The following is a 48,483-nucleotide window of genomic DNA, read 5'->3' as shown; positions in this document are numbered from 1 at the left end:
TCTAGCTACTGAGGATCGCACCGAGAAACCGCTTGCTCCGCTCGTTCCGGGAGCTGTTGAAGAAATCGACCGTCGCTGCGTCTTCGACCACGCGACCTTCGTCCATGAAAAGAATGCGGTCGGAGACACGCTTGGCGAACCCCATTTCGTGCGTTGCTACCAGCATCGTCATGCCGCTGGCGGCAACGTCCTCGACGACCTGCAGGACTTCGCCAACCAGCTCGGGATCGAGGGCCGAGGTAGGCTCGTCGAACAGCATGACCTTGGGTCGCATCGCCAGAGCGCGGGCGATGGCGACACGCTGGCGCTGTCCACCTGACAGGTGTTGTGGAAAAGCCATCAGCTTGTCGCCGAGGCCGACCCTGGCGAGCATCGATTTGCCCACCTCGGCGGCCTCCTTCGGACTCATGCCGCGCACCCGTATCAATCCTTCGGTGACATTTTCCAGGGCGATCTTGTGCGGCCACAGATTGAAGTGCTGGAAGACCATCCCGACGCCGCCACGGAGGCGGGCCATGTCCCGTCCCGATGTTCGTTGGCGACGTCCATCGAATGTCAGGTTGAACTGCGTTCCCTCATCGTCGATGCGGATCTGGCCGGAGTCGGGCTCTTCGAGGAGGTTGATGCAGCGCAGGAGCGTACTCTTGCCGGAGCCGCTGGGGCCGAGCAGGCAGACCACCTGGCTCTTGTTGATATCAACGGTGACGTCGACCAATGCTTTCGCATCGCCGAAGCTCTTATTGAGGGCGGCCACGCTCAGCACTGGACCGCGCGCTACGGGCTCTGCCTCGGTCTTCGCCGTCGCCGCGACACGGGGGAGAGGTTCCGTCGCCGGAACCGATGACGTCTCCGTGCCCGTGAGACCGAGCCGGGCAAGCCGGCGGGCACTGAGCTTCCGGTCCTCAAAGGTAAACCAGCGCTCCAGCCACAACTGGCCCATCGAGACGAGCGACGTCAGGGCGAGATAGATGCTGCCGGTAAGAAGCAGCGCCTCCATTGCCCGGAAAGTGTTCGTGTAGATCATCTGGGTAGTGAGCATCAGCTCACGCACGGTCACGACCGACGCCAGCGACGTGTTCTTGATGTGGCTGATGAAGTTACTCATATAAGGCGGGATGACGATCCGCACGGCTTGGGGAAGGACGATGTGCCGGACGATGGTCGGGTAAGTCATGCCGACGGCGCGCGCTGCCTCGATCTGTCCAGGAGCGACCGCGGTCAGCCCCGCCCTCAGGATTTCGGCGTTGTATGCGCTCGAGCTAATCGAAAAGGCGATGATGGCGGCTGGCACCGGATCGAAGCTGATGCCGATCGTCGGCAACGCGAAGTATATGAAGAAGAGATGGATGAGCGCGGGAGTGCCTCGCGCCACCCAGATATAGAGCAGCGCTGGATAGCGCAGCACGAACCGGGGAGACATGCGGGCCAGCGCCAGAAGCAGGCCCGCAACGGTTCCAATCACCTGTGAGACAACGGCCAGGTAGATCGTCATCCAAGTCGCCGCGACCAGGAACGGCAAGTAGACGATCAGTGAGCCGAAATCTAGGTCCATGCACTCACTCTGACAGCCAGCCCCGGCCGTCGATTAGTTGAAGGTAGCCGGCTCACCGATCGGCGGTAGGGTCGAGGTAAAGTCGGCAAGTCCGAAGTACTTTTCGGCCAGAGCATCGAGCGTGCCATCTTCGCGGGCGGACTTGATCGCTTCGTTGAGGGCGGCTTGCAATTCGCCCGATCCGGCGGCCATCGGCGTTCCGACGAAGTTGGTTTTGTACGGCTTGCCGACGATCTTGCCGGCTTCGGGGCGCTGCTTGATGAACGCGCCGGCCTGGATGTCGCCGGTGATCACGACATCGAGTCGGCCGGCAATGAGATCTGTCATCACTTCGGTGAGGCCGGCATAGACCCGGATCTCCTTGAATCCGCCGATCTCGCGGATAATGTCCTCACCGTCGGCGCCGGTGACGCCGCCGACAACGCGCCCTTCGAGATCGGTCGGCCCGGTGACGTCGGAATCGATCGGTACCACGGCGACGATGTTGGTCCTCGAATAGGGTACCGAGAAATCAAAGGTCTCCGTCCGCGCCTTGGTGATGTTCACCGCGGAGCAGATGATGTCAGCGCGACCGGCGGTCAGCGAGGGAAGGATGCCTTCCCAGGCGATGACGCCGAGGTCCAGATCGACGCCCAGCTTGTCGGCGAAGTAGTTGCAGACGTCGATCTCGAATCCCGTTGGCTTGCCCGATTCATCCATATAGGCATTCGGCCGGTCGTTGGCAGTGGTCAGGGCAGTGATCTTGCCGGCTTCTTTGATCGCATTCAGATCGGCCGCCTGCGAACCCGCTATCGCTGCGAGCGATATCCCGGCGGCAATGGTGACGGTTCGCGTCAGTACGGAAAAAGCAGTCATCGATCGACTCTCCTGTTTCAACGGGTTGCGAAATCGGGAATGGACTGCTCCGGCCCGAGGGGCGCCGGCCAGTCGGGCTGCCGGAACTGCTCGATCTCGATCAGGTAGCCGGCAGGGTCGCGGACGAACATGTGGTAAATGCCGTACTCCTCGTAGAGCGTCGGCGGCTTCACGATCGGCACCTCCTTGGCGACGAGATGCCGGTGCCATTCATCGACATCGGGCGTGACGATCGCGAAGATCAGCCCAGGCTGCTGGGGCGCCTCGCTCGCCATGTGCTGGGTGCTGCTGTTGCGGCAGATCCCAAGGAAGCTGTCGGGTCCGACCCCGAAGAGCTTGCAGTCACCCTGATCCAGGACAAAGGGGAGACCCATGACGGAACCGTAAAACTCGACGACCGGGTCGAGTTCGGGGACGTAGAGGAACGTCACCTGCTGTTGGATCCGCCGTGGCATCGACACCGACCTTGAAAATATCTCGTGACATATTCTGTAATATATCTATACCAAACTTTATCAGCAGAAGGAAAGCATTTCTTGGGCCAAGGGAGAGGGTGATGTTCGTTGTCGTATCGCGCTATGTCGCGTCTCTGGCGGAGATCGATGCCTTGATGGCCGAGCACCGGGCGTGGCTGACGCCGCTCTACGAAGGCGGCACGTTCATCTTGTCGGGGCGGAGAGAGCCTCGTACCGGCGCGGTGATGATAGCGCGCGGTGTTGGTCTCGATGCGCTCAACGCGATCTTGGCCGAGGACCCATTCCGCCGGGCGGGCCTCCTCACCCATGAGGTGATCGAGTTCCTGCCGACCCAGGCTCATCGTGAGCTTGAGTGGCTGAAGGAGTGACAATGAAGCGCGTCGCGGTCTGGGGATTTGGCGCACTTGGCCGCGCCATCGTCGGGGCCTGCGCCGACGGCCGCGACTTCGTCGTGACGGCCGTGATCGATCACGATGACACGATCGTTGGCGGCCGGATATCCGATGTTATTGCCGGTTTTCGCGGCGATCTCCGCGTGTCATCCGATCCTGGCGCGATGTCGGGTGCTGATATTATCTTCCATGCGGCGACGTCGGAGCCATCTGAAGTGCTCCTGCATCTCACGGCGGCAGTCGGCTCGGATTGCGACGTGGTAACCGCCGCCGAATGGATGTTTTATCCATGGCTGCGATACGCGGATCTCGCCGAACGCATTGACAGGGAGGCGCGGACGGGTGGCCGGCGAGTCGTCGGCTGCGGCGTCAATCCCGGTTTCGCCTTCGACACGATTCCATTGGTCCTCTCTCAGGTTGTCCCCGGCCTGCGCCGACTCGACGTCACTCGGGTGGCTGACGTCAGCGGTATCGGTCGGAGCGACTTCGCCCATGTCGGGCTCGGCCTGAAACCGGATGTTTTCGCCGAGCGGCTCTCAAGCGGCGCAATCCACGGCCATATCGGGTTTCCGGAGTCGATGGCTGCGGTGGCGGAGCGCCGCGGCTGGCCGATCGATACGATTGAGGAGAGCTGGGAGCCGGTTGTGGCGGGGCGCGAGATAAGGAGTGCCGGTGGTGTCGTCGCAAGGGGGGCGGTCGCTGGCGTCGTCCAACGCGCGGTTGCCTCCGTCGATTGTCATCCCTGCATGTCGATGACGTTGGAGATGCTGCTCGATCCCGATGGCGCCGGCCGCACGGCGCAGGAAACAGTGATTGCCGAAGGAACGCAGACCGTCACCATGACCGTGAGCCCGTCCGCTTCTCCGGTTTCCGGCGCGGCGACAATGATGCTTCACGCCGCGCGCGGACTCGATCATGCGTCACCGGGTCTCGTCAGCCTGCTCGACCTGCCGCTCGGTGGTGCGGAACGGCTGACGCGATCACTCAGAGCGGTCGGATCTGCCCGCACGGACGCCGGTTCCCTTCGTCTGACCCTTGCCGAACATGCACACGACTAAGCAGTCACGAGGCCTCAGTCCGCCCGCCGAACCTCGGCCGCTCCGCGACGCGGCCAAGCGGCTCGCTGGCCTCTCGGAGCGTGTGCGCCGCGACCTGGAAATCATCCTTGCCTATCCCGGGGACGACTGGCTATCGCCGCGCGGCCTGCCCGACGGCACCCATCTCTACGACGTCGCAATCATAGGCGCCGGTCAGGGCGGCCTCGCCACAGCCTTCGCGTTGCGCCGCGAGCGCGTGACCAACATCGTCGTGCTGGATCAAATGCCTCGCGGGCAAGAAGGGCCCTGGGTCACTTATTCCAAGATGTGGACCCTGCGCTCGCCCAAGCACGTGACGGGCCCTGACCTCGGCATACCTTCCCTCGCGCCGCGAACGTGGTTCGAGGCGATGTTCGGCGAGGAGCAGTGGGAGGCAATGGGCAAGTGGCCGCGCACGACATGGCAGGCCTACCTCGATTGGTACCGCGACGTCGTCGACATTCCGGTTCGCAACGAGACGCGGGTCGACGATATCGGACCCCAGCACGGCGTCCTTCGTCTGGTCATGACGACGCCCAATGGAACTGAAAGCCTGTTCTGTCGCAAGGTGATCCTCGCGACTGGGATCGAAGGCCTGGGTGCCTGGTGGCTGCCGCCATTCGTCCGCGAGAACATTCCCGCCGACCGCTGGACCATGTGCACCGACGATGTCGACAGTCGCGACTTCGCCGGGCGGCGCATCGCGGTGCTGGGCGCGGGTGCAACGGCTTGGGATCGCTCGGCCGACCTTCTCGAGAACGGAGCGGACGCGGTCACCATGTACATGCGCCGCAAGCAGATCCTGCAGATCAACGGCTTTCGCTACCTGGAGAAAGCCGGCTATCTTCGCCACTACGCCTCGATGGACGATGCCAGCAAGTGGCGCTGGATGACGGTGGTGTTCCGTTTCGGTCAGCCGCCGACCCAGGACGGGGTCAACCGTTGCGGGCACTTTCCGAACTTCATGCTCCATCCGGGAGCATCCTGGGCCGACGCCCGTATGATCGACGGTGCCGTCGAGATCACCGCCACCGATAACAGCGTCGAACGGTTCGACCACCTCTTCATCGGGAGCGGCTTCGTCATCGATCCAAACCTGCGACCAGAGCTTGCCCGATTCGCAGACAACATCGCGTTGTGGCGGGACAGGTACGTGCCGCCGCCCGAGCGGGCCGACGACACGCTCGGCACCTATCCTTATCTCAACCCGGATCTTTCCTTCGTCGAGAGGGAGAAGGGGCGGACGCCGGGGCTGGAGAGCATCTATTGCTTCAACTACGGCGCGACGGTCTCCAACGCCCACTCCGGGGCGTCAGTGACCGGGATGAAATACGGGATCGGCCCCATGATCCATGGAATCACGAAGGCCCTGTGGGAGGAAGAAGAGGCTGCCCATTTCGCTGCGCTCGATGCATGGTCCGAGATAGACACCGACGCGTCGCCGGTGCTGCAAAGACTATGGAAGCCACCGGCGTGATGAACCTAGAGGCCGAGCCCCGCGAATCCGCGGCCGTCCGCGATGGCGCCGGAGAGGCCGCGGCGCGTCTGCTCATTGTGCTCGATGAGAATCTGCCGGGCGGCCGCCGGGTCGTGCGACCGCAGGACCTGCACGATCTTGGTGTGATCGGCGATCACCTCCGAATTGACGTCCCTGAGGCGGGCGCCGAGATAGAAGACCCGCTCGAGCTCATCGAGCTGGCGTTCGAGCAACTGACAGAGGCGCGAATTATCCGCAGCCGCGGCGATGGCCAGATGGAAATCGCGGTTGGCCTGTATGAACCGCTTGAGGCTCGGCTGCTCGGCACGATCGTAGACGACCTGGGCGAGTTCCTCCAGCCGGTCGAGTTCGGCGTCCGAAATCCTCACGGCCGCGAGCTCGGCGGCGCCGCCTTCGAGAATGGTGCGGACGTCGAAGAGTTCGGTCATGTCGCGGATCGTCACCGGGATGATCTGGTATCCCCGGCGCGGGAAGATGCGGACGAACCCGTCCGAACGCAGGATCGCCAAGGCCTCGCGAACCGGCGTCTTGCTGACTTCGAAGCGCGCCGCAAGCTCCTGCTCCGATACGTCGGAGCCCGGTTCGAGGGCACAGGTGAGGATGTCGTTCCGGAGCCGGTCGTAGACCATGCTGGTCAGCGAAACGTTATCATGCCGGCCGGAACGCCCCTTCGAACGCGTGCCGTTTCGGCCTGCATTGCGGCGACCCGATTTGTTCACCGTCGATGACCCTGGTTGCAACAGGTGTCTCCTGTTCTTTCCGTGACCCCAATGCCGATTTTTTTCGATCCTAATCCGAGTCGACGCAAGATGCTAATATTACAGGCAGATAGCGCATAGATATTTTGCACGATATCTCACAAGACGGGAGTAACCGACATGTTCCGTAGCGTTCTTTGGCAGAGGCTGTCCGATTCGGAGATCGGGGCGGCGCGGGACAGCGGGGCTCTGGTGTTGCTTCCGGTGGGTGCCATCGAGCAGCATGCCGAGCACCTCCCGGTGGAGACCGATATTGCCATCAGCACGGCGATGAGCGTCGCCGGCGCCCGCAAGGTCGAGGGGGTCCCCGTCCTTGTCGCGCCGCCGCTCCCCTACGGGTTCTCGCCGCACCATCTGAGCCTGCCGGGCACCATCAGCCTGCGCCTTTCCACCTTCCTCACCGTGCTCAGGGAGATCGCCGGATGCATCCTGGCATCCGGCTTCCAGCGGCTGGTGATCGTCAACGGCCACGGCGGCAATTCCGCACCGCTGCGCTCGCTGGCGACCGAACTGGTGACCGACGGGATGCCCGCTGCGGCGGTCGACTATTTCGCCCCGAGCGAGAAGGTCTGGCCGGATATGCTGGCCGGGGCCGTCAAGCGCTTTGGCCACGCCTGCGAGTTCGAGACGGCGCTGATGATGGCGATATGCGCCGACGAGCCGGAAGCTGTCGCAAGGATCACCGAGACCAAGCGCGGCTTGCCACCGCGGCGCACACAGCCGTGGATAGCGGACGGGACGGACCGCGACCCGATCACCGAAAGCGGTGCAGCATGGCCTCCGATCTTCCAGGCCGACGACTGCGGCTATTTCGGAGATCCGGCTGCGGCGACCATCGAGCTCGGCGAGCGTCTGGTCGAGCTTGTCTCCGACGAGCTGGCCCGCTTCCTCACCGACTTTGCCCGGACGCCATTGCGTGTCGGCGTTTCGCGGGACCCCGCCAACCGCAAGACAGCGCCGCCGATGACATCCTGATCCATCCGGAATCGGCAGCGGCGCCACGGTTCACGAATTGCACACTGAAATATTTGGTAGTATATCAGATGTCTTGGACATTGTTGCCAGACCTTCCGATCAAGAGATCTCCGTGCCGAAAATCCTAGTCATCAATCCGAACAGCTCGGACGAGGTCACCGAGGCGATGGACGCCGGCATCGAGCTGCTCCGATCCGCCTGCGGCCCCGAGATCGCTTGCGTATCGCTCCCCGAAGGCCCGCCTGGGATCGAGACCCAAGAGCATGTTGAGTCCGTGGTTCTGCCGCTGGCGCGCCGCATCTCTTCCACGCCAGCGGATGCCTATGTGATCGGATGCTTCTCCGACCCGGGGCTCAATCTCGCCCGCGAGACGACCGACCGGCCGGTGGTCGGCATCGCCGAATCCGCCTTCCTGCTGGCGATGGGATTGGGATACCGGTTCGGGATTGTCGCCATCCTCGAAACGTCAATTCCGAGGCACATGCGGCTCATCCGCAGCCTCGGCCTGGAGGACCGCCTCGCCGGCGACCGGGCGATCGGTTTCGGCGTGGCCGAGCTTGCAGACGAAGACAGGGTGATCGGGCGGATCGTCGAGGTCGGCACGCAGCTTCGCGAGGATGGCGCGGACAGCGTGATCCTGGGCTGCGCCAGCATGGGCCGGTACCGTCCGCGGCTCGAGCAAAGCCTCGGCATTCCAGTTGTGGACCCGTGCCAGGCTGGCGTGGCGCGGGCCCTCGACCTGCTGTCGCTCGGCTACAGACGGATGACCATGTGACAATGAACGTTCAGCGTTAGCGAGGCATGAACCGATGAGCCGACGCTATGATCTGGTGGCGCGCGGGCGTCTCGTGACGCCAGAGACCATCATTGACGGCGGCTGGATGGCTGTCGCCGAGGGCAGGATCGCAGCGATAGGCACTGGCCCTTCGCCCGATTCCGCCCAAGTGCACGACGCAGGCGAGGGCTGGATCATCCCCGGAGTCGTCGACGGCCAGACCCATGCGGGCAGCTACCAGGGGCTGTCGGGGATCGAGTCGACGACCCGCTCGGCGGTTGCCGGCGGCATCACCACCATCGTCGATATGCCCTACGACAACCCCGATCCCCTCACCTCGGTCGAGACACTCGACGCGAAGATCGCGGCGATCGGCGAACTCGCCCATTGCGGCGTCGCACTCTACGCCACGGTCGCCAAGGGACAGTCGCCGGACGCGCTGGCCGAGCTCGCCCGCAGGGGCGTTTGCGCCATCAAGCTGTCGTGGTTCGAGAGCCACCCGGTGCGCTTTCCCCGCATCCCGGCCGATCAGACCCTCGACGTTCTCATCGCCGCCGCCGAGCTCGGGTTGCCTGTCGGTCTGCACAACGAGGATCAGGAGATCGTCCATGGCCGCATCGCCCGGATGAAGGCGGAAGGTCATTCATCGATCGCCGCTCACTCCGCCAGCCGTCCGGAAGCGTCGGAGTTGGCCGCGACCGCGGCGTTCCTGGAGCTCGGGGCGGTCACCGGGGCGCACGTTCACATCGTTCACATCTCGGTACCGCGCGGCTTCCAGCTCGTCGAGCGCTACCGCAGCGAGGGCGTCAACGCCACCGCCGAGTTGTGTGTCCATTATCTCGTGCTTGACGAGTCGATTGACGGAAAGCGACTGGGAGCGCGGATGAAGGTCAATCCGCCCATCCGCTCCGGCGTTCGGGAGGGGCTTTGGGAGGAACTGGATGCCGGCCGGGTTGCTTTCGTCTCGACCGATCACTCCAGCTGGCCACTCAGCGGCAAGAACGTCGACTCGATCTTCGATGCAGGAGCCGGGGTGCCGGGGCTCGAGACCCTCGTCCCGGTCTTTTTCACCGGGCTCGCTGCGCGCCAGGATTCGCCGGTCAGGAACACGGTCCGCTACCTGTGCGAAAAGCCGGCGCGGTTCTTCGGACTCTGGCCCCGAAAAGGTGCCCTGATGGTCGGCTCCGATGCCGATTTCGCGGTGATCGAGCCCGCATCATGGACGTATGATTCCGCCAAGGCTCATGATGATCTCAACTGGAGCCCGTTCGATGGCGAACGATTCTCCGTCAGGGTTGCGTCGACATTCGTGCGCGGCAAACAGGCTTGGGACGGAATGGCGATACGCAGTACGCCGGGGGATGGAGGCTACGTCAGGCGCAATGCGGTGCCTGCCATAAACCGCGAGGAGACCGTGGCATGACGATAAGCGGCGACAGCAAGGGAGTCTTCGTCATCTCTGCAACGCCGTTCCGCGACGACGGCGCACTTGATCTCGAAAGTACCGACCGCCTGGTCGATTCCTATCTCGCCGCCGGCGTCTCGGGCATGACCATCCTCGGTATGATGGGGGAAGCGGCCAAGCTCTCGCCGGAGGAGAGCAAGACTTTCCTCGAGCGTGTCCTGGCGCGCGTCGATCACCGGGTCCCGGTCATTGCCGGGGTCAGCAATGCCGGCACCGACAACCTCGTTCGCTTCTCCCGCGACGCGATCGCAGCCGGTGCGGCCGGTGTCATGATCGCTCCGCTGCCGACGCTCCGCACCGACGAACAGGTCATCGCCTACTTCGCCGATCTCCATGGTCGCCTGGGTCCGGACGTCCCCGTCGTTCTCCAGGATTTCCCGCAGGCAACGGGTGTCCATCTGTCGGTGACGACCATCGAACGAGTCTACGAGGCGTGCCCGACAATCGTCATTTTCAAGCATGAGGACTGTCCGGGCCTGACCAAGCTGCGGCGCCTCCGCGACAACGACTCAGGCCGGCGTCGTGTATCGATTCTCGTTGGCAACAGCGGCTTGTTCTTGCCACAGGAACTGGGACGCGGCGCCGACGGTGCGATGACCGGATTTGCGTATCCGGAGATGATGGTCGGCGTTTGCCGGCTCCATGAAGGAGGCGAGACCGCCCGCGCCGAGGATCTGTTCGACAGCTACCTGCCGCTGGTTCGCCATGACTCCCAGCCGGGACTTGGCCTTGCCATCCGAAAGGAGATTCTGCGCCGTCGCGGGATGATCGAATCGGCCCACGCCCGCGCACCGGCGCCAAAGCTCACTCCGCAGGACATGGCCGAGCTCGACAATCTCATCGCACGCATGGAGGCCCGCCTGTCGGCGGCCGGCTTCCCGCTGCCGCCGTCGGGCGGCGGCTAACGCCCATCATGCACAGCGTCCGGACAGCCGATGGACACACTGACCGGACACTGTGGGCGGCACTGGCTCCGCCGGCTCCGCCAACGAGTTCGCTCGAGCAATCCGTCGATGTGGATGTGGCGATCGTCGGTGCCGGTTTCATGGGCCTGTCAACCGCGCTTCACCTGGCCGAAGCCGGCGTTTCGACCGCAGTCCTCGAGGCCGAGCGCATTGGCTTCGGCGCTTCGGGACGCAATACCGGCTTCGTCGTGCCCAGCCTCCGCGCCTCCCTCGGTATCGAGGCCCTGAGAGAGAAGCTCGGGGTATATGGCGATCGGTTGTGGGCGTTGGTCGGTTCCTCGGCAGGTATCGTCTTCGATCTCGCGGCGCGACACCGACTGGATTGCGCTGCCGAGCGAACCGGCTGGGTCAGCGTCGCGCATACCGAAGCCGCCATGGCGGATCTGCGCACCCTTGCGGGGGCCTGGGCCGATGCCGGACGCTCCGTGGAACTGCTGGACGCCGCGGGCACAAAAGAGCGCCTCGGCATCCGCGGCTATCACGGCGCTCTGCTCGATCCCGCCGGCGGGCAGATCAATCCTCTCGCCTTTGTCCGCGGCCTCGCCCGGGTCGCCCTCGACAAAGGCGCCCGCGTCTTCACCCAAAGCCCGGCTCGACGGATCGAGAGGACAGGCGAGCGGTGGACGGTCCACACCGATCGCGGACGAGTCGTCGCGCCGCGCCTGCTCCTCGCCACCAACGCCATGGGCGGGAGCCTGGCGCCGCGCCTGGCGACGAGCATCGTCCCCGTGGTCGCCTACCAGGTCGCCACCCAGCCGCTCGGTGCAACGGACCTCGATGCGATCCTCAAGGGCAGGCCCTGTGTCGCCGATACGCGCCGCCATACCTTTGCGGTGCGCCTGTCGGAAGACAACCGTCTGGTGACCGGCGGCCTGGTATTCGGCAACGCATCCGCCATACGGCGCGCCCGGTCGATCTTCATCCCGCGGCTGGCACAGCGGTTCCCGTCATTGCCGCCGCTTACATCCGAATTCACCTGGCGCGGGATGATTGCCACAACGCCCGACTTCCTGCCGCGCCTTTACACGCTCGGGCCCGATTTCTTCGCTGCGATCGGCTGCAATGGCCGCGGCGTTGCCATGACTACGACGCTGGGCCGCGAGCTCGCGTCGTTTCTCTCCGGCGCCAGGGCCGAGGCGGACCTGCCGCTGCCGGTCCAACCTCCCGAACCGCGCACCGCCCACAGCCTGGTTCGCTTCGGGCCTGCCATGTGGCTGCTTTGGAGCAATCTCTGCGATCGTCTCGAGACAGGGATGGCCTAGTCTGGTCTAGCCGGGGCCCTCCGGCGGCCGGCGGGCCTCGACCTCGATCTCGACCAAAATTTCGGACTCCATGGCCGGGGCGATGATCGCCGTGGTCGCCGGCATTAACGGGACGAAGCGCTCGGCAAGAACCGGGCTGACTTCGGTCCATACGTCGGCGTCGCGGACATACGCCCGGTAGAAGTAAATATCGTCCCAGGCACCGCCGATCTCGCTGAGGGCCGCCGCGATGTTGTCGAGGGTCTTTGCCGCCTGTTCGGCGGCATCGTTCGAGATGGTCCCGGCCGAGTAGTCGAACCCGGTCGTGCCGGACACCACGATCCAGTCCCCGCCGGCGTCCGGCAGCCGGATGGCCCGGCAGTAGCCGACCCTCTTCTCGTTTTTCGAAGCAGTAAAGACGCGGCGGCGCTCCTGCATGTCGGGTCTCCTCGGACGGTCGTTGGTCTTCGTCAGAATCGATATCCGTCCGCGATGAAACCCATGTGCTCCAACGGGAATCGGTCGACGATACTGATATATTACTAGATATTTTTATGTTGTCGAGCGGCAACTCTGGTTGTAGTCTCCGATGTGTGAGAAACGGTGTGCTCGGGGGCCGGGTGTGGGTGGTGTCGTCGACTTTCTCGTGCATACGCCACCTGGCAGCCCTGCCTTCCTGCTGGCGGAATCCTTCCTTGCGGCAGTGACCGAATCCGGGGCGGACGACCGCTCTTGGCGACTTGTCGAACGCGGCGCCGACCCCGGCGTCGAAGCGATGACGGCGCTTGTCGGCAATGCCGGCAATCCCGACATGATTGCCACCGCCACGCCGGTCATCATCCAGAACCCGCTCCTCAGAAACCTCGACCTGACGCATCGCGACCTGACGCCGCTGTCGCGACTTGTCGGGGACCGCTACCTGCTTGTCGTTCGCAGCCACTCGCGATTTGCCACGGCGGAGGACTTCCTCGCCGGCATCCGCGAGAAGCCGACCCGCACGGCGGGCTATTTCGTTGGCGGCATCAACCATCTACTTGGCCTGGCGATTGCCGAGAAAACCGGCGCGGAGATCGCGTTCGTATTGGTCGATACCGAGCCGGAGATCTTCGCCGCGCTGGCGGCGGGAGAAATCGACTGGGCTGTCGGCGTGCCTGCCGAGACCCTTCCCAGGATTCGCAGCGGAGATTTCAGGGCGCTCGCGGTGCTCGACAGCGAGAGGATCGCGGGCTTGCCGGACCTCGCAACCCTCGCCGAAGCCGGCACCAACGTGATGTTCCGGCTATGGCGTGGATTGATCGGCCCGCCGGGCCTGACGGCGGACCAGACAGCGCACTGGCTCGCGGTCGTCGCAGCCGCCCGGCAGACCGACTCGTGGCGGGCCTACCTCGCTGACAATGTCCAGACCGACGATCCCCTCGACGGACCGGCATTTGGCACCTTTCTCGAAACCGAATGGGACTGGTACGCCAAGCACCTCGGCCTCGCCGGCCTCATTCCCGGCAGTCGCGACAGTGGCTGAGCCGTCCGCCGACCCTCTTCTCGAGCCGCTGCGGCTGAAACACCTCGTCCTCCGCAATCGCATCATCAGCACCGCGCATGAGCCGGCCTATTCCGAGGGCCGGCTGCCGAAGGACCGCTACCGGCACTATCACCGCGAGAAGGCAAAGGGTGGGATCGCGCTGACCATGATCGGCGGCTCGGCCGCCGTATCGCGGGATTCGCCCGGTTCGTTCGGCAACCTCGCTGCCTATGACGATGCCATCGTCCCATGGCTCCAGCGCCTGGTCGACGACTGTCACGAATATGGCACAGCTGTGTTCATGCAGCTTTCTCACCTTGGCCGGCGCAATGCGTTCGATCGCGGGGACTGGTTCCCGGTCGTCGCGCCGTCCGACATTCGCGAGCCCGCCCACCGCTCGTTTCCCAAATCAATGGAAGGTTGGGACATCGAACGGGTCCTCGCCGACTATGTCGCTGCCGCGCAGAGGGTGAAGGCCGGCGGCCTCGACGGCCTGGAGATCGAAGCAGGTGGGCACCTGCCCGTGCAGTTCTGGTCGCCTGGAACCAATCATCGCGACGACGCCTATGGCGGCGATATGGAGCGCCGCGCCCTGTTCGGCGACCGACTGTTTCGCGCGCTCCGTGAGGCGCTCGGACCGGATTTCATCATCGGTTGCAGGCTGGCCGTGGATGAAGCCTGGCAGGAGGGATTGTCGGCCCGCGAAGGGATCGCCGTCGCCCGGCGTCTTGCCGCCCTCGGACTGATCGACTTCCTCAACGTCAATCGCGGTAACATGGCGACCGATAACGCCATGACCGATCTCACGCCGATCATGGGAATGAAGAGCGCGCCGCACCTGGCGTTTGCCGGCGAGGTCAAGACGGCGACCGGATCCATCGTGCTCCATGCCGGGCGTATTCCCGATCTGGCGACCGCACGTTTCGCAGTTGCCTCGGGCACAATCGACCTCGTCGCCATGACCCGCGCGCACATGGCCGATCCGCACATCGTTGCCAAGCTTGTCGCGGGAGAGGAACAGGCGATCCGCCCATGCATCGGCGCCACCTATTGCCTCGACCGAATCTACCAGGGCGCCGAGGCCCTCTGCATCCACAATGCCGCGACCGGACGCGAGGCAACCATGCCGCACGAGGTGGCGCGAGCCACCGCCCCGTCAAGACACGTTGTGGTTGTCGGTGCGGGGCCGGCCGGGCTCGAGGCGGCCCGGATCGCCGCCGAACGCGGCCATCGCGTTACCCTGTTCGAGGCCTCGGAGCGGGCCGGTGGCCAAGTCCTGCTCGCCGCTCGGATACCGCGGCGAAGGGAGATGATGGCTATAGTCGACTGGCGCCTCGACCGGATCGGCAAGGCCGGCGTCACCTGCCGGTTCGGCACGCCAGCGGATGTGGCTGACGTTCTCGCGGCGGAACCGGACGTCGTCATCGTCGCCACCGGTGGTGTTCCGCGGACCATATCCTTGCGCGAGGGCACTGACCTGGTGGTCTCAGGCTGGGACGTCATCGCTGGTTATGTCCGGCCGGCGAAGGAAATCCTTGTTTATGACGACAATGGCGCCCACCCCGCTATGCAACTCGTCGAGCAGGTCGCACTGGCCGGCGCTTCGGTGGAGTTGGTGACGCCGGAGCGGATGCTTGCGCCGGGGATCGGAGGAATGAACCACGCCAGCTACATGCGGCTGTTCCAGCGGTGTGACGTCAGGGTGACGATCAATACCCGGCTCATCGCCGTCACGCCGTCCGAGAACCGTCTTCGCGTCGAACTCGGCAACGACTTCGGAGAGAGCCGAACATTCCGTCTCGTCGACCAGGTGATCGCGGAGACCGGTACGACGGCGGTGGACGAGCTTTATTTCGCGCTGAAACCGCATTCGCTCAACGACGGCGAGATCGACTATCGTGCGCTCGCTGTCGGAGATCCCCAAGCTGTGGTGGCGAATCCGGATGGCCTCTTTAGGCTCTTCAGGATTGGCGACGCTGTCGCCAGCCGCAATGTTCATGCGGCGATCTACGACGCCCTGCGTCTGACGCACAACATTTGAGCGCGGTGATTTCGACTGCACTGTTGCCGGAACTGCTCGGTCCATAGGAGCCGGAGCGGGACGAAGCACTCGTATGTCGTGTCGTTCTGGAGCATGTCCTTGATGAAGCCTCTTCGATCGCTTGCCGCATGGAGTACTCGTGGAGCGGCGAGGCGCATCGCCAGCAGATACTGGCGACGGGACAACCGACAGCCTGACACGTGGTCCGACGCATCGGCCCGCGTGCGTCCCCGGTGGAGACGCCAGCCCGAAAACGGGGACAGTTGACGTGTCCCGCGGACTCGGTACAGGAAAATGCTGCTGCACGCGCGGCGCCGGATGTCCGGTATGGCCGGCGGCGGACGTTCTCGAGGACATGGTCATGCCGAACGTCGACCGCATAGCCGATCGCATTCGTGAATCGTTGGAAAGATGAGATCGCCATGACTGTTTCGAACTACGACAACCTGCTCGCCGACGTTCCGACCGACCTCTATATCGGCGGCAGCTGGCGTCCCGCCTCGGACGGCGCGCGCATGGACGTGATCGATCCTGCGACCGAAGAGACGATAGCGTCGGTCGCCAGCGCATCCGTCGACGATGCCATGGCCGCGCTCGATGCCGCAGAAGGCGCGGCGGTGGAGTGGGGAGCCCGCAAGCCGCGCGAGCGGGGCGAAATCCTGCGCAAGGCGTTTGAGCTGATCATGGCCGAGAGCGAGCGTTTTGCCCGGTTGATCACGGTCGAGAACGGCAAGGCGTTGCCGGATTCCCGCGGCGAGGTGGCTTATGCGGCTGAATTCTTTCGCTGGTATGCGGAGGAGGCGGTGCGTGGCATCGGCGAGATATCGATGGCGCCGTCCTCCGGCGCCCGTATCGTTGTCCAGCACAAGCCGGCCGGCATCGGCGTCCTTGTGACGCCATGGAACTTTCCCGCCGCCATGGCGACCCGCAAGATCGGCCCGGCGCTTGCCGCCGGCTGTCCCGTCGTCCTGAAGCCGGCCTCCGAGACGCCGCTCACTGCCCTCGCACTGGCACCGATTTTCGAAGAGGCCGGAGTGCCGCCCGGTATCGTCAACATCCTGCCCTCGCGGCGCTCGGGAGCGGTGGTCGGGTCCATGCTCTCCGATCTCCGCGTCCGGGTCATCTCCTTCACCGGTTCCACCGAGGTGGGACGGAAGCTGCTCCACGCCGCCGCCGACAACATCGTCCGGCCGGTGATGGAGCTTGGCGGGAATGCGCCCTTCATTGTCTTCGAGGACGCCGATGTCGACGCCGCGGTCGAAGGCGCGATGGTTGCCAAGATGCGCAACATGGGCGAGGCCTGCACCGCGGCGAACCGCTTCTATGTGCATGAATCGGTGCACGAGGCCTTTGCCACGAAGTTCGCGGAGAGGATGAAGGGCCTGGCGCTCGGCCATGGTCTCGACGATGGCGTCGCCGTCGGGCCGCTGGTCAATGCCGAGACCCGCGACAAGGTCGTCTCGCTGGTGTCCGACGCAGTCGGCAAGGGAGCCAGGGTCCTTACCGGCGGGGCCGCCGTCGACGGCAAGGGCTTCTTCTACCCCGCGACCGTGCTTACCGGTGTCACCGACGACGCCCAGCTTCTCAGGGATGAAATCTTCGGGCCGGTCGCCGCGATCCAGACATTCCGCGACGAGGCGGAGATCATTGCCCGTGCCAATGCGACGGAATACGGGCTCGTCGCCTACGTCTATACCGGCGACCTCTCACGCGGCATGCGCGTCTCGGAGAAGCTCGACTTCGGCATGGTCGGCCTCAACCGCGGCCTGGTTTCGGATCCCGCGGCGCCGTTCGGCGGCATGAAGCAGAGCGGCATCGGCCGCGAAGGCGCGCATGAAGGAATCATGGAGTTCCTGGAAACCCAGTACGTGTCGGTAACTTGGTAACCGGTGCGCAGCGAAACAGCGTGAAGTCGGCGGCTTGCACCGTGATGCGGTCGAGACGCCGGAAGGCGGCGTTGCCTTCGTCGACGCTGGTCGAAAACCCGCTTCGGATGGTGATCTGACGTCGCCCGGCAAACGGCACGGGAGCTGCGCCGCGCCGATCACCACGTCAACGGTCTGATCGCCCAACCGCGTCGCGGCGGGTCGTTTACTTCGGCGGTTACCGAGATCGGAAGAATGGAATCCCGCTGGCAGCGGGATAGGCCCGGCGCGTGGCCTACCTGGCCGCTCGTGTCCAGAAAGGACCGGCTCTACGGAAGCGCCGCCAATCGGTCTTGGCCTGGCCCCAGCCAAGATCCGCCCGTGCCTGGTTGGCGCCCATTACCCAGCCGATGGCCCGAGCCAAAGCTGCTTCGTCGCCTCCGAGAAGCCCGCCGCCTCCGAGGATCTCCCTGGTCATGGCTACGTCGTTCAGCGAACCGAGGGCATTCTGGAGCTTGCGCGACCGCTTGCGGAATGGATCGATACGGCGCGCATCGAAAAGTGGCGCCAGGAACTCGACGGCGTAGCGGAGCTTTTTCACTTCCTTACGGAATTCGTGCCGCCTGGCGAGATCCAGACCATCGATGCCGCGGGCATGCCTCTTCAGCTTCGCCCATCTGTGCGAGAGGATATCGGCCGCAACCGATGTGATCGGCGCCGCGAGGCGTTCGCTCTGGCCGAAGTCCTCCGGCACGAGCCAGCCCCGTGTCTCGACGAAGGCGGCGAGATCGATGACGAAGGTCTGCGCCGGCCGCCCGACGAGGCACGCCCGCAAGCCGGAGCGTGTCTCCTCCGAGTGCCGCGCAAGGGCCGTCTTGAGTAACGGGAGGCTTGGTTCTTCGGGATGCGCGTCAGCCTCGCGCAGCACGATGTCGTGGACCAGGACGTCCAGATCCCGGAGAAACCCGACCTCTCCCCCAATCCAGCGCGCCTCCCTCCCGAGGCGTTCCATCTCCGGACTTTGCATGACCTGTCCGAACATGTTGAAGGCGCTTCGCAGCCGCCGAAGGCCGATGCGCAGCTGGTGGGGGCCCTCCGGATCGTCCGACGCGGCGATCACGTTCATGTTCGTGGCGATCTGGTCGAAGCATTCGCGAAAGATGTCGCGGGCGGCGCGTTCGACGGTCATGGTCGCGTCGATGGGTACCGGTTTTGCGGGCCGCGGCACCAGCGGCGGGGTGACCCGGCCCTGTTCGGCCAACAGCTGGGCGCGAGCAAGCTTGGACATCCCCGAAAACCGGATCCCGCCTTCCGGAAAGAGGATGTGGGCGATGTCGAAAAGCCCCTTGGTGCTGCCGGCTTTCAGCTCGATTTCCGCTTCTCCGATCTCCGCCGATTGGTCGCCGACCCTGATGTCGCCGGCGTCAATGGCGATCTCCGCGCGGGTGCCGTCGGCGAGTTCGACATCCGTCGTCGTGCGCCGGATCAGGGATTCGCAATACGGTTCCAGTGGCGAGCCGTTCACCTGCTGTTCGACGATCGAGCGGATCTTCGGCTCGGGGATGGCGTCTACATGCGGTCGGTCGCCCGGTACCGGGACCTCGATCTCGTCAACGGTCGTCAGGCCGGCGCCATTGCTCCGGCCGCTCTTGACCGCCTGAAGCCATCGGCGCCCTTCTCGCCGGACCCTCAGCGAAAGGCCAGCCTCCTGGAGCTGCTGCTCCGGCGTGTCGAAATATGTGCTCCTGATTGTCCTCGTCGTTGACCGGCCTCGAGCCAGACCCGAGGATTTCACGCGGGCTTTCAGCCTTCGCGCGTCGTCCTTGCTGATCAGGAATTTCAGCTCGATCTCGGGCATATGTGAAGCTTCCGTGACGGCGAGCCTTCAAACTATAGGAACCGGGCTTTCCAGCGCAAAGATTTTCCGCCGGACATCCTTTCGACATGCCCGCTCGTGCCGCCTCGGCCAGGGAAACCACGCGTGGTCGCGGCCGTTTCGCGGCTGGCCCCGAATACCGGCGCGCGAAACGCCCGCTGCCCCATCCACCTAGCCGGAGTCGCCCAACTTCCCTTCGAGGGCGGTCCGGAAGATGTGTTCCGCCGCTTCCCTGGTGAGCGGCACGGGGTTACCGCCGGCGGTCGGGTCGACAATCGCCATCTCCGCGATGGTCGCGGCCTGCGATCCGTCGATGCCGAAGGCGGCCAGCGTCGCCGGCACACCGATCCGCGTTCGGAGCTCGACAATGGCCGTTAGGAAGCCATCGAAGCCACCGGCAATGCCGAGATAGGCGGCGAGCCGGTCGATGCGGGCTTCGATCGCCGGCCGGTTGAAAGCGAGCACATAAGGCATGAAGACCGCGTTGGTCATGCCATGATGGGTGTTGTAGAGGGCGCCGACCGGATGCGAGAGCGAGTGGATGGCGCCGAGCCCCTTCTGGAAGGCTGCGGCGCCCATTGCCGCAGCGCTCATCATATGGGCGCGTGCCTCGATATCACCGCCGTCGGCATAGGCCTTGGGCAGGTTCTCGAAAACCAGCCGCATGCCCTCCACCGCGATGCCGTCGGCCATCGGGTGATAGCCCGGAGAGCAATAGGCCTCGAGGCAATGGGCAAGGGCATCCATTCCGGTGCCGGCGGTGATTGCCGGCGGCATGCCGATGGTGAGCTCCGGGTCGCAAATGACGACCTTCGGCATCATGCCGGGATGAAAGATGACCTTCTTGGTATGGGTCGCCACGTCGGTGGTCACGCCGGCGCGGCCGACTTCCGAGCCGGTGCCGGCGGTGGTCGGTACGGCAACCACCGGCAGGATGCCGGCCGGGTCGGCGCGTGTCCACCAGTCACCGATATCCTCGAAGTCCCAGATCGGCCGCCTCTGCCCGGCCATGAAGGCAATCAATTTGCCGGTATCGAGCCCGGAACCACCGCCAAAGGCGACCACGCCGTCATACCCGCCGGCGCGCAACGCCGCGACGCCGTCGATGACATTCTGCTCGACGGGATTGGGCTGGACATCGGCATAGAGGCCGGGCGACAGGCCGGCATCTTCCAGGATCGCCAGCGTCTTTTTCGTGATGTCGAGCGTGGCGAGGCCGGCGTCGGTGACCAGCAGCGGCTTCGTGATCCCGGCGGCGGCGCAGGCGGCCGGCAATTCGGCGATGCGTCCCGGTCCGAATCGGATCGCGGTCGGGTAGCTCCAGTTGGCAACAAGGTCAGGACGCGGGTCGCCCATGCCGACTCCTTCGGGGCTGATTCATGTTGGGTTATTCTGATCGACGTGGGTCAGCCGGTACCGGTTCTGAGATGGAAGCTCTTCGGCCGGGTCAGGTGTTCGTATCCAACCTTCGACAGGGTGACGCCACGACCGGTCTGCTTGACGCCGACCCAGGCAAGCGCCGGATCGAGATAGTCGGCGCGGTTCATGAAGATCGTGCCGGTCTGAATCTTGTCGCCGATGCGTTCGGCCGCCTCGACATCCTCGGTCCAGATCGCCGCGGTGAGGCCGAAGGGGGAATCGTTCATCAGGGTGATCGCTTCCTCGTCCGATCTCACCTTCATGATGCCGTGCGCCGGCCCGAATGTCTCCTCGGTCATGATCCGCATCGAATGGTCGACATCGAGCAGCACCTGCGGCGCCACATAGGGGGTGCCGGGTGCCGCCGCGGCGAAACCGGCAGGGTCGACCAGTGGCTTGGCACCGGCGCGGATCGCTTCGGCCACCTGATCGCGGACGAAATCCGCTGCCGCCGTCCGCACCACCGGGCCGAGTGTCGTATCGCGGTCATTCGAAGGCCCCAGCTTGTATGCCTCGACGGTTGCCTTCACCCCTTCGACAAAATCGTCATAGACCGCCTCGTGCACATAGATGCGTTCCAGGGCACAGCAGGATTGGCCGGAATTGAAGAATCCGGCGTCGACGACGTTCTCGATGGCGAAGGGCAGATTGACGTCGGGCCGGATATAGGCCGGGTCCTTGCCACCGAGTTCCAGGCAGGTGGCCGGAAAGTTCGGTGCCGCTGCAACCGCCGCCATGACCGCACGGCCGCCGGCGACCGAACCAGTGAATCCGACCTGGTCGACCAGGCCGGAGGCGATGGCCCTGGCCGTCGCGGCGTGGGTCATGTGGAGGTACTGGAAGACGCCATCGGGCAGGCCGGCCCTGGCGAAACAGTCGGCGAAGTGCTCCGCGGTCAGCGCCGTCTGGCTGGAATGCTTCATCACCACCGTATTGCCGGCGATGATCGCCGGCAGCACCGCATTGAGTGCGGTCATATAGGGAAAGTTCCAGGCCGGCAGATTGAGGATGACCCCGAGCGGCTCGCGGTGAATGTAGCGAGCAAAGCCCTCCTTGGGGCCCACGTCGATGTCGGCCAGCGTCTCGGGCGCGATCTCGGTCATGTAACGGGCGCGTTCCTCGAAACCGGCAACTTCGCCCGCTCCGTAGCGGATCGGACGGCCCATTTGCCAGGCGAGCAGCTCCGCCACACGGTCCTTGTCGGCAACCATCGCATCGGTAAAGGCGGAGGCGATCCGGCAGCGCTCGGTGATCGGCACGCTTCGCCATTCCGCCTGGACGGCGCGCGCGTTCTCGAGCGTCGCCTGGATCGTGGTGTCGTCGGCGAGCGGCCGCTCGGCATAGAGCGAGCCGTCGATCGGGGAGATGATCTTCAGGGTCTCGGTCATCTGATCACTGCCGTCGTTGACCTCAATACTGCTCGAAGCCGCGCTTCAGTTCCCAGTCGGTGACGCGGCGGTCGTATTCGAACTGCTCCCATTCGGCGGTATGGACATAATGGTCGATAACCTCGTCGCCCAGCGCCGCGCGCAGCATCTTCGACTTCGCCATCAGCACGGTCGCTTCCCGCAATGTCTTGGGCACCTCGCGGAGCCGCTTGCCCCGATAGGCGTCGCCAGCGAAGGGCGCCTCCAGCTCAAGGCTCTCGTCGATGCCGGCGAGCCCGGCCGCGATCAAAGCGGCGATGGCGAGGTAGGGATTCAGGTCGGCGCCGCCGATCCGGCATTCGGTGCGGATCGATTTTGAATTCTCGCCGACCAGACGGAAGCCGGCGGTGCGGTTGTCGCGGCTCCAGATCGCCTTGGTCGGCGCGAAAGTCCCCGCCTGGAAGCGCTTGTAGGAGTTGACGTAAGGCGCGAGGAACCAGGTGATCTCGCGGGCATATTTCAGATGGCCGGCCATGAAATGGCGCATCAGCGCCGACATGCCGAATTCGGCGCCGGCATCCGGGAAGAGCGGCTTCTTGCCCGCCTTGTCCCAGAGCGAGGCGTGGATGTGGCTGGACGAGCCGGCCAGCGCATAATCCCATTTGGCCATGAAGGTGACCGCCTTGCCCTTGCCGGAGGCGATCTCCTTGATGCCGTTCTTGAGGATGGCATGGCGGTCGGCCATGGCCAGCGCATCCGCATAGCGGATGTTGATCTCTTCCTGGCCCGGACCCCACTCGCCCTTCGAGCTTTCGACCGGAATGCCGGCGCCCTCCAGCCCGAGGCGGACCGCCCGCATGACATCCTCCTCCTTGGTGGTCTGGAGGATGTGATAATCCTGGATGTAGTTGCCGGAGGTGACGAGATCGGCGTAGCGCTTCCTGCGGATCGTCTCGTAGTCCTCGTCGAAGAGATAGAATTCGAGCTCGGTGGCGACGAAGGCCGACATGTTGCGGTCGGCGAGCCGGGCGATCTGTTTCTTGAGGATCGCGCGCGGGCTGTGGGCGAGGTCCTCGTGATGGTGATGGTCGAGGACGTCGCAGAGGAGCAACGCCGTTCCCTCGAGCCACGGTACCCGGCGCAGAGTTGCGAGATCCGGCCTCAGAACGAAATCGCCGTAGCCCTTCTCCCAGCTCGCCGCCGCGTAGCCGGGCACCGGCTCCATGTCGATGTCGTCGGCGAGGAGATAGTCGCAGCCGTGGGTTTCGGCATGGGCTTCGTTGACGAAATAGCTTGCCTGGAAGCGCTTGCCGATCAGCCGCCCCTGCATGTCGACCATGCAGGCGAGGACCGTGTCGATCTCTCCGGCAGCGACTGACTTCTTGAGTTCGGCGAGTGTCAGGGTATCAGCCATCGGGTCGGGGGCGTCCATGTCACCTGGTCGATCGGTGCCGGGGGAGCCGAGGCCCCCCCGAGCCTTTCCTTATCGTGTCGAGGCGATTAGCCGTAGCGATAGGGCTTGCCGGCCTTGACCATCGTCTCGTTGTAGTCGCGGAAGATCTTGACGACCTTCGCCTTAAGCTCGCTCTCGGCCGCGATCTCGTCCCAGAACTTGTGGGCTTCGTCCTCGACGGTCGCCCACTCCTCCTCGGGGATCGTCGTCGTCTTGAGCTTGTTCTCGTTGACGCGGAGATATGCCTCGCCGTTCCAGTACCAGTGCTGGCGATGGTAGTGGGACGAGTTGAAGCAGACCTCCATCAGCGTCTTCAGGTGGTCCGGAACCTCGTTCCAGCGATCCATGTTGGCGAAGAAGTGACCGATCCAGGCGCCCGAGATATTGTTGGTCAGGAAGTACTCGGTCACGTTCGCCCAGCCCGAGGTGTAGTCCTCGGTGATGCCCGACCAGGCAATGCCGTCGAGCTCGCCGGTCTGCAGCGCCACTTCCGCATCCTCCCAGGGCAGGGTCACCGGCACGACGCCGAAGCGCGACAGGAAGCGCCCGGCGGTCGGGAAGGTGAAGATGCGCAGGCCCTCGAGGTCCTTCAGCGACTTGATCGGCTTGTGGGTGGCGAAGTTGCACGGGTCCCACGATCCCGCGGAGATATGCTTGACGCCGACCTTGGCATATTCCTCCTTCCAGATCTCGTCGAGGCCCCAGTTGTTGAACAGGGCCGGTACATCGAGGGAGTAGCGCAGCGCCAGCGGGAAGTAGCCGCCGAACACCGTCACCTCGGTCGGCGAGGCCATTGAGTCGTCGTCCGACTGGACTGCGTCGATCGTGCCCTTCTGCATGGCCCGGAACAATTCGCCGGTGGGAACGAGCTGATCGGCGTAGAAAAGCTCGATCTCCATCTGGCCCTGCGCAATCTCGTTGAACTGCTTCACGCAGGTGTCGACGACCTCAACCGCCAGTGCCGGGCCGGCATAGGTCTGCATGCGCCATTTGATCGGCGCCTGCGCCAGGACGGCGGGAGCAGCGAGCGTGGCCGGAATCGCGGCCGCGCCGGTGGCGAGGAACTTGCGTCTTGTCGTCATCACGTCTCTCCTTGCTGGTTGGGCGGCCCGTTAGCCGCGGTTCTACTCATCTTGCGTTGATGTGCTGCGGCAGCCACAGCGCAAGCTCGGGAAAGGCAAGCACCAGGATCAACGCCAGGATCATCACGCCGACGAAGGGCACGATGGACCGGTAAATATCGATGATATTGATCTCCGGCGGTGCCATGGCCCGCATCAGGAAGAGGTTGTAGCCGAAGGGAGGGGTCATGTAGGCGACCTGGCAGGTGATCGTGTAGAGGACGCCGTACCAGATCAGGACGTATTGTCGGTCGATCCCGAGATCGAGCGTGGCGACCAGGGGCACGTAGAGCGGCGCCACGATGACCAGCATTGCGGTGTCGTCGAGGAACGTGCCCATGATCAGGTAGCTGAGCTGCATCAGGATCAGGATCATCCATGGGCTGAGTCCGAGCTTGTCGATGAAGAAGCCCTCGATCGCCTTCACGGCGCCCAGCCCGTCAAAGACCGAGCCGAAGGCGAGCGCCGCCAGGATGATCCACATGAACATGCAGGAGACGGCGAGAGTCTCTCGGGTGCATGTCTCGAACACCTGTCGGGTAAACCGCCTCTTGATCAGCGCCGCGGCGACCGACGCGAGCGCCCCGACCACCGACGCTTCGACCAGCGATGTGTAGCCGGTCACGAACGGCACCATCATGACCAGGAAGATCACCAGCGGGAGAATGCCCGCCGAGAGCAGCCTGATCTTCTCGGCGCGCGAAATCTGCGCCCGGTCCCGCGGGTCCAGCGGCGGACCGAGCTCGGGATTCAGCTTGCAGCGGATCCAGATATACACGATGAACATCCCCGCCATCATCAGCCCGGGGACCACACCGGCCAGCCAGAGCAGGCTCACCGGCTGGCGTGCGATCATCGCGTAAAGAACGAGGACGACGGATGGCGGGATCAGAATGCCAAGCGACGATCCCGCCTGGATCACGCCCGTCACCATACGCTTGTCGTAGCGGCGCTTGAGGAGTTCGGGGAGCGCGATGGTGGCGCCGATCGCCATGCCCGCCACCGAAAGCCCGTTCATCGCCGAAATGACGACCATCAGGAAGATGGTGCCAATGGCGAGGCCACCGGGTACCGGCCCGAACCAGACGTGGAACATCCGGTAGAGGTCGTCGGCGAGCCGGCTTTCGCTGAGCACGTAGCCCATGAAGATGAACATCGGCAGCGTCAGCAGCGGATACCATTTCATCAGCTTCATGGCCGCCGCGAAGCCGAGATCGGATCCACCCACGCCCCAGAGCAGCACCGAGGCCGCCACGGCGACGAAGCCGATGGCGCCGAAGACGCGCTGTCCGGTCGCCATCATCACCATCATCGTGGTGAACATGAGGATGGCGATCATGTCGTAGGACATTCAGATCTCCTCCCCGCGGATCTTCGCCACGTCGCGGAAGAAGAAGGCGATGGCCTGCAGCAGCATCAGGAACACGGCTACACACATCACGATCTTGATTGGCCACAGGTAGGGCCGCCAGGCAGTGGCGCTGCGTTCGCCATATTCGAGCGAATACATGGTCGACTCGACCGCGCCGTAGAGAAGGACACAGAGATAGAAGAGGAGAGCGAAGACCGAGAAGGCGTCGACCCAGGCGCGGGTTTGAGGCGACCAGCGATGGTAGAGGAGATCCATCCGTACGTTCGAATCGAGCTGCAGCGAATAGGGGCCGCCGAGCATGTAGTAGGCGACCATGACGAACTGGGCCGTCTCCAGCGTCCAGATCGATGGCCACGGGGTGATCTTCGAGACGGTTGACCAGATCAGGACCGCCATCATCACGTAGAGGAGATACATGGTGATCCGGCCGACGCGGTAGTTCACCGCCTCGACAAAGCGAACATAGGCCCTTATCGGTCGAGGCATTGTTCCGCCTCCGGCCCGTTTCGGATCGCTGGTCTCGTCTCGAAGGTCATGTCCTGCGCGCGCCTGAGGCGCCCCCGTTTCGCTGTGCCGGCCTTCCGTTCGTCTCCTGGCAAGAATCGTTCACGCCGCTGCATTCCCCGATTCCCGCACCTCCGGCGCGATCGCCTCGAATATCTTCGACAGTCGATCGCCCCATCCGCGTTGCGCCGCCGGGGTGGCGACCTCGTCGTTCCGGATCTCGATCATCACGGCTGGCAGTCGGCCGCCGCCACTGTGGCGTTCCATTGTGTAGTAGACGCGGTCGGCCGGCGAATATGGCTTGTTGATTCCGACCGTGAGCGCGGCATCGGCGGTCAGTCTGCCGATCAGCGGCGACGACAAACGTAGGTCCTCGTCGAACACGACCCCAATCTGCCAGGGGCGCTGCTCGCCGTAAAATATCGGGGTGAAGGAATGGATGGCGATGAGCGCGGTTGCCGTCCCCGCAGCGAGGCGCCGATCGATCACCGCTTCGATCGCCGCGTGATACGGCGCGTGGACCGTTTGTATCCGACGGGCGCGGCCGGCCTCGGTGAGATTGAGGTTCCCCGGAACCGGACGTCCGTCACCTTCCTGAACGATCAGGTCGGGAGCGGAAGGATCACGGTTGCAGTCGACAACCAGCCGCGAGACCTTCGGCCAGATGAGAGGCGCGTCGAGATCGGCCGACATCCGTCGAGCGACGCCGAGGGCCCCCGGATCCCAGGCGATATGTGTTTCCAGTGCATCCGGGGGGAGCCCCAGCGAGCCGTAGTCTCTCGGCACCGTGTTCGATGCGTGGTCGCACAGGACCACGAAGGCGCCTCCGCCGTCGGCATTCTCCACAACCACGGGACCGGTGTCCCTTTCGGCCATGCCATCGCCCCCAAAATCCAGTCGACGCCGCCTGCGTGAAAGGATCGTTACAAAGTGGCTTTTCGCGGCCACTTCTGTAACATCTCATACGGTGTCCGGCGGATTGTCAATCGCCCCGCTTCCGGACGCGGTCGAGATGGGGAAAGAATGACAGCCATCGAGATTTCCCTCGCTGAACTGATCCGCAACAGCTTGTCGGAGATGACCCGCTCGGAGCGTCGCGCCGCGCAGACGCTGCTGGCGCATTATCCCCTGCAGGGTCTCGAAACCGCCGCCCAGTTCGCGGAGAAGGCAGGGGTCAGCACGCCTTCTGTCTTGCGCTTCGTGTCGCGCATAGGCTTCGCGTCCTATCCGGATTTCCAGCGCCGATTGAAGGAGGAGGTCGAGGCTCAGCTTCGTTCGCCTCTGGCCAAGTCGGAGGTCGAACACACAGTCCGCGACCGGCAGGCGGAGCCCCATCGGGCCTTTGCCGAGGCGATCGCGGAAAATGTGCTCGCGACCTTCCGCTATCTGCCGGCCGACGAACTCGGTGCGGTCGCGTCGCTGCTCGCCGATCCGCGGCGGCCCCTCCATTGTCTCGGCGGCCGCTTCACCGATCCGCTGGCCCGTTACATGACCGCGCACCTCCGTATCATCAGGCCCAATGTCAGCCACCTCGAGGGACAGCCTGACAACTGGCGCGACCAGCTGATTGACATGAACGGCCGGGATGTCCTGTTCCTGATCGATATCCGACGCTACCAGAATGATCTCTGCGGACTTGCCGAGGCCGCGGTAAAGCGGCGCGTGACCACCGTCGTGCTGACCGACCAGTGGCTTTCGCCGGCGGCGCGTTTTGCGCGCCATGTCTTGCCCGCGCGCGTTTCGGTGCCGTCGGCGTGGGACTCCAATGCGGCTCTGCTTGGGGTCATCGAGGCGCTCATCGCGGATGTGATGACACGGCGGTGGGGGGAGAGCCGTCAACGCATGTCGGCAATCGAGGGCTTGCGTGCCCGCTCCGGACCGGACGAACCGACCGCGCCGGATGCCGGGGAATGAATAGCCTGGCTGTCCGCCGCCGGGTTCACAAACGATTTTCCTGAGTGGGGAGGCACTATGCAGAAGACAAGATTGCGGCATGTGGTGCTGTTCGGATTCAAGGACGCGACGTCGGACGAAGAGATCGATGAGATCGTTCGGCGATTTGCCGCTCTGCCGGAGGAGATTCCGGGAATCGAGGCCTTTGAATGCGGGGTCAACAACAGTCCTGAGGGCATCGACCGGGGTCATAGCCACTGCTTCATTCTGACCTTCGCGTCGGAGGCGGCGCGCGACGCCTATCTGCCGCATCCGGCGCACGAGGCGTTCGTCGCCTTCGCATCCGAATGGATTGGCAACGCTCTCGTCATCGATTACTGGGCGCAGGAGCCGTAGCGGCCACCGCCGTGGTGCCCCTTGTGCGCCCCGCTACCGGTGGGTCCGAGGGCGGGTGTCATTGAGGACATGCTGCTTCGCCCATTCTGCCAGGGCAAAATGAGAATGATTTGCAGTTGCAGACTATCTGTGTCAGATTGCGACTGGTTCGCAATTGGAAAGAGCAGATGTTTGCCAGGCTTCGCCGCCCCGTCCTTGCCGTCATCGCAGCCGGCGTCGTCTGCCTGGCCGGCCTGCCGTCCCATGCGGCCGACAAGTTCAAGGCGGTCACGACCTTCACGGTCATCGCCGACATGGCGCAGAACGTTGCCGGTGACGCGGCTGTCGTTGAATCGATCACCAAGCCCGGTGCCGAAATCCACAACTACCAGCCGACTCCGGGCGACATCCTGAAAGCGCAGGACGCGCAACTGGTCCTCTGGAATGGACTGAATCTCGAGCGCTGGTTCGAGAAGTTCTTCCGGAACCTCAGCGATGTTCCGGGCGTCGTTGTCTCCGACGGGGTCGAGCCGATGAGCATCGGCGAGGGGCCCTATACGGGCAAGCCGAACCCGCATGCCTGGATGTCGCTCGACAATGCCCTGATCTATGTCGACAACATCCGCGACGCCTTCGTCGAATATGACCCGGACAACGCCGAGACCTACCGCGCCAACGCCGAAGCCTACAAGGCCGAGCTCGTCGCCGCCGTCGGACCGATCCGCGAAGAGCTGGAGGCGATCCCCGAGGACCGCAAATGGCTCGTGACCAGCGAGGGTGCCTTCAGCTACCTGGCCCGCGATTTCGGACTGAAGGAGGTCTTCATCTGGCCGATCAACGCCGACCAGCAGGGCACGCCCCAGCAGGTCCGCAAGGTCATCGACGCGGTGCGCGAGCACGGCATTCCGGTCGTCTTCAGCGAAAGCACGGTGTCGGCAAAGCCCGCCCAGCAGATCGCTCGCGAGACGGGTGCCAAATACGGCGGCGTGCTCTACGTCGATTCGCTGAGCGAGGCCGACGGGCCGGTCCCGACCTATATCGATCTCTTGCGGGTCACTTCCGATACGATCGCCAAAGGCCTGACCGAATGAACTCAGTCACCGCGCAACATCGCGTCCTTGCAAATGCCGCCCCCGTGTCCGACGACGCGGGGGCCGGCCTGTCGGTCAGGGATGTGACCGTCACCTATCGCAATGGCCATACCGCCCTGCGGGATGCGACCTTCGAAACACCGGTCGGGACCATCACCGCTCTCGTCGGCGTTAACGGCAGCGGCAAGTCGACCCTGTTCAAGGCGATCATGGGCTTCGTCCGAACCGCCAAGGGGTCGATCTCGATCCTCGGACAGAGCGTCGACCAGGCATTGCGCAAGAATCTCGTTGCCTATGTGCCGCAGGCCGAGGAAGTCGACTGGAACTTCCCGGTCCTCGTCGAGGACGTCGTCATGATGGGCCGCTACGGCCACATGAATATGCTGCGCATCCCGGCGGCTACCGACCATCAGGCGGTCGCCGCGGCGCTTGCCCGGGTCGGCATGACCGATTACCGCAAGCGCCAGATTGGCGAATTGTCCGGTGGCCAGAAGAAGCGCGTCTTTCTTGCCCGCGCGCTGGCTCAGGACGGGCGTGTCATCCTCCTCGACGAGCCCTTTACCGGCGTCGACGTCAAGACCGAGGAGGCGATCGTCGTTCTGCTGCGCGGCCTTCGCGAGGAGGGAAGGGTGATGCTGGTCTCGACCCACAATCTCGGCAGCGTTCCCGAATTCTGCGATCGCACCGTCCTGCTCAAGAACACCGTGCTCGCCTACGGAACGACCGAAGACACCTTCACCCAGGCCAACCTCGAGAAGACTTTCGGTGGCGTGCTCCGTCATTTCGCGCTCGGCGGCGTCCAGGCTGGCGAGCCGCACCCCGTCGGCGTCATCACCGACGACGAGCGGCCGTTCGTCGTCTACGGCAACGGCGGAAGCCAGGCGCGGGAGCGGGACCGGGGATGATCGCCACCCTGCTCGAGCCCTTCACCTATCAGTACATGGTCAATGCCATGTGGGTGAGCGCGCTTGTCGGCGGGGTCTGTGCCTTTCTTTCCGCCTACCTGATGCTGAAGGGGTGGTCGCTGATCGGCGACGCCCTGTCCCATTCGATCGTCCCCGGGGTCGCCGGAGCCTACATGCTCGGCCTGCCCTTCTCGCTCGGCGCCTTCCTCGCCGGTGGCCTGGCGGCTGGCGCGATGCTGTTCCTCAACCAGCGCACCCGCCTCAAGGAGGACGCGATCATCGGCCTGATCTTCACATCCTTCTTCGGCCTCGGCCTGTTCATGGTTTCGCTGTCCCCGACATCGGTGAACATCCAGACCATCGTTCTCGGCAACATCCTGGCGATCACGCCGACCGACACATTGCAGCTCGCCATCATCGGCTTCGTCTCGCTGGGCATATTGCTGGTGAAATGGAAGGATCTCATGGTCACCTTCTTCGACGAGAATCTCGCGCGTTCGGTCGGCCTCAATCCGGCGCTGCTGCGCGTCGTCTTTTTCACCCTGCTCAGCGCCTGCACGGTCGCCGCGCTCCAGACCGTCGGAGCATTTCTGGTGATTGCCATGGTGGTGACGCCGGGAGCGACCGCCTACCTGCTCACCGACCGCTTTCCGAAGCTGATCGCAATCAGCGTCGCCGTCGGCGCCCTCACCAGCCTGGTCGGCGCCTATGCCAGCTATTACCTCGATGGTGCGACGGGCGGCATTATCGTCGTCCTCCAGACCCTGATCTTCCTGGTCGCCTTCTTTCTCGCTCCGAAGCACGGGATGCTCGCAGCGCGCCGGCGGGCCGCCGAAGCGCTGGAGGCCGGGCGGTGACCGATATCCTCGATACGCTGTGGCTGCCGTTCCGGTTTCCATTCATGCAGCAGGCGCTGCTCATTTCGGTGCTGGTCGCCGTCCCGGCGGCGCTGCTCTCCTGCTTCCTCGTGCTCAAGGGCTGGTCGCTGATGGGGGATGCCATCTCCCACGCGATCCTGCCGGGCGTCGTCCTCGCATATATTATCGGTATCCCCCTCGCCATCGGCGCCTTCGCTGCCGGCATGACCTGTGCGCTGGCCACCGGATTCCTCAAGGAGAACAGTCGGATCAAGCAGGACACGGTGATGGGCGTGGTCTTCTCCGGGATGTTCGGGCTCGGCATCGTCCTCTACACCAAGATCCAGGCGGAGGTGCACCTCGACCACATCCTGTTCGGCGACATGCTGGGCGTCGGATGGGGCGACATCCTTGAAAGCGCGGTCATCGCGGCGGTCGTCGCCGGCATCATTGTGCTCAAGTGGCGCGACCTGTTGCTGCATGCCTTCGATCCGGCGCAGGCACGGGTGATGGGGCTCCCCGTCCGGCTCCTGCATTACGGCCTGCTCGCGGTCCTTTCGCTGACGATCGTCGGGGCCCTGAAGGCGGTCGGCATCATCCTCGCGATTGCGCTGTTGATCGCGCCGGGTGCCGTCGCCTTCCTCCTGGCACGGAGCTTCGCCGCCATGCTGCGGATCGCCGTCGTCGTCGCTTTACTGGCGTCCTTCTTCGGCGTCTATCTCAGCTTCTTCATCGACAGCGCACCCGCGCCGACCATCGTGCTCCTGATGACGGTCATCTTCATCGGCGCATATGTCGTGACGATGCGCCGGACCGCCCGGGCCGAGCGCGTGACGCGCGAGATGGCCGCGCCCGACAAGGCGATGGACTCGCCGGCTCGGTAAACAGCTCGCGTCTCAGGCGGAAGGCGCCAGTTCGCGATGCCCGTGGCTGCGCCAGGCGCCGGGCGGCCGGCCGACATGTTTGGCGAAGGCCCGGTGGAAGCTCGCCTGCTCGGAGTAGCCGACGACCTGTGCTATTTCGGCGACGGACATGTCTGTTTGCGTCAACAGCTCCTGGGCGCGCGACATGCGCAAGCGAAGCAGCATGTCGCGGAAGGATGATCCTTCTGCATTGAGCCGCTCCTGGACGGTCCGCCGCGACGCGCCGAGCGCCAGGGCGATATCGTCGAGGTTGAAAGTCTGGTCGTTCAGTCGCAGCCGGACGACCTGTTCGATTGCCTCGGTCACCGTTTGCGGAAGGGTCGGGTGCAGATGCCTCACCACGTCGCCGCGGGTCATCATCCGCCACGGGTTGCGGTCGATGTCCTTGCTCGCAAACAGCCAGGATGTCGGGAACCGGATGCGAAAGGCCTCGGCGTCGCGGACGACCGGGATGCCGAACGCGTCTTCCAGATTGCGGCGGACGAAGGCGTCCGCCCCGGCAATGCCGATCTCGATCGGACTGACCTCGCCGGCATAGCTCTGGATCAGTTTTATGAGCGGGATCCCGACATGCATCGCGTGATGCCAGACGCCGCCGTCGATCGGAGAACCGTATCTCAGGATGGCATCGACGAATGTGCCGCCATTATTGACGATTAACCTGACGCTGTTGCTCTGGAGCGCCATCGTCGACGTCAGCCGGCGGAACGAATTCACCAGCTTGTCCGCGCCAAGGGCGAATTCGCCCATCGGCCCGTAGGTCGAAGCGTCCATCTTCGTCCCGAGGTGGTAGCCGAAAAGCGGGTCGCCGATCAGCCGCGAGGCCCTCTCGAAGGCGTCGGCCATCGTGTTGAACGAGACCAGATGCTGCGGCGGCAGCGTTTCCAGGGACAGGCCGAATTGCGACTGCAGGGTTTCGACGGCGCGATTGCCCTCGCGCTCTCGCAGCAGCGCCACGATAGGCCCGAAACCGGAAATCCTGGAGAAGAGGGCTTGGTTCGACATGCCGCCCTGGTTGTCCTTCCGACAGAACAGGGAGTTGTGACGGCCCCTGCATCCCCGCAGCTGCTTCCTTCCTGTCCCACGGCCGCAAAAGCCACGATTCGTTCCGGCGATTCGCGATTTTTCGCAAGCGGTTATCGTAGTCAATTCGTGGGTCCCGGGCCAATCCGGCTGGTCCGCATTGCGACCCCGGGGTGGCTCCGCCACACGGCAGAAGAGCCGCGCAAAATGTCAAGACGATGGACTCTGCGGCCACTAGGTTCGGCGCCGGCCAGAAACCGCCGAGAAGGAGGAGTTGGAATGTCAAGATTCGCGACGACGCTTTTCGCTGCGATAGCGATTTCCGCCGCAGCGGCATCCGGGGCGCATGCCCAGGACGAATCGAAGCCGAATATCCTGGTGATCTGGGGTGACGACATCGGCACCTGGAACATCAGCCACAACAGCCGGGGGATGATGGGTTACATGACGCCCAATATCGACCGGATCGCCGACGAGGGCTTGTCCTTCACCGACTATTACGCCCAACAGAGCTGCACCGCGGGCCGCGCCGCCTTCATCGGCGGCAATGTTCCGGTCCGCACCGGCATGACCAAGGTCGGGTTGCCCGGCGCCGCCGAAGGCTGGCAGGAGGTCGACGTCACCATGGCGACCGTGCTGAAGTCGGAAGGCTATGCCACCGGCCAGTTCGGCAAGAACCATCAGGGCGACCGCGACGAGCATCTGCCGACCAACCACGGCTTCGACGAGTTCCTCGGCAACCTCTATCACCTGAATGCCGAGGAAGAGCCCGAGAACCGCGACTATCCGAAGGGCCTCGTCCTGCCCAACGGCAAGACCTTCGAGGAACAGTTCGGTCCGCGCGGCGTGCTCCACACCTATGCCAATCCGGACGGCACCCAGACGATTGAGGACACCGGTCCGCTGACCAAGAAGCGGATGGAGACGATCGACGACGAGACGATCGCCGCCGCCAAGAAGTTCATCACCGACAAGACCGAGGCCGGCATTCCGTGGTTCGTCTGGTGGAACGGCACCCGGATGCACTTCCGGACCCACGTGAGGGAAGAGCACAAGAATATTGCCGGGCCGAACAGCGACGAATATTCGGATGGCATGGTCGAGCATGACATGAATGTCGGCGAGCTGCTCGCGCTCCTCGACGAGCTCGGCATCGCCGACAACACTGTGGTGATGTACTCGACCGACAACGGCCCACACTACAATACCTGGCCTGACGCCGGCACGACGCCTTTCCGCAGCGAGAAGAACTCGAACTGGGAAGGCGCCTACCGCGTCCCCGCCTTCATCCGCTGGCCGGGCAAGTTTCCGGCGGGCAAGACGCTGAACGGCATCGTCAGCCATGAGGACTGGCTGCCGACCTTCGCCGCGATCGCGGGCAACCCCGAGATCAAGCAGCAGTTGCGCGATGGCGTCGAGCTGAACGGCAGGTCGTACAAGAACTACATCGACGGCTATAACCAGCTCGACTACCTCGAGGGCAAGGGCGAGGATCCGCGCCACGAATTCTGGTACGTCAACGATGACGGCCAGGTGGTCGCAGCCCGCTACAACGACTGGAAGGTCGTGTTCCTCGAGAACCGTGGCGAGGCCTTCGGCGTGTGGCGTGAGCCCTTTACCGAGGTTCGGGTACCGTATCTGTTCAACCTGCGTCGCGACCCGTTCGAAAAGGCGCAGCACAACGCGAATACCTACGACGACTGGTTCCTGGACCGGGTCTTCGTGCTGGCGCCGATCCAGGTGCTCGCCGCGCAGTTCCTGCAGACCATGGTGGAGTATCCGCCGAGCCAGACGCCGGGCTCCTTCAACCTGAGCAAGGTTGAGAAGCAGATCGAAGCGGCGATGAGCGGTCACTGACCGCGCGCCGACAGACCACGACGTTGCGGGGCCGGTTCATGCCGGCCCCGATCATTCGAGAAACGCAGGATCGAGGAGGAATTGGCATGCTTTCGCGCGCTTTGAGCCTTGCCGCGTTCGCGGCTTTCACCGCGTTTGGTCTCCAGGTCGCCAAGGCCGACCCGCTGCCCTCGTGGAACAATGGCCCGACGAAGGATGCCATCGTCGAGTTCGTCGAGGCGGTGACAACCCCGGGCAGCGACAGCTATGTCGACCCGGCCGAACGCATCGCGACCTTCGACAACGACGGCAATCTCTGGGCAGAGCAGCCGGTCTATTTCCAGATCACCTATGCGATCGACACGGCGAAGAAGATGGTCGCCGCCGATCCTTCGCTCGCCGAGAAGAGCCCCGGGCTGAAGGCCGCCGCCGAAGGCGACATCGAGGCGCTGCTCGCCGACGGGCACAAGGGCCTGCTCGAGGTCATGGCCGCGTCGCACGCCGGCATGTCGACCTCCGCCTTCAAGCAGTCGGTCGCCGACTGGTTCGCGACGTCCAAGCATCCGAAGACCGGACAACGCTACGACCACATGATCTACCAGCCGATGCTGGAACTCCTCGCTTACCTGCGCGAGAACGGCTTCAAGACCTACATCGTCTCCGGTGGTGGTATCGATTTCATCCGCGTCTTCGCCGAACAGGCCTACGGGATTCCGCCCGAGCAGGTCGTCGGGTCCAGCATCAAGGCCGAGTTCAAGCTCGACGGTGACACGTCGGACACGATCAAGGTGGCTGAGCTCTTCTTCTATGACGACAAGGACGGTAAGCCGGTTGCGATCAACCATCACATCGGGCGCCGGCCGCTGATCGCCAGCGGCAACTCGGACGGCGATCTCCAGATGCTGCAATATGCCACCACCGGCGACAGGCCGGGGCTGGGCATCCTGCTCCACCACACCGATGCCGGACGTGAATGGGCCTATGACCGCGACTCGAAGATCGGCCACCTCGACAAGGCGCTGGATGAAGCCGGCCAGCGTGGCTGGGTCGTCGTCGACATGAAGGAGGACTGGGCCACGGTCTTTCCTTTCGATCTTCCCTGACGGTTTCCGGTCCCGACCAAGGCGGCCGTGCAGGCCGGCCGCTGTTGGCATAGGATCGACCGCGAATCGGAATGCAGGCTGGGCGGTGCCCCGGTTCCCGAAGTCAATCATGTGAGGAGCGTCATGAGCCGCGGAAAGTCGGAAGGTATGAACCGGAGATGGCGAGCCGCCGGCGTCGCGCTGGCCGTGGCTGTTGCCGGGATTGGCGTCGCGCCGGCCCGCGCCGACGAGGGGCAGGCGCGGGAATTGCTCAAGGAAATGTCCGACTATCTCGCGGCGCAGGAGGTGCTGTCCTTCACCTACGACAGCGACATCGAGGTGGTGACCGCGGATCTCCAGAAGCTTGCCTTCGCCAGCACCGGAACGGTGTCCCTCGCCCGGCCGGACAAGATCCGGGTCACCCGGACCGGCGGCTTCGTCGACATGGAGATGGTCTTCGACGGCAAGCACTTCTCCGTCCTCGGGAAGGATATCGACAGCTACACGCAGGTCGAGCTTGACGGGACCATCGACGATCTGGTCGATCGCCTGCGGATCGACTACGGCATTGCGGCTCCCGGCGCCGACCTGCTGCTGTCGGATGTCTATGACGCGCTGATGGACAATGTGACCGACGTCAAGGATCTCGGCAGCGGCGTGATCGCCGGGGTCGAGTGCAACCATCTTGCGTTCCGCACCGAAGGTGTCGACTGGGAAATCTGGATTGCCCTGGGCGATGCTCCCTATCCGTGCCGCTATGCGGTGACGAGCAAGCTGATGGCCCTTGGGCCTCAGTATCGGATCGAGTTTCGGGACTGGAAGACCGGCGCCGAGGTCGCGGTGGACGATTTTGGTTTTGATCCCGGAAGCGCCATTGAGGTCGATATCGCCGATCTCGGGGGCATTGACGGTGTCCCGGATCTGACCCCGGAAGGAGAAGATCAGTGATTGACTTGAAGAGGTTGGCGGTCGTCGGACTGGCGGCGATCGTCGGTGTGGCCGGCATGGAGCTTGGCGCCGAGCTCGGCATCCCAGGCGTTCCGGGTGTGGTCAATGACGCCCAGGCCCGTGTCGGGCGCCCGCTGACACCGGTAAGCTACGCCGGCGTTGCTCGCCGCACGTCCCGCCGCGTCGCCCGCCGGACGGCCTACCGCATCAATGCCCTCCCGCCCGGCTGCCCCTATGGGCCGTATTACGGTGGCTATTACTATCACTGTGGTGGCCGCTATTATCAGCAGGAAGGCAACGTTTACGTTCAGGTCGTGTTCGACTGAGCCAGCGGCCTGTCCCGGCGGCAGACGTCGCGCCAGATGAGTTCGCTCGTGGTATTGCGGACACGATACGATACCCGGGTCGGTCCGCCCGGCGGCGGTGATCCATTGCCGTCACCGGGTATGGGCCCCGAACAGCAACAAGGATAGCGCCGTGGCAGATGAGGCCGCCGATCAGCCGACAGACACGCCGCCGCGCGGGGATCGGGCCTGTTGGCGCCCGGCCGTGGCCGGCGCCGCCATGGTGCTGGCATTGACGGTCGCGATCGGCGCGGGCTACGAGCTGTTGACCGCCGGTTCGCCCGTTGCCGTCGCGGAGAGTGCGGATCCTGTCGCATTCGTCGGCAGCGACACCTGCGCGTCCTGCCACGAGACCGAAGCAGTCCTCTGGCATGGCTCCCAGCACCGCCACGCCATGGACCATGCGACCGTGGAAACGGTGCTCGGCGACTTCGACGATGCGACCTTCGAGAAAGGCGGCGTGGTTTCGCGCTTCTACCGCAAGGACGGCAAGTTCTTCGTCGAGACCGACGGTCCCGACGGTGAGATCGCGCCCTTCGAGATCAAGTACACCTTCGGTATCGATCCGCTGCAGCAATACCTGATCGAATTCCCGGACGGCCGGATCCAGGCCCTGTCGATCGCCTGGGACACAAGGCCGAAGGAGGAAGGCGGCCAGCGCTGGTTCCACCTCTATCCGGACGAGGACATTCCGCACGACGACATCCTGCACTGGACGAAGCTCAACCAGAACTGGAACTTCATGTGCGCGGAATGCCACTCGACCAATGTCCGGAAGAACTACGACGCCGAAAGCGACACCTTCCACACCACCTGGTCGGAAATCAGCGTGGGGTGCGAGACGTGCCATGGCGCCGGTGCCTCCCACGTCAAATGGGCGGAATCGCAGGAAAGCTGGTGGCCCTTCGGCAAGGAGGATGATCCGCAGAAAGGTCTGGTTGTCGATTTCAACGAGCGGACCGGTGTCGGCTGGGCGCCCGATGCCGAAACCGGCCAGCCGATCCGCAGCAAGCCGCCGAACCGTCTGCGCAAGGAGGTCGAGACCTGCGGCTTCTGCCATGCGCGGCGCTCGACGATCGCCGAGGACTGGGTTCCGGGCCGCTCGCTGTCGCAGACCGAGGTCGTCTCGCCGCTCGTCGAAGGCCTGTTCAGCGCCGATGGCCAGATGCTCGACGAGGTCTATAACTACGCCTCGTTCAAGCAGAGCAAGATGTTCGACGCCGGCGTCACCTGCAGCGACTGTCACGATCCGCACAGCGCCGAGCTGAAGCTCGAGGGCGACGGCATCTGCCTCCAGTGCCATCAGGCGGCGAAATACGAGGCCGCCAGCCACAGTCACCACGAACAGGTGCTGCCGGAGATCGGCTGTCCGGCCTGTCACATGCCCGAGCGCACCTACATGGTGGTCGATCCCCGTCACGATCACAGCTTCCGTGTCCCGCGGCCGGACCTGTCGGTCAGCCTCGATACGCCGAATGCCTGCAACGACTGCCATGCCGACAAGTCGGCCGAATGGGCGGCCGGTGCCGTCGAGGACTGGTTCGGGCCGAAACGGGAAGGGTTCCAGACCTACGCGACCGCCTTCGATGCGGGCTGGCATCAGAAGGCCGGCGCCGCGGGTCTGCTGGCTGACGTCGCCGGCAATCCCAGGGCACCCGCCATCGCCCGGGCGAGTGCGTTGAGCGAACTGGCTTCACGTCTTTCCCCTGCCAATCTGGATCTGGCGCGGGCCGGCCTCGGGGATCGCGACCCGATGGTCCGCATCGGCGCGCTCGACATGATCGCGAGCCTGCCGGTGCAGCAACGCTGGTCGCTCGCCGCGCCCTTGCTCGCGGATCCGATCCGCGGCGTGCGGACCAGGGCCGCCTCGATGCTCGGCGATGTCCCCGCCGCGCAACTCGCGCCGGAAGACCGGGCACGGCTCGAAGGCGCGATCGCCGAATTCGTGGCGTCGCATCGCCTCAACGCCGATCGCCCGGAATCGAGGTCGGCGCTCGGTTCTTTCTTCGCCAGCCAGAGGCGGATCGAGGACGCCGAGGCGGAATATCTCGCGGCGTTGCGGCTCAGCCCGCGCTATGGTCCCGCCACCGTCAATCTCGCCGATCTCTACAGGATGACCGGTAACAATGATCGTGCCGAGCAGGTGCTGCGTGATGGAATCGCGCTTTCGCCGGACGATCCCGGTTTGCACCATGTACTGGGATTGACCCTGGTCCGCATGCAGCGTCCCGACGAGGCGGTCGAGGAATTGCGCCGGGCGGTGGAGCTCGATCCGACCGACCCCCGCTACGTCTACGTCTATGCGGTGGCGTTGCACTCGACCGGGAAGGCCGCCGAGGCAATCGATCTGCTGGCAGCCTATGTTGCGGATCACCCGGAGAATCCGGATATCCTGCTGGCGCTAGCCACCTTCAACCGCGATGCCGGCGACATCGAGGCGGCGCTCGGATATGCCGAGCAACTGCTGGCGCTTTCGCCGGACGATCCGCAGGTGCGCGCGTTCGTCGAGGAGCTTCGCAACAACCTGCCGTGACCCGTCTCCGGTCGGGTGAGCCGCGGGCGGCTACTCGAACTCGAAGGCCTGGCCGTCCGCTTCGAGCTGCTTGAGGGTCTTGCCGTCGCAGTCCTTGGCGCCTTGGCGGTGGAAGACGCCGTCCGGCGTTACCTGGGCGAGTTCCTGGCCAAGCGTCATGTAGAGCGCCGAACCGTCGTCATTGACCCGATGGAGGTAGCCGATCGACCGGAAATCCGAAACGCGGCAGACGATGGCGTCGGGATAGCCGTCGATCATCTCGGCCAGCGCAGGCGTCGCGGCCACGGACAGCGCCACGCCGATACCGGCGCTCACGCGCCTCATCACCAACTTGTTCATAACGCCCATCTCGCCTCCTTCCGCAAAGAACGCAGTCCTGCGAGACGGTCCCGTCCGGCAGCGGCAGTGTCTGGGATACAGGATATCGCCAAGCAATGGTCGGGACCAGAGAGAGCACGCCGGGCAGCGCGTCGGAACGCCGCGCCGGCCACCCACCGGGGCGCTATCGCGCGGCTTCGAGCAGGGCAATCAAACCACGCAGGATGTCGGCCGGCGGCGGCGGACAGCCCGGTATGTGGATATCGACCGGCACCACCTCGCCAACACCGCCGACAACGGCATAGCTGCCGGCGAAGATGCCGCCGTCGAGCGCACAGCCGCCGACCGCCATCACCCATTTCGGGTTCGGCGTCGCGTTGTAGGTACGCTCGAGCGCCTCCCGCATGTTCGTGGTCACCGGCCCGGTCACCATCAGCACATCGGCGTGGCGTGGCGAAGCGACGAAATTCAGCCCGAAGCGCTGGAGATCGTAGAAGGCATTGGAAAGCGCATGGATCTCCAGTTCGCACCCGTTGCAGGATCCGGCATCCACTTCCCTGATGGCCAGGCTGCGCCCCAGCCTGCGCCGCGCCACCCTGTCCACGGCGCGCGCGAGGTCGGCCGCCTCGCCGTCCCGGAGCAGCGGCGGCGTCTCCGTCAGCGGGCCACGCAGGCTGTCGAGCAGGGTCTTCCGCATCAGAGGTCGTGTCCCGAGTAGGAGCAGTTGAACGACTTGTTGCAGAGCGGGAAGTCGGCGACGATGTTGTCTTCGATGACCGCCTCCAGCAGCGGCCACTGGAACCACGACGGGTCGCGCAGATGGCAATGGGCGAGGGTGCCGTCGTCTGAGAGACGCACCCACGCAAGCACCTCGCCGCGAAAGCCCTCGACCAGCGCGAGGCCTTCGCCGCCGCGTGCCGGGATGTCGCGGATCAGGTCGCCGGCCGGCAGGCTCGCCAGGATCTGTTCGATGATGCCGAGGCTTTGCTCGACCTCCTCGATGCGGACCCATACCCGTGCGTTGACGTCGCCCTCAGCACGGGTCGGCACGGCGAATTCGAGTGCATCATACGGCGGATAGGCAACCGTCATGCGCGCGTCGAAGCTGCGTCCGGCGCTCCGCCCGACAAAGCCGCCGGGAGCGAAGCGACGTGCGAGTTCCGGCCGCAGATGCCCGGTTCCGACGGTCCGGTCCTGGAGGGAGGCGGTCCGGTCATAGAGCTGCACCAGCCGCGGGAAGTCCCTGCGGATGGTCTTGATCAATCCGCGAAGCGCGGTGACATCCTCCGCCCCAAGGTCGGTACCGACGCCGCCGGGGACGATGCGGTCCATCATCAGCCGATGTCCGAAGGCATCAGCCGCGAAGCGGAGAACCCGCTCGCGCAAGACCGCGCAATGGGCGAGCATGATGGCGAAGGCGGCATCGTTGCAGATGGCGCCGATATCGCCGAGATGATTGGCGATCCGTTCCAGCTCGGCCATCAGGGCGCGAAGATACAGGGCACGGGGCGGTACGTCGCAATCGGTCGCCGCCTCGACGGCGCGGGCAAAGGCGAGTGCGTAGGCAACCGTCGAATCGCCTGAAACGCGGCCCGCGAGCTTCGCCGCCCTTTCGAGATCGGCGCCGGCCATCAGCGCTTCGATTCCCTTGTGGGCATAGCCGAGGCGTTCCTCCAGCCGCACCACCGTCTCGCCATTGGCGGTGAATCGAAAATGACCCGGCTCGATGACCCCGGCGTGGACCGGGCCGACCGGAATCTGGTGGAGCCCGGCACCTTCGGCGGTGAGGAACGGATAGGGCGGCGGTGGTCCGTCCGTCTCGATCCGATCGCCAAGCGGACGCCTGACGCCCCATTTGCCATGGTCGAGCCAGGGCCGGACGTCCTGGGCGCCGGCGGCTTCGAGCCCGGTGAGATCGGCGATCGCCCGTTCCAGCCTGATCGCCGGTGGATGGCGTGCACCGACCGACGGGAAATGCCCATCTGCGCAATCGAGGCTGAGGACGCCGATTTCGGAGCCTTCGCATACGGCCATATGCACCGTGCCGGGCGTAGCCCAGAGGCCGAGCAGCGAACAGCGCTCCGCGGCAAGCGCCCCGATCGCTTCGCGCCACGTGCTTTCGGACACGATCGCGCGCGGCACGGGACGGTGGTTCTCAACCGCCTTGCCTGCCCCGATCAGCGCCTGAAGTTGGGTTACCGTCATGCCGATCACCCCAGCAGCGCCGAAACGTTTTCGAACCAGAGAGCGAGCATCGGCGGGACATAGACGCCGGCCGCCAGCACAAGGCCGAAATGGACATACATCGGCAGGTAGCTCGCCTTAACCGGCGCGGTGCTCCCGGTCGGCTCGCCAAAGGCGATGTCGTTGACCCGCAGGAACAGGGCTCCGAGGCCGACCAGCAGTCCGACAACGAGGATGACGGCGAGAAGCGGTTCCCTGGCGAAGGTGGATGTCACCACCAGGAATTCGCTCATGAAGATGCCGAGCGGCGGCAGGCCGGCGATCGCGACGACGCCGACGACGAAGGCCCAGCCGAGCGCCGGGTGGCTGACCGTCAGTCCGCGGATGCCGGCTATTTTCTGGGTGCCCTTGACCTGGGCGATGTGGCCGACGGCGAAGAAAATCCCGGACTTGGTCAGCGAGTGCATGACCATATGGAGCAGGCCAGCGAAATTGGCGAGCGGCCCGCCCATCCCGAAGGCGAAGACGATGACGCCCATATGCTCGATCGACGAGTAGGCGAACAGCCGTTTGATGTCGCGGCGACGGTAGAGCATCAGCCCGGCGAAGAGCAGCGACGAGAGACCCATCGTCACCATCAGTGGTCCGGGGGCGAGTGCGTCGGGAGAGGCCGCGAGCAGGATCTTGAACCGCAGCACCGCGTAGAGCGCGACGTTGAGGAGGAGGCCTGAGAGCACCGCCGAGATCGGTGTCGGGCCCTCGGCATGGGCGTCGGGCAGCCAGGCATGCAGAGGCGCGAGGCCGACCTTGGTGCCGTAGCCGAGCAGCAGGAAGATGAAGGCGACGTTGAGCAGCGCCGGATCGAAGCGGTCGGCATGCGCCACGAGGTTCGTCCAGACCATCGAGTCGCCGCCCTCGCCGATGACCGGGCCGGAGGCCATGTAGACGAGGATCGTCCCGAACAGTGCGAGCGCGATTCCGACGCTGCCGAGGATGAAGTATTTCCACGCCGCCTCGAGCGCCTCATGCGTCCGGTAGATGCCGACCATCAGCACGGTGGTCAGCGTCGCGAGTTCGATCGCCACCCACATGATGCCGATATTGTTGGCGAGCAGCGCGAGGTTCATGCCGAACATCAGCAGCTGGTACATCGCGTGATAGAAGCGGAGATAGGCCGGGCTGAGATGACCGGCCTCGATCTCGTGGCCGATATAGCTGGCGCTGAAGATACTGGTCGTGAAGGCGACGAAGGCGGTCAGCACCAGGAAGACGATATTGAGATCGTCGACGAGGAGATATGCGCCGGGCGGCGGCCGGTCGACGAAGAAGAGGGACGTGGCCGCGACCAGCGTCGCGAGGGACGCGACGATGTTGAGGCGGGCCGTCGTCCTGTAGCCCGGCAGGACCGCGAGCAGCGCCGCCGCCACGAGCGGGATGACGAGCGTCGCGATTTCCGGATCGATCCCCGCGACGCTCATTGCCGTTCCCCGCGGAAGTCGTCGAGCGCCCGGACGTCGACGGTGTCGAATCGTTCGCGGATGCGGAACAGGAAGATGCCGATGACGATGAAGGCGATGAGGATCGAGAAGGCGACGCTGATCTCGACGACCAGCGGCATGCCCTTGGCGCCGGTCGCGGCGAGGATCAGACCATTCTCCAGCGACATGAAGCCGATCACCTGACTGACCGCGTTGCGTCTTGTCACCATCATCAGCAGGCCGAGCAGGACGACGGAAAGCGCGAAGGCAAGGTCTTCGCGGGCCAGCGGATCGGCGTCACCGGTGACTCTCAGCATCACCACCATCGACAGGCCGACCAGCGCCATGCCGGCGAGCATCGTCAGGCCGACCCCGCCGACGGTTTCGATCTCGCGATGGATGCCGAGCCGCTCGACGATGCGGCGAAGCGCGACCGGGATGACGATGGCCTTGAAGATCAGCGCGATCGCTGCGGTCACGAAGAGATGCGGCGCGTCCTGGACATAGGCCTGCCACGCCACCGACAGCGCAAGCACGAGGGCATGCAGCGCGAAGATATTGAGGAGCGCATACATGCGATCCTGGTAGAGCAGCATGAAGCTCACCAGCACCAGGCTCCCGGCGAGGAGGTGGGCGACGTCGAAGGAAAGGCCGCTCCCCATCAGAGGCTCCGCGTCACGAAGAGGAGGAGCGTCGCCAGCAGGCCGAGCATCAGCCCCGCACCGAGGAAATCCGGGACCCGGAAGACCCGCATCTTGGCGATCACGGTCTCGAACAGGGCGAGCAAGGTGCCACCGACCGCGAGCTTTACGAGGTAGATGCCGAGGGCGATGGCCATCGCCTCGATCCCCGCTCCGGCCGGCGCCAGCCGCCACGGCAGGAACAGGCAGCCGATCAGCGAGATGTAGAGCAGCAGCTTCAGGGATGCCGCCAGCTCGATCAGTGCCAGGTGGCGACCCGAATATTCGAGCACCATCGCTTCATGCACCATGGTCAGCTCGAGATGGGTCGCCGGGTTGTCGATCGGGATGCGGCCGTTCTCGGCGATGGCCACCATGATCAGCGCGAGCAGGGCGAGCCCGAGCGAGACCCGGAGGCCGACTCCCGAGGTCGCGAAGACCTCGGCGACGATCGACAGCTGGGTCGATCCGGCGACCAGAGCCAGCGTGAAGACGATCATGATCATCGCCGGCTCGGCGAGAGAGGCGATCATCACCTCGCGGCTCGATCCGATGCCGCCGAAGCTGGTGCCGACGTCCATCCCGGCGAGCGCGAGGAAGAAGCGCGCGGTGGCGAGGAAGGCGATGATCGCAATCAGGTCTGCCGACCAGGAGAAGATCAGCCCGGTCGCGAAGGTCGGCACCAGCGCCGCCGCGACCCAGGTCGTCGCGAAGACCAGATAGGGCGTGGCCCGGAAAAGCCAGGAGGCGGTTTCGGCCAGCACCACTTCCTTCCGCGCGAGGCGGATCAGGTCGCGATAGGGCTGGATGATGGATGGACCCTGCCGGCGCTGGAGCCGCGTCTTCAGCTTGCGCACCAAGCCGGTGAGCAGCGGCGCCAGTGCCAGCACCAACACCATCTGGAAGGCCTGGATGATGAAGTCGAGCGTCACTGCCATAGCGCAAGCACCATGAGCAATCCGACAAGGACGACGAAGACCAGGCTCAGATAGCGTCGGATGGTAAGGAACTGGAAGCGGTTGAGGCGGTCGGCCGCCGCGGCGACGCCGGTTACGACTGGCTGGTAGAGCAGATCCCATACCCGGTCGCGGATGACGGAAGAGAAGCGGGCCGGGCGAAGGTCGCCGGGCAGCGGCATGTCCACGGTCTCCTTCGCCCCGATCGCTGCCGCGAAGACGCGTCGGATCGGCTGTGCGAAGCTGCTCGCCCCGTATTGGGCTGCCGGCCTGGGATCGGGGAAGCCGCAATCCCAGGCCGGTGCGCGCCGGATCGCCCGCGACGCGAAGCGGTGGATGACGAAGGCGGCCATCGAGGCCGAGAAGACGATGAACAGGAAGCCGAGCAGCCCGTTGTAGGAGGAGCGGCTTTCGGCGACCGGCATGATCGACAGCCATTCCATCCCCGCCTGGGTCGGCATGCGGGCGCCGACCAGTCCGCTGACCACCGGTGCCAATCCGTCGATGACGAAGCCCGGCAGGACGCCGGCCGCGAGGCAGAGCCCGCCGAGGGCGAACATCGCCGTCAGTGCGTAGCCGTCCACCTCGCGCGCGGCGGCGGCCTCGGCGGTGCGCGGCCGGCCGAGAAAGACGATGCCATAGATCCGGACGAAGCAGGCCGCGGCGAGCGCGGTCGCCAGGGCGAGCATGGCACCCACCGCCGGGATGCTCAGCTTGAGCACCCACTCGGGCAGGTCGGGGCTCTGCAGGATGGCCTGCAGCATCAGCCATTCGGAGGCGAAGCCGTTGAGCGGCGGCAGGGCGGATATCGCCACGCAGCCGACCAGGAAGACGATGCCGGTCCGCGGCATGCGGTGGATCAGCCCGCCGAGCGCATCCATCCGCCGCTCGCCGGTTGCCCTCAGAACGGCGCCCGCGCCGAAGAAGAGCAGGCTCTTGAACAGCGAATGATTGATCGCATGGAAAAGCGCCGCCGTCATCGCCAGAGCCGCAGCGGCGGCGAAGCCGTTCGCCGCGAAGGCGAGGGCGAGGCCAAGCCCGACGAAGATCATGCCGATATTCTCGATCGTCGAATAGGCGAGGACCCGTTTCATGTCCTCCTGCATGGTGGCGTAGAGGACGCCGAGCACCGCCGTGCATGCGCCGACGACCAGCAGCGGCACGCTCCACCACCATTCGATCGGGCCGGCGAGGTCGAAGATGATCCGGATGAAGGCATAGATCGCGACCTTGGTCATGACGCCGCTCATCAGCGCCGAGACGTGGCTGGGTGCCGCGGGATGGGCAAGGGGCAGCCAGACATGGAGGGGCACCAGCCCCGCCTTCGAGCCTGCGCCGACGAGCGCCAGGGCGAGGACCAATCCGGCGGTCACCGGCGTCAGGGCTTCGCCACGCATGGCCGAAAAGGCGTAGCTGCCCTGCGCGCCGGCCAGCAGGCCGAAGGCGAGCAGCAGGCAGAAGGTCCCGAAGGCCGCCATGATCAGGTAGACGTAGCCGGACCGTGCGTTGTCGGCTTCCCGGTGGTGCGCCATGACGAGGGCCCAGGACGCGAGCGACATGAACTCCCACGAGACGAGGAAGGTGAAGGCATCGTCGGCGAGGACGACGAGCACCATCCCGGCCAGGAAGGCGGGAAAGAAGGGCAGCACCCGCCCCGGCGATTCCTCGTGCCGCCCGTAGCCGATGCCGTAGACGCTCGCGGCGAGTCCGCCGGCGGCGACGATCGCCAGAAAAAGCGCCGACAGCGCGTCGAGCCGGAAATGGACGCCGATCCATGGCAACCCAAGCGGCATGGTCTGGCTGACGGGTCCAGACCCGGAGACAAGGTGCGCGAGCGCGTGGGCCAGCAGCACGGCCGTGATCGCCGCCGAAAGCCCGTAGACGATGGCCGACATGCGCGGCGAATGGCCCGCCGGGATCGAGACCAGGCCGAGAACCAGCAACCCGACGACCGACAGCAGCAGGATGGTCATGCCTTGAGGCGTACTCCCCGCCCGCCGTCCGCACTCGCCGCCCCTTCTCCGATCAGTTCGATGCCGGCCGTGTCGAGCGCGTCGATCAGCTTCATCAGCGAATCGACATTGCCCCGGATCACGCCGTCGCTCGCTTCCATTCGCTGGATTGTCGGCACGGACAGGCCGGCAAGCTCGGCGATCTGGCGCTGGTCGAGGCCGGCGAGGGCACGTGCGGCACGGAGCTGGGCGGCAGTAATCATGTTTGAAGCATCATTTTTTATGTCAAGATATGAGTATCCATGCTTATCACGCCAAATTTACGACCTGCAAGCGGGACGGGAGCGTGGGCCTGCCGTGCGGTCCGGCACGCTTCTGGTCGGCGCGGTGGAACAGGCTTGGAGCGCCGCGATGGCGGCGATAGGGTGTCGGCCGCGAAATCGAAGCCTGCGGCTTTCGTGTCCAGGGGGACCGGCCCGGTAGCAGCCGGAGCCAATAAGACGGATCGGGGAGGATTATCCTTGGAAAACTACGGGTCCT

Annotated in this window: 44 protein-coding genes; 22 read left to right on the top strand and 22 right to left on the bottom strand. The window is 64.8% G+C overall.

The genetic code is table 11. The features are described from left to right. Window position 1: 1 nt before the first annotated feature. From KDJ86_RS14425 to KDJ86_RS14415, 3 genes are read right to left on the bottom strand one after another with little or no spacing between them, the layout of a single operon-like run. Window positions 2-1,552 (bottom strand): amino acid ABC transporter permease/ATP-binding protein, encoded by a 1,551-nt coding sequence (locus KDJ86_RS14425; protein WP_291747154.1) that lies wholly within the window; start codon window positions 1,550-1,552, stop codon window positions 2-4. A 33-nt stretch (window positions 1,553-1,585) separates the two neighbouring features. Further along, window positions 1,586-2,407 carry a substrate-binding periplasmic protein gene (locus KDJ86_RS14420; RefSeq protein ID WP_291747151.1) on the bottom strand — a complete coding sequence of 274 codons (822 nt, stop codon included), beginning with the start codon at window positions 2,405-2,407 and terminating at the stop codon, window positions 1,586-1,588. 17 nt (window positions 2,408-2,424) lie between these two features. Then, the gene (locus KDJ86_RS14415; RefSeq protein ID WP_291747148.1) at window positions 2,425-2,862 is read right to left on the bottom strand and encodes a VOC family protein; all 438 of its coding nucleotides are present in this window, start codon (window positions 2,860-2,862) and stop codon (window positions 2,425-2,427) included. A 101-nt stretch (window positions 2,863-2,963) separates the two neighbouring features. On the opposite strand from KDJ86_RS14415, the gene KDJ86_RS14410 reads away from it, so the two are divergent. The 3 genes from KDJ86_RS14410 to KDJ86_RS14400 all read left to right on the top strand — a co-directional run bounded on the left by KDJ86_RS14410 (window position 2,964) and on the right by KDJ86_RS14400 (window position 5,828). Beyond that, on the top strand, window positions 2,964-3,251 hold the full coding sequence (locus tag KDJ86_RS14410; RefSeq protein WP_291747144.1) for a YciI family protein: 288 nt from the start codon (window positions 2,964-2,966) through the stop codon (window positions 3,249-3,251). Window positions 3,252-3,253: 2 nt separating this feature from the next. Then, the gene (locus tag KDJ86_RS14405; RefSeq protein ID WP_291747142.1) at window positions 3,254-4,333 is read left to right on the top strand and encodes a hypothetical protein; all 1,080 of its coding nucleotides are present in this window, start codon (window positions 3,254-3,256) and stop codon (window positions 4,331-4,333) included. Window positions 4,334-4,415: 82 nt separating this feature from the next. Further along, on the top strand, window positions 4,416-5,828 hold the full coding sequence (locus tag KDJ86_RS14400) for an NAD(P)-binding domain-containing protein (RefSeq protein WP_291747140.1): 1,413 nt from the start codon (window positions 4,416-4,418) through the stop codon (window positions 5,826-5,828). 5 nt (window positions 5,829-5,833) lie between these two features. Here KDJ86_RS14400 and KDJ86_RS14395 read toward each other — a convergent pair whose 3' ends face one another. Further along, window positions 5,834-6,478, bottom strand: coding sequence for a GntR family transcriptional regulator (locus tag KDJ86_RS14395; RefSeq protein WP_291747137.1), 645 nt, complete (start codon window positions 6,476-6,478; stop codon window positions 5,834-5,836). A gap of 249 nt (window positions 6,479-6,727) precedes the next feature. On the opposite strand from KDJ86_RS14395, the gene KDJ86_RS14390 reads away from it, so the two are divergent. From KDJ86_RS14390 to KDJ86_RS14370, 5 genes are all read left to right on the top strand, one after another. Then, entirely contained in the window at window positions 6,728-7,582 is an 855-nt protein-coding gene (locus KDJ86_RS14390) for a creatininase family protein (protein WP_291747134.1), read from the top strand. Window positions 7,583-7,694: 112 nt separating this feature from the next. Beyond that, entirely contained in the window at window positions 7,695-8,357 is a 663-nt protein-coding gene (locus KDJ86_RS14385) for an aspartate/glutamate racemase family protein (protein ID WP_367116821.1), read from the top strand. Window positions 8,358-8,391: 34 nt separating this feature from the next. Further along, complete coding sequence (locus KDJ86_RS14380) at window positions 8,392-9,780, top strand: dihydroorotase (protein WP_291747131.1); 1,389 nt, start codon at window positions 8,392-8,394, stop codon at window positions 9,778-9,780. After that, complete coding sequence (locus KDJ86_RS14375) at window positions 9,777-10,727, top strand: dihydrodipicolinate synthase family protein (RefSeq protein WP_291747129.1); 951 nt, start codon at window positions 9,777-9,779, stop codon at window positions 10,725-10,727. Before KDJ86_RS14380 ends, KDJ86_RS14375 begins: the two co-directional genes overlap by 4 nt. Window positions 10,728-10,735: 8 nt before the next feature. Continuing rightward, window positions 10,736-12,049, top strand: coding sequence for an NAD(P)/FAD-dependent oxidoreductase (locus tag KDJ86_RS14370; protein ID WP_291747127.1), 1,314 nt, complete (start codon window positions 10,736-10,738; stop codon window positions 12,047-12,049). Between the two features lie 6 nt (window positions 12,050-12,055). Here KDJ86_RS14370 and KDJ86_RS14365 read toward each other — a convergent pair whose 3' ends face one another. Continuing rightward, entirely contained in the window at window positions 12,056-12,466 is a 411-nt protein-coding gene (locus KDJ86_RS14365; protein ID WP_291747126.1) for a Rid family hydrolase, read from the bottom strand. Window positions 12,467-12,650: 184 nt separating this feature from the next. Between KDJ86_RS14365 and KDJ86_RS14360 the strand changes: the two genes are divergently transcribed. The 3 genes from KDJ86_RS14360 to KDJ86_RS14350 all read left to right on the top strand — a co-directional run bounded on the left by KDJ86_RS14360 (window position 12,651) and on the right by KDJ86_RS14350 (window position 17,474). Beyond that, window positions 12,651-13,547: a tripartite tricarboxylate transporter substrate-binding protein gene (locus KDJ86_RS14360; protein WP_291747124.1), complete on the top strand. Its 897-nt coding sequence runs from the start codon at window positions 12,651-12,653 to the stop codon at window positions 13,545-13,547. Further along, on the top strand, window positions 13,540-15,588 hold the full coding sequence (locus KDJ86_RS14355) for an NADH:flavin oxidoreductase (RefSeq protein ID WP_291747121.1): 2,049 nt from the start codon (window positions 13,540-13,542) through the stop codon (window positions 15,586-15,588). Before KDJ86_RS14360 ends, KDJ86_RS14355 begins: the two co-directional genes overlap by 8 nt. Before the next feature lie 422 nt (window positions 15,589-16,010). Then, window positions 16,011-17,474 carry an NAD-dependent succinate-semialdehyde dehydrogenase gene (locus KDJ86_RS14350; protein ID WP_291747119.1) on the top strand — a complete coding sequence of 488 codons (1,464 nt, stop codon included), beginning with the start codon at window positions 16,011-16,013 and terminating at the stop codon, window positions 17,472-17,474. 274 nt (window positions 17,475-17,748) lie between these two features. Here the strand turns inward: KDJ86_RS14350 and KDJ86_RS14345 are convergent, their stop codons facing one another. From KDJ86_RS14345 to KDJ86_RS14310, 8 genes are all read right to left on the bottom strand, one after another. Next, entirely contained in the window at window positions 17,749-19,311 is a 1,563-nt protein-coding gene (locus KDJ86_RS14345; protein ID WP_291747115.1) for a CYTH and CHAD domain-containing protein, read from the bottom strand. Window positions 19,312-19,500: 189 nt separating this feature from the next. Next, entirely contained in the window at window positions 19,501-20,685 is a 1,185-nt protein-coding gene (locus KDJ86_RS14340; RefSeq protein ID WP_291747113.1) for an iron-containing alcohol dehydrogenase, read from the bottom strand. 50 nt (window positions 20,686-20,735) lie between these two features. After that, on the bottom strand, window positions 20,736-22,136 hold the full coding sequence (locus tag KDJ86_RS14335) for an aldehyde dehydrogenase family protein (RefSeq protein WP_291747111.1): 1,401 nt from the start codon (window positions 22,134-22,136) through the stop codon (window positions 20,736-20,738). A gap of 22 nt (window positions 22,137-22,158) precedes the next feature. Next, window positions 22,159-23,529, bottom strand: a complete 1,371-nt coding sequence (locus KDJ86_RS14330) for a glutamine synthetase family protein (protein ID WP_291747109.1) — start codon at window positions 23,527-23,529, stop codon at window positions 22,159-22,161. An 86-nt stretch (window positions 23,530-23,615) separates the two neighbouring features. Beyond that, complete coding sequence (locus KDJ86_RS14325; protein ID WP_291747107.1) at window positions 23,616-24,650, bottom strand: TRAP transporter substrate-binding protein; 1,035 nt, start codon at window positions 24,648-24,650, stop codon at window positions 23,616-23,618. A gap of 46 nt (window positions 24,651-24,696) precedes the next feature. Further along, window positions 24,697-26,040 carry a TRAP transporter large permease gene (locus KDJ86_RS14320; RefSeq protein WP_291747104.1) on the bottom strand — a complete coding sequence of 448 codons (1,344 nt, stop codon included), beginning with the start codon at window positions 26,038-26,040 and terminating at the stop codon, window positions 24,697-24,699. Continuing rightward, window positions 26,041-26,547, bottom strand: a complete 507-nt coding sequence (locus KDJ86_RS14315) for a TRAP transporter small permease subunit (protein ID WP_291747101.1) — start codon at window positions 26,545-26,547, stop codon at window positions 26,041-26,043. A 120-nt stretch (window positions 26,548-26,667) separates the two neighbouring features. Next, window positions 26,668-27,441: an N-formylglutamate amidohydrolase gene (locus KDJ86_RS14310; RefSeq protein ID WP_291747097.1), complete on the bottom strand. Its 774-nt coding sequence runs from the start codon at window positions 27,439-27,441 to the stop codon at window positions 26,668-26,670. A gap of 54 nt (window positions 27,442-27,495) precedes the next feature. Between KDJ86_RS14310 and KDJ86_RS14305 the strand changes: the two genes are divergently transcribed. The 6 genes from KDJ86_RS14305 to KDJ86_RS14280 all read left to right on the top strand — a co-directional run bounded on the left by KDJ86_RS14305 (window position 27,496) and on the right by KDJ86_RS14280 (window position 32,570). Beyond that, window positions 27,496-28,479 (top strand): MurR/RpiR family transcriptional regulator, encoded by a 984-nt coding sequence (locus KDJ86_RS14305; protein ID WP_291747095.1) that lies wholly within the window; start codon window positions 27,496-27,498, stop codon window positions 28,477-28,479. Between the two features lie 57 nt (window positions 28,480-28,536). After that, window positions 28,537-28,854 carry a Dabb family protein gene (locus KDJ86_RS14300; RefSeq protein WP_291747093.1) on the top strand — a complete coding sequence of 106 codons (318 nt, stop codon included), beginning with the start codon at window positions 28,537-28,539 and terminating at the stop codon, window positions 28,852-28,854. Window positions 28,855-29,021: 167 nt separating this feature from the next. Beyond that, the gene (locus KDJ86_RS14295; protein ID WP_291747091.1) at window positions 29,022-29,924 is read left to right on the top strand and encodes a metal ABC transporter substrate-binding protein; all 903 of its coding nucleotides are present in this window, start codon (window positions 29,022-29,024) and stop codon (window positions 29,922-29,924) included. After that, window positions 29,921-30,829, top strand: a complete 909-nt coding sequence (locus KDJ86_RS14290) for a manganese/iron ABC transporter ATP-binding protein (RefSeq protein WP_291747088.1) — start codon at window positions 29,921-29,923, stop codon at window positions 30,827-30,829. The genes KDJ86_RS14295 and KDJ86_RS14290 overlap by 4 nt, the downstream gene beginning before the upstream one ends. Next, window positions 30,826-31,686: a metal ABC transporter permease gene (locus tag KDJ86_RS14285; RefSeq protein ID WP_291747085.1), complete on the top strand. Its 861-nt coding sequence runs from the start codon at window positions 30,826-30,828 to the stop codon at window positions 31,684-31,686. The genes KDJ86_RS14290 and KDJ86_RS14285 overlap by 4 nt, the downstream gene beginning before the upstream one ends. Then, window positions 31,683-32,570 (top strand): metal ABC transporter permease, encoded by an 888-nt coding sequence (locus KDJ86_RS14280; RefSeq protein ID WP_521085295.1) that lies wholly within the window; start codon window positions 31,683-31,685, stop codon window positions 32,568-32,570. The genes KDJ86_RS14285 and KDJ86_RS14280 overlap by 4 nt, the downstream gene beginning before the upstream one ends. A 12-nt stretch (window positions 32,571-32,582) precedes the next feature. On the opposite strand, the gene KDJ86_RS14275 is transcribed toward KDJ86_RS14280, so the two are convergent. Further along, the gene (locus KDJ86_RS14275) at window positions 32,583-33,614 is read right to left on the bottom strand and encodes a helix-turn-helix domain-containing protein (protein WP_291747082.1); all 1,032 of its coding nucleotides are present in this window, start codon (window positions 33,612-33,614) and stop codon (window positions 32,583-32,585) included. Window positions 33,615-33,911: 297 nt separating this feature from the next. On the opposite strand from KDJ86_RS14275, the gene KDJ86_RS14270 reads away from it, so the two are divergent. The 5 genes from KDJ86_RS14270 (at window position 33,912) to KDJ86_RS14250 (ending at window position 40,375) form a co-directional block, all read left to right on the top strand. Next, window positions 33,912-35,489: an arylsulfatase gene (locus KDJ86_RS14270; RefSeq protein WP_291747080.1), complete on the top strand. Its 1,578-nt coding sequence runs from the start codon at window positions 33,912-33,914 to the stop codon at window positions 35,487-35,489. A gap of 86 nt (window positions 35,490-35,575) precedes the next feature. Then, entirely contained in the window at window positions 35,576-36,571 is a 996-nt protein-coding gene (locus KDJ86_RS14265; RefSeq protein ID WP_291747077.1) for an HAD family hydrolase, read from the top strand. A 147-nt stretch (window positions 36,572-36,718) separates the two neighbouring features. After that, entirely contained in the window at window positions 36,719-37,498 is a 780-nt protein-coding gene (locus KDJ86_RS14260) for a DUF2092 domain-containing protein (RefSeq protein ID WP_291747074.1), read from the top strand. Between the two features lie 56 nt (window positions 37,499-37,554). Continuing rightward, complete coding sequence (locus tag KDJ86_RS14255) at window positions 37,555-37,824, top strand: hypothetical protein (RefSeq protein ID WP_291747156.1); 270 nt, start codon at window positions 37,555-37,557, stop codon at window positions 37,822-37,824. Between the two features lie 223 nt (window positions 37,825-38,047). After that, window positions 38,048-40,375, top strand: a complete 2,328-nt coding sequence (locus KDJ86_RS14250) for a tetratricopeptide repeat protein (protein ID WP_291747072.1) — start codon at window positions 38,048-38,050, stop codon at window positions 40,373-40,375. 30 nt (window positions 40,376-40,405) lie between these two features. Here the strand turns inward: KDJ86_RS14250 and KDJ86_RS14245 are convergent, their stop codons facing one another. From KDJ86_RS14245 to KDJ86_RS14210, 8 genes are all read right to left on the bottom strand, one after another. Next, on the bottom strand, window positions 40,406-40,699 hold the full coding sequence (locus KDJ86_RS14245) for a hypothetical protein (protein ID WP_291747070.1): 294 nt from the start codon (window positions 40,697-40,699) through the stop codon (window positions 40,406-40,408). Window positions 40,700-40,877: 178 nt separating this feature from the next. Then, window positions 40,878-41,390: an NADH-quinone oxidoreductase subunit B family protein gene (locus KDJ86_RS14240; protein WP_291747067.1), complete on the bottom strand. Its 513-nt coding sequence runs from the start codon at window positions 41,388-41,390 to the stop codon at window positions 40,878-40,880. Continuing rightward, a complete protein-coding gene (locus tag KDJ86_RS14235; protein WP_291747064.1) occupies window positions 41,390-42,898 on the bottom strand; it encodes a hydrogenase large subunit in 1,509 nt (502 codons plus the stop codon). The genes KDJ86_RS14240 and KDJ86_RS14235 overlap by 1 nt, the downstream gene beginning before the upstream one ends. A 5-nt stretch (window positions 42,899-42,903) precedes the next feature. After that, window positions 42,904-44,355: a hydrogenase 4 subunit F gene (locus KDJ86_RS14230; protein WP_291747061.1), complete on the bottom strand. Its 1,452-nt coding sequence runs from the start codon at window positions 44,353-44,355 to the stop codon at window positions 42,904-42,906. Beyond that, window positions 44,352-45,017 (bottom strand): hydrogenase-4 component E, encoded by a 666-nt coding sequence (locus KDJ86_RS14225; RefSeq protein ID WP_291747058.1) that lies wholly within the window; start codon window positions 45,015-45,017, stop codon window positions 44,352-44,354. Before KDJ86_RS14225 ends, KDJ86_RS14230 begins: the two co-directional genes overlap by 4 nt. Beyond that, the gene (locus KDJ86_RS14220) at window positions 45,017-45,973 is read right to left on the bottom strand and encodes a respiratory chain complex I subunit 1 family protein (protein ID WP_291747055.1); all 957 of its coding nucleotides are present in this window, start codon (window positions 45,971-45,973) and stop codon (window positions 45,017-45,019) included. Before KDJ86_RS14220 ends, KDJ86_RS14225 begins: the two co-directional genes overlap by 1 nt. Then, on the bottom strand, window positions 45,964-47,964 hold the full coding sequence (gene hyfB / locus KDJ86_RS14215; protein ID WP_291747053.1) for a hydrogenase 4 subunit B: 2,001 nt from the start codon (window positions 47,962-47,964) through the stop codon (window positions 45,964-45,966). The genes KDJ86_RS14220 and hyfB overlap by 10 nt, the downstream gene beginning before the upstream one ends. Then, complete coding sequence (locus KDJ86_RS14210; protein WP_291747050.1) at window positions 47,961-48,206, bottom strand: helix-turn-helix domain-containing protein; 246 nt, start codon at window positions 48,204-48,206, stop codon at window positions 47,961-47,963. Before KDJ86_RS14210 ends, hyfB begins: the two co-directional genes overlap by 4 nt. Window positions 48,207-48,483 lie beyond the last annotated feature (277 nt).

Source organism: Bauldia sp. (genome assembly GCF_020442045.1).
In the GTDB taxonomy this organism is placed as follows: domain Bacteria; phylum Pseudomonadota; class Alphaproteobacteria; order Rhizobiales; family Kaistiaceae; genus Bauldia.
Note: the sequence above shows the minus strand (reverse complement) of the source record. Positions and strands in the feature narration are given on the sequence as shown.

What these genes read in the sequence shown, in the direction of transcription:
- KDJ86_RS14425 (WP_291747154.1), bottom strand. Translation starts at nt 1,552, where the DNA reads ATGGACCTAGATTTCGGCTCACTGATCGTCTACTTGCCGTTCCTGGTC.
- KDJ86_RS14420 (WP_291747151.1), bottom strand. Translation starts at nt 2,407, where the DNA reads ATGACTGCTTTTTCCGTACTGACGCGAACCGTCACCATTGCCGCCGGG.
- KDJ86_RS14415 (WP_291747148.1), bottom strand. Translation starts at nt 2,862, where the DNA reads ATGCCACGGCGGATCCAACAGCAGGTGACGTTCCTCTACGTCCCCGAA.
- KDJ86_RS14410 (WP_291747144.1), top strand. Translation starts at nt 2,964, where the DNA reads ATGTTCGTTGTCGTATCGCGCTATGTCGCGTCTCTGGCGGAGATCGAT.
- KDJ86_RS14405 (WP_291747142.1), top strand. Translation starts at nt 3,254, where the DNA reads ATGAAGCGCGTCGCGGTCTGGGGATTTGGCGCACTTGGCCGCGCCATC.
- KDJ86_RS14395 (WP_291747137.1), bottom strand. Translation starts at nt 6,478, where the DNA reads ATGGTCTACGACCGGCTCCGGAACGACATCCTCACCTGTGCCCTCGAA.
- KDJ86_RS14390 (WP_291747134.1), top strand. Translation starts at nt 6,728, where the DNA reads ATGTTCCGTAGCGTTCTTTGGCAGAGGCTGTCCGATTCGGAGATCGGG.
- KDJ86_RS14380 (WP_291747131.1), top strand. Translation starts at nt 8,392, where the DNA reads ATGAGCCGACGCTATGATCTGGTGGCGCGCGGGCGTCTCGTGACGCCA.
- KDJ86_RS14375 (WP_291747129.1), top strand. Translation starts at nt 9,777, where the DNA reads ATGACGATAAGCGGCGACAGCAAGGGAGTCTTCGTCATCTCTGCAACG.
- KDJ86_RS14370 (WP_291747127.1), top strand. Translation starts at nt 10,736, where the DNA reads ATGCACAGCGTCCGGACAGCCGATGGACACACTGACCGGACACTGTGG.
- KDJ86_RS14365 (WP_291747126.1), bottom strand. Translation starts at nt 12,466, where the DNA reads ATGCAGGAGCGCCGCCGCGTCTTTACTGCTTCGAAAAACGAGAAGAGG.
- KDJ86_RS14350 (WP_291747119.1), top strand. Translation starts at nt 16,011, where the DNA reads ATGACTGTTTCGAACTACGACAACCTGCTCGCCGACGTTCCGACCGAC.
- KDJ86_RS14345 (WP_291747115.1), bottom strand. Translation starts at nt 19,311, where the DNA reads ATGCCCGAGATCGAGCTGAAATTCCTGATCAGCAAGGACGACGCGCGA.
- KDJ86_RS14340 (WP_291747113.1), bottom strand. Translation starts at nt 20,685, where the DNA reads ATGGGCGACCCGCGTCCTGACCTTGTTGCCAACTGGAGCTACCCGACC.
- KDJ86_RS14335 (WP_291747111.1), bottom strand. Translation starts at nt 22,136, where the DNA reads ATGACCGAGACCCTGAAGATCATCTCCCCGATCGACGGCTCGCTCTAT.
- KDJ86_RS14330 (WP_291747109.1), bottom strand. Translation starts at nt 23,529, where the DNA reads ATGGCTGATACCCTGACACTCGCCGAACTCAAGAAGTCAGTCGCTGCC.
- KDJ86_RS14325 (WP_291747107.1), bottom strand. Translation starts at nt 24,650, where the DNA reads ATGACGACAAGACGCAAGTTCCTCGCCACCGGCGCGGCCGCGATTCCG.
- KDJ86_RS14320 (WP_291747104.1), bottom strand. Translation starts at nt 26,040, where the DNA reads ATGTCCTACGACATGATCGCCATCCTCATGTTCACCACGATGATGGTG.
- KDJ86_RS14315 (WP_291747101.1), bottom strand. Translation starts at nt 26,547, where the DNA reads ATGCCTCGACCGATAAGGGCCTATGTTCGCTTTGTCGAGGCGGTGAAC.
- KDJ86_RS14310 (WP_291747097.1), bottom strand. Translation starts at nt 27,441, where the DNA reads ATGGCCGAAAGGGACACCGGTCCCGTGGTTGTGGAGAATGCCGACGGC.
- KDJ86_RS14300 (WP_291747093.1), top strand. Translation starts at nt 28,537, where the DNA reads ATGCAGAAGACAAGATTGCGGCATGTGGTGCTGTTCGGATTCAAGGAC.
- KDJ86_RS14295 (WP_291747091.1), top strand. Translation starts at nt 29,022, where the DNA reads ATGTTTGCCAGGCTTCGCCGCCCCGTCCTTGCCGTCATCGCAGCCGGC.
- KDJ86_RS14290 (WP_291747088.1), top strand. Translation starts at nt 29,921, where the DNA reads ATGAACTCAGTCACCGCGCAACATCGCGTCCTTGCAAATGCCGCCCCC.
- KDJ86_RS14285 (WP_291747085.1), top strand. Translation starts at nt 30,826, where the DNA reads ATGATCGCCACCCTGCTCGAGCCCTTCACCTATCAGTACATGGTCAAT.
- KDJ86_RS14275 (WP_291747082.1), bottom strand. Translation starts at nt 33,614, where the DNA reads ATGTCGAACCAAGCCCTCTTCTCCAGGATTTCCGGTTTCGGGCCTATC.
- KDJ86_RS14270 (WP_291747080.1), top strand. Translation starts at nt 33,912, where the DNA reads ATGTCAAGATTCGCGACGACGCTTTTCGCTGCGATAGCGATTTCCGCC.
- KDJ86_RS14265 (WP_291747077.1), top strand. Translation starts at nt 35,576, where the DNA reads ATGCTTTCGCGCGCTTTGAGCCTTGCCGCGTTCGCGGCTTTCACCGCG.
- KDJ86_RS14260 (WP_291747074.1), top strand. Translation starts at nt 36,719, where the DNA reads ATGAACCGGAGATGGCGAGCCGCCGGCGTCGCGCTGGCCGTGGCTGTT.
- KDJ86_RS14255 (WP_291747156.1), top strand. Translation starts at nt 37,555, where the DNA reads ATGGAGCTTGGCGCCGAGCTCGGCATCCCAGGCGTTCCGGGTGTGGTC.
- KDJ86_RS14245 (WP_291747070.1), bottom strand. Translation starts at nt 40,699, where the DNA reads ATGAGGCGCGTGAGCGCCGGTATCGGCGTGGCGCTGTCCGTGGCCGCG.
- KDJ86_RS14240 (WP_291747067.1), bottom strand. Translation starts at nt 41,390, where the DNA reads ATGCGGAAGACCCTGCTCGACAGCCTGCGTGGCCCGCTGACGGAGACG.
- KDJ86_RS14235 (WP_291747064.1), bottom strand. Translation starts at nt 42,898, where the DNA reads ATGACGGTAACCCAACTTCAGGCGCTGATCGGGGCAGGCAAGGCGGTT.
- KDJ86_RS14230 (WP_291747061.1), bottom strand. Translation starts at nt 44,355, where the DNA reads ATGAGCGTCGCGGGGATCGATCCGGAAATCGCGACGCTCGTCATCCCG.
- KDJ86_RS14225 (WP_291747058.1), bottom strand. Translation starts at nt 45,017, where the DNA reads ATGGGGAGCGGCCTTTCCTTCGACGTCGCCCACCTCCTCGCCGGGAGC.
- KDJ86_RS14220 (WP_291747055.1), bottom strand. Translation starts at nt 45,973, where the DNA reads ATGGCAGTGACGCTCGACTTCATCATCCAGGCCTTCCAGATGGTGTTG.
- hyfB (WP_291747053.1), bottom strand. Translation starts at nt 47,964, where the DNA reads ATGACCATCCTGCTGCTGTCGGTCGTCGGGTTGCTGGTTCTCGGCCTG.
- KDJ86_RS14210 (WP_291747050.1), bottom strand. Translation starts at nt 48,206, where the DNA reads ATGATTACTGCCGCCCAGCTCCGTGCCGCACGTGCCCTCGCCGGCCTC.